Annotated in this window: 45 protein-coding genes, 1 tRNA gene and 1 pseudogene; 22 read left to right on the top strand and 25 right to left on the bottom strand. The window is 54.2% G+C overall.

All coding sequences use genetic code 11. The features are described from left to right. Positions 1-122: 122 nt before the first annotated feature. Positions 123-740, bottom strand: a complete 618-nt coding sequence (locus ACR0MQ_RS08295) for a response regulator transcription factor (RefSeq protein WP_010443034.1) — start codon at positions 738-740, stop codon at positions 123-125. Further along, positions 737-3,127 carry an ATP-binding protein gene (locus tag ACR0MQ_RS08290; protein WP_010443035.1) on the bottom strand — a complete coding sequence of 797 codons (2,391 nt, stop codon included), beginning with the start codon at positions 3,125-3,127 and terminating at the stop codon, positions 737-739. The genes ACR0MQ_RS08295 and ACR0MQ_RS08290 overlap by 4 nt, the downstream gene beginning before the upstream one ends. A gap of 244 nt (positions 3,128-3,371) precedes the next feature. Here ACR0MQ_RS08290 and ACR0MQ_RS08285 point away from each other — a divergent pair, with 244 nt between their 5' ends. The 4 genes from ACR0MQ_RS08285 (at position 3,372) to ACR0MQ_RS08270 (ending at position 8,864) form a co-directional block, all read left to right on the top strand. Continuing rightward, complete coding sequence (locus ACR0MQ_RS08285; RefSeq protein ID WP_480607277.1) at positions 3,372-4,334, top strand: TAXI family TRAP transporter solute-binding subunit; 963 nt, start codon at positions 3,372-3,374, stop codon at positions 4,332-4,334. A gap of 107 nt (positions 4,335-4,441) precedes the next feature. Then, entirely contained in the window at positions 4,442-7,051 is a 2,610-nt protein-coding gene (locus ACR0MQ_RS08280; RefSeq protein WP_170773472.1) for a TRAP transporter permease, read from the top strand. Next, positions 7,048-7,479 (top strand): universal stress protein, encoded by a 432-nt coding sequence (locus ACR0MQ_RS08275; RefSeq protein ID WP_480607274.1) that lies wholly within the window; start codon positions 7,048-7,050, stop codon positions 7,477-7,479. Before ACR0MQ_RS08280 ends, ACR0MQ_RS08275 begins: the two co-directional genes overlap by 4 nt. 179 nt (positions 7,480-7,658) lie before the next feature. Next, on the top strand, positions 7,659-8,864 hold the full coding sequence (locus ACR0MQ_RS08270) for an MFS transporter (protein WP_170780121.1): 1,206 nt from the start codon (positions 7,659-7,661) through the stop codon (positions 8,862-8,864). Positions 8,865-8,921: 57 nt separating this feature from the next. Here the strand turns inward: ACR0MQ_RS08270 and ACR0MQ_RS08265 are convergent, their stop codons facing one another. The 5 genes from ACR0MQ_RS08265 to ACR0MQ_RS08245 all read right to left on the bottom strand — a co-directional run bounded on the left by ACR0MQ_RS08265 (position 8,922) and on the right by ACR0MQ_RS08245 (position 15,916). Next, the gene (locus ACR0MQ_RS08265; RefSeq protein WP_010443040.1) at positions 8,922-10,397 is read right to left on the bottom strand and encodes an NAD-dependent succinate-semialdehyde dehydrogenase; all 1,476 of its coding nucleotides are present in this window, start codon (positions 10,395-10,397) and stop codon (positions 8,922-8,924) included. A gap of 216 nt (positions 10,398-10,613) precedes the next feature. Next, positions 10,614-12,836 (bottom strand): HEAT repeat domain-containing protein, encoded by a 2,223-nt coding sequence (locus ACR0MQ_RS08260; protein WP_480607271.1) that lies wholly within the window; start codon positions 12,834-12,836, stop codon positions 10,614-10,616. A gap of 320 nt (positions 12,837-13,156) precedes the next feature. Next, positions 13,157-14,179, bottom strand: coding sequence for an aspartate-semialdehyde dehydrogenase (locus ACR0MQ_RS08255; RefSeq protein ID WP_010443042.1), 1,023 nt, complete (start codon positions 14,177-14,179; stop codon positions 13,157-13,159). A 417-nt stretch (positions 14,180-14,596) separates the two neighbouring features. Next, positions 14,597-14,728, bottom strand: coding sequence for a hypothetical protein (locus ACR0MQ_RS08250; RefSeq protein ID WP_480456920.1), 132 nt, complete (start codon positions 14,726-14,728; stop codon positions 14,597-14,599). 15 nt (positions 14,729-14,743) lie between these two features. Beyond that, entirely contained in the window at positions 14,744-15,916 is a 1,173-nt protein-coding gene (locus ACR0MQ_RS08245; RefSeq protein ID WP_170773466.1) for an MFS transporter, read from the bottom strand. 146 nt (positions 15,917-16,062) lie between these two features. Between ACR0MQ_RS08245 and ACR0MQ_RS08240 the strand changes: the two genes are divergently transcribed. Next, entirely contained in the window at positions 16,063-17,205 is a 1,143-nt protein-coding gene (locus ACR0MQ_RS08240) for a DUF3095 domain-containing protein (RefSeq protein ID WP_170773465.1), read from the top strand. Here the strand turns inward: ACR0MQ_RS08240 and ACR0MQ_RS08235 are convergent. Beyond that, on the bottom strand, positions 17,202-18,611 hold the full coding sequence (locus ACR0MQ_RS08235; RefSeq protein ID WP_480607266.1) for a pyridoxal phosphate-dependent decarboxylase family protein: 1,410 nt from the start codon (positions 18,609-18,611) through the stop codon (positions 17,202-17,204). The two genes, ACR0MQ_RS08240 and ACR0MQ_RS08235, sit on opposite strands and share 4 nt — an antisense overlap. A 149-nt stretch (positions 18,612-18,760) precedes the next feature. Here ACR0MQ_RS08235 and hpaR point away from each other — a divergent pair, with 149 nt between their 5' ends. Beyond that, complete coding sequence (hpaR, locus tag ACR0MQ_RS08230) at positions 18,761-19,195, top strand: homoprotocatechuate degradation operon regulator HpaR (RefSeq protein ID WP_170773808.1); 435 nt, start codon at positions 18,761-18,763, stop codon at positions 19,193-19,195. Between the two features lie 141 nt (positions 19,196-19,336). Beyond that, positions 19,337-20,233 carry a helix-turn-helix transcriptional regulator gene (locus tag ACR0MQ_RS08225; protein WP_170773463.1) on the top strand — a complete coding sequence of 299 codons (897 nt, stop codon included), beginning with the start codon at positions 19,337-19,339 and terminating at the stop codon, positions 20,231-20,233. A gap of 8 nt (positions 20,234-20,241) precedes the next feature. On the opposite strand, the gene ACR0MQ_RS08220 is transcribed toward ACR0MQ_RS08225, so the two are convergent. Further along, complete coding sequence (locus tag ACR0MQ_RS08220) at positions 20,242-21,456, bottom strand: DNA glycosylase AlkZ-like family protein (RefSeq protein WP_170773462.1); 1,215 nt, start codon at positions 21,454-21,456, stop codon at positions 20,242-20,244. 6 nt (positions 21,457-21,462) lie between these two features. Beyond that, positions 21,463-22,488 carry a LacI family DNA-binding transcriptional regulator gene (locus ACR0MQ_RS08215; protein ID WP_170773807.1) on the bottom strand — a complete coding sequence of 342 codons (1,026 nt, stop codon included), beginning with the start codon at positions 22,486-22,488 and terminating at the stop codon, positions 21,463-21,465. A 115-nt stretch (positions 22,489-22,603) separates the two neighbouring features. Between ACR0MQ_RS08215 and ACR0MQ_RS08210 the strand changes: the two genes are divergently transcribed. Further along, positions 22,604-22,680 (top strand) — tRNA-Arg (locus tag ACR0MQ_RS08210). Positions 22,681-22,901: 221 nt separating this feature from the next. On the opposite strand, the gene ACR0MQ_RS08205 is transcribed toward ACR0MQ_RS08210, so the two are convergent. From ACR0MQ_RS08205 to ACR0MQ_RS08185, 5 genes are all read right to left on the bottom strand, one after another. Next, positions 22,902-23,912: a DUF2955 domain-containing protein gene (locus ACR0MQ_RS08205; RefSeq protein ID WP_480607263.1), complete on the bottom strand. Its 1,011-nt coding sequence runs from the start codon at positions 23,910-23,912 to the stop codon at positions 22,902-22,904. Further along, positions 23,902-24,966 (bottom strand): HlyD family secretion protein, encoded by a 1,065-nt coding sequence (locus ACR0MQ_RS08200; RefSeq protein WP_319545853.1) that lies wholly within the window; start codon positions 24,964-24,966, stop codon positions 23,902-23,904. Before ACR0MQ_RS08200 ends, ACR0MQ_RS08205 begins: the two co-directional genes overlap by 11 nt. After that, complete coding sequence (locus tag ACR0MQ_RS08195; protein ID WP_480607260.1) at positions 24,963-26,042, bottom strand: AI-2E family transporter; 1,080 nt, start codon at positions 26,040-26,042, stop codon at positions 24,963-24,965. The genes ACR0MQ_RS08200 and ACR0MQ_RS08195 overlap by 4 nt, the downstream gene beginning before the upstream one ends. A 179-nt stretch (positions 26,043-26,221) precedes the next feature. Continuing rightward, positions 26,222-26,548: a potassium channel family protein gene (locus tag ACR0MQ_RS08190; RefSeq protein ID WP_480607257.1), complete on the bottom strand. Its 327-nt coding sequence runs from the start codon at positions 26,546-26,548 to the stop codon at positions 26,222-26,224. Between the two features lie 265 nt (positions 26,549-26,813). Beyond that, entirely contained in the window at positions 26,814-28,304 is a 1,491-nt protein-coding gene (locus tag ACR0MQ_RS08185) for an ArnT family glycosyltransferase (RefSeq protein WP_480607254.1), read from the bottom strand. A gap of 117 nt (positions 28,305-28,421) precedes the next feature. Here ACR0MQ_RS08185 and ACR0MQ_RS08180 point away from each other — a divergent pair, with 117 nt between their 5' ends. The 6 genes from ACR0MQ_RS08180 (at position 28,422) to ACR0MQ_RS08155 (ending at position 32,993) form a co-directional block, all read left to right on the top strand. Beyond that, positions 28,422-29,183 (top strand): glycosyltransferase family 2 protein, encoded by a 762-nt coding sequence (locus ACR0MQ_RS08180; RefSeq protein ID WP_010443060.1) that lies wholly within the window; start codon positions 28,422-28,424, stop codon positions 29,181-29,183. Further along, the gene (locus ACR0MQ_RS08175; protein ID WP_010443061.1) at positions 29,180-29,479 is read left to right on the top strand and encodes a lipid-A-disaccharide synthase N-terminal domain-containing protein; all 300 of its coding nucleotides are present in this window, start codon (positions 29,180-29,182) and stop codon (positions 29,477-29,479) included. The genes ACR0MQ_RS08180 and ACR0MQ_RS08175 overlap by 4 nt, the downstream gene beginning before the upstream one ends. A gap of 170 nt (positions 29,480-29,649) precedes the next feature. After that, positions 29,650-30,285: a GNAT family N-acetyltransferase gene (locus tag ACR0MQ_RS08170; protein ID WP_170773449.1), complete on the top strand. Its 636-nt coding sequence runs from the start codon at positions 29,650-29,652 to the stop codon at positions 30,283-30,285. A 78-nt stretch (positions 30,286-30,363) separates the two neighbouring features. Beyond that, the gene (locus ACR0MQ_RS08165) at positions 30,364-32,133 is read left to right on the top strand and encodes a tetratricopeptide repeat protein (RefSeq protein ID WP_480607251.1); all 1,770 of its coding nucleotides are present in this window, start codon (positions 30,364-30,366) and stop codon (positions 32,131-32,133) included. 91 nt (positions 32,134-32,224) lie between these two features. Beyond that, positions 32,225-32,488, top strand: coding sequence for a YjhX family toxin (locus ACR0MQ_RS08160; protein ID WP_480607323.1), 264 nt, complete (start codon positions 32,225-32,227; stop codon positions 32,486-32,488). A 7-nt stretch (positions 32,489-32,495) separates the two neighbouring features. After that, positions 32,496-32,993 (top strand): GNAT family N-acetyltransferase, encoded by a 498-nt coding sequence (locus ACR0MQ_RS08155; protein WP_480607249.1) that lies wholly within the window; start codon positions 32,496-32,498, stop codon positions 32,991-32,993. Positions 32,994-33,157: 164 nt separating this feature from the next. On the opposite strand, the gene ACR0MQ_RS08150 is transcribed toward ACR0MQ_RS08155, so the two are convergent. The 5 genes and pseudogenes from ACR0MQ_RS08150 to ACR0MQ_RS08130 form a co-directional block, all read right to left on the bottom strand. Then, positions 33,158-34,078, bottom strand: coding sequence for a hypothetical protein (locus ACR0MQ_RS08150; protein ID WP_170773443.1), 921 nt, complete (start codon positions 34,076-34,078; stop codon positions 33,158-33,160). Positions 34,079-34,215: 137 nt separating this feature from the next. Beyond that, the gene (locus ACR0MQ_RS08145; RefSeq protein WP_170773441.1) at positions 34,216-35,526 is read right to left on the bottom strand and encodes a gluzincin family metallopeptidase; all 1,311 of its coding nucleotides are present in this window, start codon (positions 35,524-35,526) and stop codon (positions 34,216-34,218) included. Between the two features lie 12 nt (positions 35,527-35,538). Next, the gene (locus ACR0MQ_RS08140) at positions 35,539-36,855 is read right to left on the bottom strand and encodes a TfuA-like protein (protein WP_480607245.1); all 1,317 of its coding nucleotides are present in this window, start codon (positions 36,853-36,855) and stop codon (positions 35,539-35,541) included. Next, positions 36,852-38,045, bottom strand: a complete 1,194-nt coding sequence (locus tag ACR0MQ_RS08135) for a YcaO-like family protein (protein ID WP_170773437.1) — start codon at positions 38,043-38,045, stop codon at positions 36,852-36,854. Before ACR0MQ_RS08135 ends, ACR0MQ_RS08140 begins: the two co-directional genes overlap by 4 nt. A gap of 264 nt (positions 38,046-38,309) precedes the next feature. Further along, positions 38,310-39,066 (bottom strand): annotated as a pseudogene (locus ACR0MQ_RS08130) (IS5 family transposase). Between the two features lie 201 nt (positions 39,067-39,267). Between ACR0MQ_RS08130 and ACR0MQ_RS08125 the strand changes: the two are divergent. The 7 genes from ACR0MQ_RS08125 to ACR0MQ_RS08095 all read left to right on the top strand — a co-directional run bounded on the left by ACR0MQ_RS08125 (position 39,268) and on the right by ACR0MQ_RS08095 (position 49,303). Then, positions 39,268-40,599 carry a nucleotide sugar dehydrogenase gene (locus tag ACR0MQ_RS08125; protein ID WP_480607242.1) on the top strand — a complete coding sequence of 444 codons (1,332 nt, stop codon included), beginning with the start codon at positions 39,268-39,270 and terminating at the stop codon, positions 40,597-40,599. Positions 40,600-41,012: 413 nt separating this feature from the next. After that, positions 41,013-42,563 carry a hypothetical protein gene (locus tag ACR0MQ_RS08120; protein WP_480607239.1) on the top strand — a complete coding sequence of 517 codons (1,551 nt, stop codon included), beginning with the start codon at positions 41,013-41,015 and terminating at the stop codon, positions 42,561-42,563. 77 nt (positions 42,564-42,640) lie between these two features. Then, entirely contained in the window at positions 42,641-43,573 is a 933-nt protein-coding gene (locus tag ACR0MQ_RS08115) for a glycosyltransferase family 2 protein (RefSeq protein WP_480607236.1), read from the top strand. Beyond that, positions 43,560-44,435: a class I SAM-dependent methyltransferase gene (locus ACR0MQ_RS08110; RefSeq protein WP_480456022.1), complete on the top strand. Its 876-nt coding sequence runs from the start codon at positions 43,560-43,562 to the stop codon at positions 44,433-44,435. Before ACR0MQ_RS08115 ends, ACR0MQ_RS08110 begins: the two co-directional genes overlap by 14 nt. 3 nt (positions 44,436-44,438) lie before the next feature. Then, positions 44,439-46,352, top strand: a complete 1,914-nt coding sequence (asnB, locus tag ACR0MQ_RS08105) for an asparagine synthase (glutamine-hydrolyzing) (RefSeq protein WP_480607233.1) — start codon at positions 44,439-44,441, stop codon at positions 46,350-46,352. A 127-nt stretch (positions 46,353-46,479) separates the two neighbouring features. Further along, complete coding sequence (locus ACR0MQ_RS08100; protein WP_480607230.1) at positions 46,480-48,285, top strand: hypothetical protein; 1,806 nt, start codon at positions 46,480-46,482, stop codon at positions 48,283-48,285. A 157-nt stretch (positions 48,286-48,442) separates the two neighbouring features. Next, the gene (locus ACR0MQ_RS08095; protein ID WP_480607227.1) at positions 48,443-49,303 is read left to right on the top strand and encodes a class I SAM-dependent methyltransferase; all 861 of its coding nucleotides are present in this window, start codon (positions 48,443-48,445) and stop codon (positions 49,301-49,303) included. A 6-nt stretch (positions 49,304-49,309) separates the two neighbouring features. Here ACR0MQ_RS08095 and ACR0MQ_RS08090 read toward each other — a convergent pair whose 3' ends face one another. The 4 genes from ACR0MQ_RS08090 to ACR0MQ_RS08075 all read right to left on the bottom strand — a co-directional run bounded on the left by ACR0MQ_RS08090 (position 49,310) and on the right by ACR0MQ_RS08075 (position 55,437). After that, a complete protein-coding gene (locus tag ACR0MQ_RS08090) occupies positions 49,310-50,518 on the bottom strand; it encodes an oligosaccharide flippase family protein (protein ID WP_480607224.1) in 1,209 nt (402 codons plus the stop codon). 233 nt (positions 50,519-50,751) lie between these two features. Continuing rightward, the gene (locus ACR0MQ_RS08085; RefSeq protein WP_480456017.1) at positions 50,752-51,765 is read right to left on the bottom strand and encodes an NAD-dependent epimerase/dehydratase family protein; all 1,014 of its coding nucleotides are present in this window, start codon (positions 51,763-51,765) and stop codon (positions 50,752-50,754) included. Between the two features lie 75 nt (positions 51,766-51,840). Continuing rightward, positions 51,841-53,712 (bottom strand): acyltransferase family protein, encoded by a 1,872-nt coding sequence (locus ACR0MQ_RS08080; RefSeq protein ID WP_480456016.1) that lies wholly within the window; start codon positions 53,710-53,712, stop codon positions 51,841-51,843. 3 nt (positions 53,713-53,715) lie between these two features. Beyond that, positions 53,716-55,437, bottom strand: a complete 1,722-nt coding sequence (locus ACR0MQ_RS08075; protein WP_480456014.1) for a glycosyltransferase — start codon at positions 55,435-55,437, stop codon at positions 53,716-53,718. A gap of 414 nt (positions 55,438-55,851) precedes the next feature. Between ACR0MQ_RS08075 and ACR0MQ_RS08070 the strand changes: the two genes are divergently transcribed. Further along, positions 55,852-57,054, top strand: coding sequence for a glycosyltransferase family 2 protein (locus ACR0MQ_RS08070; RefSeq protein WP_480456013.1), 1,203 nt, complete (start codon positions 55,852-55,854; stop codon positions 57,052-57,054). A gap of 63 nt (positions 57,055-57,117) precedes the next feature. On the opposite strand, the gene ACR0MQ_RS08065 is transcribed toward ACR0MQ_RS08070, so the two are convergent. After that, entirely contained in the window at positions 57,118-57,402 is a 285-nt protein-coding gene (locus tag ACR0MQ_RS08065) for a hypothetical protein (RefSeq protein ID WP_480456012.1), read from the bottom strand. Between the last annotated feature and the right edge of the window lie 269 nt (positions 57,403-57,671).

Genomic DNA, 57,671 nt, shown 5'->3' with positions numbered 1-57,671 from the left:
CATCTAAGCACAAGCGCTTTATGAAAAATTGTTACACATCTGCAGAGGATGCCTAGGACCAAAGCTCAGTATTGCTGCTGCGCCAAATCAAGTTTTGGGCGTGTACGTCGTAACGCTTGCGATCAGTGCATCTGCCCAAATAGCTCATACAGCTCGATGGTCGTTTTCACACCAACCTTCTGTTGGATGCGTCCCCGATGAATTTCCACCGTGCGAGGGCTTATTCCCAGTGCGGTGGCAATCTCTTTGCTAGATGTCCGTGAGGGGTGGGTCAGAATATGCTGCAGTACCTGTTCCTCGCGCTCGGTCAAAAGTCTGCGCTTATCTGCAAGCATCCGACGCCTTGTTTTCTCGGCGCGCAGTTTTGTGCCTAGTTCGAAAGCGGCCTGTATTCGTTCAACCAGCACCTGCAGGTCGAAAGGTTTCTCCAGAAAGTCAATTGCGCCTGCCTTTGTGGCGCGGACCGATTCCGGAATGCCCCCATGGCCTGAGATGAATATGACCGGGAGAGTCGAGTCGCGCCGGTTCAGATGGTCCTGTAGTTCCAGCCCGTCCATCCCCGGCATTCCGTAATCAAGGATCAAACATCCTTTTGCATCTTCATGCACTTGGTTTAGGAAGGCCTGTGCATCCGGAAAGTGTTCGACCTGCATCCCACGTTTGCTGAGGGAACGCGACAGGGCGATACGCACATCTTCGTCGTCATCGACGATGTATACAACCTGCGGATCAAAGATCATTCCTGATTTTCCTCGGATAAGTCACTACGGCGCAGGGTGAAACAAAAGCATGCGCCGGTTGTTTCGGTGGGTTCATACCAAATCGTTCCGCCATTGGCTTTGATAATGGTTCGGCAAATGGACAGGCCCAGACCCATTCCGTCGGTCTTTTGCGTGTCGAATGTATTGAACAAAGTGACATCATCACTGACGCCGGGCCCATTGTCCTGCACATGAACTTCGACCATTTCATCTGTGGGTCGGGTCATAATGTTGATCTGGCCTTTCGCGACCGGATCACGCGCCAGAGCATCAATTGCATTGCGCAGCAGATTAACCAGCACCTGCGCGATCTGTGTCCGGTTTCCGATCACCGGGGGAAGGCCGGATTCCTCGAAATGCAACTTGATCTCATGCAGTTTCGCCTCGGCCTCCATCAGACTGACGGTTTGCCGGATCAGCCCGCTCAGCTCAAACGGGGTTTGACGTCCGCGATCCTTTCGCACCACTTCGCGCAGGGCGCGGATGATGTCGCCTGCGCGGCGAGACTGGCGGTCGATATCCGAAAGGATCTCGGTCAGTTCAGGATCGGGATCGCCGATTTCATCCAACGTGATCTTCGCAGCGTCAACGTTATATGAGATCGCGCTAAGTGGCTGGTTCAGCTCATGCGCCAGCCCGGATGCCATCTCACCCATCAAGTTGACCCGCGCCACATGGGACAGATCGCGGCTAAGGCGGCCGGCCTCATCCTCGGCCTGCTTCCGATCACTCACATCATCGATAATGGCAACTGCGTGATCGGGTATGCCACTTTCATCGCGGATCAGGATTGCGTTGACCCGCAGCCAGATCGGTGATCCGTCTTTGCGGATAAACTGGCTCTCGATTATGAACTCGGAATCCTGCAGCAGGGTTTCGCGGAACTTGACCGCAATCTGATGACCGTCTTCGGGCAGAATGTCGGCCAGCGTCATCTTCTCCAGTTCTTCCGGCTGATACCCCATGATGTCGCAAAGCTGTTCGTTGGTCCGTAGAAACCGCCCCGTCTCGGGCGAGATCTGGGCCATCCCCCGCGAGGCCAGATCGAAGGTGCGGCCATAGGCGGTTTCGAACCGTTGACGTTGTTTGACCTCTTGCGTCAGAGCCACACCGGTATCTTCCAGCTCACGATAAGGGCTGTGCAAACCTTCTTCGGGCGTGATCTCCCCACTGAACAATTGCTGGCTCTGACTGGCAAAGGTGCGCACCGGGGCATAGATCCGGTCGGCCATGGCAAGCCCGATTGCGCCGGTCAGAATGGCGATGGCCAGCGCGATCCAGACGCCTTGTGTCCGGTTCTTCTTGATCTCGCCGATAAAGTTGTCCTCGGCCGCATAAAGGCCGATTAGCCAACGCAGCCCCGGCTCGGACACTTCGATTAACATCGCCACATAGTCTTGACCATTTAGCTGGAAATCCGTGTGGACAGGACCCTCAGTGTCGCTCAGATCGGTTTGCACCACATCTCCGAACGCCATTTGCGCGATGGGGTCCGCGATCTGATCCACCCGGGTCAACTCGGGCGCTTCCATATGGGCTTCCTGCCGGATCAATACGAGCGTTGGGTGTGCCAGAACCGCACCATCTTCGTTCAGAACCAGCGCGGCGCCGCGTCGTTCAGACCAGATATCCAGCAGGAATCCCGACAGGGCGTCGATCTGGATATCGACACCCAAAATGGCGCGGATGTTTCCATCCTCGTCCAAGATCGGCACGCTATAGGTGATCCCCGGCTGGCGCGTCGTGAAGAAGATATAGGGTTCTGTCCAGATCGGCGCTTTGGTCTCAGAGACCATTCGGAACCAAGGCCTACTGCGCGCCTCATAGGTATCGGTTTCGGTGGCCGCCGTCTCAAGCAGAGTAAACTGATCGTTGCGCCATTTGAAATCGGCGGGATGCTCGGTCGTGCCCTCAAGAAATGGCGGAACGTACTTGGTGCGATAGCGCCCGGCCTCTTCTGCGCGCATCACATAGACAAACCTGCCCGTATTATCGGCCAGATACATCCCTGCAAGCTGTGGTGCGACCTGAAGCTGCTGGAAGAAATGACTTTCCAAAACGGTGGCATCGCTGATGTCCAGAACGTCATTTTCGGCAAGACGCCTCGTAGCATCCAATGCCTGCCGGGCCGGGTTCAGGAAATTTTTGACCTGCCCGATTACGTTGACGCTAACCTCGTTCAGAGAATTGCGTGATTGCCGCAAAAGCGCGTTTTCCGAGCTGACAAAGGTCGACAGGATGACGGAAAGGATCGCGAGAAACTGCAACCCACCCAGGCACAATGCAAGCGTTGCACGCAGCGACCTGCGCCTGCGCGCGGGTTCGGCATGATCTGGACGAAGTTCTTGATGTCCTGCGTGGTCCAATTTCTGTCCAAACGACCTTAATACAAGTATCGCTACCTAAGACGCGACATGCGGCCGATTACCCTCATTCCCCTATCTTCGAATCCAAGCCTATACGTAATCAACCGTATAGACACCTGCTGTTTGGTTTCGCTTTCCTCTTATTCATCGGGGGGCCTGATTCCAGTGCGATTTTTTGTGTTGTGTTCTGAAAGGTTTCAGGCACCCCAACAGATTAAAAAAGACTGACAACAGGAGTGTCAAAGTGTTCAAGAAACCCTCAATCACCGCATTTGCCGCGGCGGCCCTGATGGCACCAGCGGCATATGCAGAAGAGTTTATCACGATCGGAACTGGCGGCGTTACGGGTGTATATTACCCGACGGGTGGCGCGATCTGCCGTCTGGTCAACAAGGGCCGGAAAGAGCACGGGGTCCGGTGTTCGGTGGAGTCGACTGGGGGGTCGGTTTACAACATCAACACCATTCGCGAAGGCGAGCTTGAGTTTGGTGTGGCGCAGTCGGACTGGCAGTACCACGCGTATAACGGCAGCTCGAAATTCGAAGAAGCCGGCCCGTTTGAGAACCTGCGTGCCGTGTTCTCGGTACACCCAGAGCCGTTCACGGTTGTGGCGCGTGCCGACGCGGGTATCTCGAATTTCGAAGACCTGAAGGGCAAGCGCGTCAATATCGGCAACCCTGGTTCCGGTCAGCGCGGCACCATGGAAGTTCTGCTGGGTGAGATGGGTTGGACCACCGACGATTTCGAACTGGCGACCGAGCTGAAAGCGGCTGAACAGTCTGCTGCTCTGTGTGATAACCAAATTGACGCAATGGTATACACAGTTGGTCACCCGTCCGGTTCGATCCAGGAAGCAACCACCGCGTGCGACTCGGTTCTGGTGAATGTCAGTGGCGATGCGGTTGACAAGCTGGTGGGTGACAATTCGTTCTACCGTACCGCTACCATCCCCGGTGGTATGTACCGTGGTTCGGACGGCGACACATCGACCTTTGGTGTAGGCGCGACCTTCGTGACCTCGGCAGACGTTTCGGAAGATGCGGTTTATGCGGTTGTCAGCTCAGTCTTCGAAAACTTCGATGACTTCAAAAAGCTGCACCCGGCATTTGCCAACCTGAAACCGGAAGAGATGATTGCGGATGGCCTGTCGGCACCGCTGCATCCGGGCGCTGAGAAGTACTACAAAGAAAAAGGCTGGATTCAGTAACCAGACCTGACACGGGGCGCCTTTCGGGGCGCCCCGATTCATATCCGGGCTAAACCGGAGACAAGACGGCTGCAAAAACCAAGGCCGAAGGACAGGGAGATACCAACATGAGTTCCGACACACAGGGCAACCGCCCTCTTTCCGAAGAAGAGCTTCAGGAACTGGTTGCCTCATCAGATGCAGGCGCGCGTGATCCGGCGGGAAATGTCGGGCTTTTTCTGGCGATCGTTGCGGTCTTGTGGTCGGTGTTTCAGGTCGTTCTGGCCTCTCCCTTATCGAATTACCTGCTGCCGGGCAGCGTGGTGAATAACTCGCGCCAGATACATCTGGCCTTTGCGATGTTCCTGGCCTTCTCGGCCTATCCGGCGCTTAAATCCAGCCCGCGGAATTACATCCCGATTCAAGATTGGATCATGGGGATCGCGGGCGCGTTTCTGGCGCTGTATGGTTATTTCTTCTACCAAAAAATCGTTGATGCGGGCGGTCTTGCAGATGACACCGACAAATGGTTCGCCCTTGTTGGCCTACTGCTGCTGTTTGAGGCCGCGCGGCGTGCGCTTGGCCCGGCAATGGCTATCATTGCCACGATCTTTCTCGCCTACGTCTTCTTCGGTTCCTCCGAGTGGGTGCCCGAGGTGATCCGCTGGAAAGGGGCCAGCCTGCAAAAGGCGATGAGCCATATGTGGATCACGTCCGAAGGTGTCTTTGGCATCGCGCTGGGCGTTTCGACCAAGTTCGTGTTCCTCTTCGTCCTGTTCGGCGCGCTGCTCGATAAGGCGGGCGCGGGCAACTACTTCATCAAGATGGCTTTTGGCGCACTGGGACACCTGCGCGGTGGCCCGGCCAAAGCGGCTGTTGTGGGTTCGGCAGCAACCGGCCTGATCTCGGGGTCATCCATCGCAAACGTTGTGACGACCGGTACGTTCACCATCCCGCTAATGAAACGTGTAGGCTTTTCCAGCGAACAGGCAGGCTCGGTTGAGGTTGCCTCATCCGTGAACGGTCAGATTATGCCGCCCGTGATGGGCGCTGCGGCATTCCTGATGGTGGAATATGTGGGCATCTCATACGTTGAGGTGATCACCCATGCATTCCTGCCTGCTGCAATTTCCTACATCGCGCTGGTCTATATCGTGCATCTTGAAGCGGTGAAGCGGAACATGCCGACATTGGGCGACCGCGTTGTTTCGATGGGTCGTACGATTGGCGGCATGGCGCTGTTCTTCGTGGGCTTTGCCGGGCTGTGCTACGGCATTCAGTACCCGATCAAGGCGATCGTTGCGCTCATGCCCGACGCGTCGGGGCTGGTCCTGTCGGCGCTGATTGTGCTGGCCTATCTGATCCTACTTTGGCTGGCTTCCGGAGTAGAGGACTTGGTGCCTGACGATCCTAATGCCAAAGAGGTCGAACTTCCGGTGATCGCCGAGATCTACAAGGCTGGTCTGCATTACCTGTTGCCGATTATCGTGCTGGTCTACTTCCTGATGATCGAACAGAAATCGCCCGGCCTGTCGGCCTTTTGGGCAACCTCTCTGTTGTTCGTGATCCTGCTCACGCAGAAGCCGCTCAAGTCCATCTTCCGCGGCGAAAGCGACACAGCGAACGCCTTCATGGCCGGTGTCATTGACCTGTGGAACGGGCTGATCGACGGCGCGCGCAACATGATCGGTATCGCTCTGGCCACCGCCACCGCGGGCGTGATCGTGGGCACGGTGACGCTGACCGGTGTGGGTCAGGTGATGGCCGATCTGGTCGAGTTCCTATCAGGTGGCAATCTGATTGCCATGCTGGCGCTGGTCGGTCTGCTGAGCCTGATCCTCGGCATGGGTCTGCCGACCACCGCGAACTACATCGTTGTCAGCTCGCTGATGGCGGGTGTGGTTGTCGAACTGGGTGCGCAGGACGGCTTGATCGTGCCACTGATCGCGGTGCATCTGTTTGTGTTCTATTTCGGTATCATGGCTGATGTGACGCCGCCGGTTGGTCTGGCGAGCTTTGCGGCTGCTGCTGTTTCCGGCGGCGATGCGATCAAGACAGGCTTTACCGCCTTCTTCTATTCTTTGCGTACAGTCGCGCTGCCGTTTGTGTTCATCTTCAACACTGACCTGTTGCTGATCGATGTGGGCTGGGTACAGGGTATTCTGGTGGCCATCTCCGCCACCATCGCGATCCTGATCTTCACCGCCGGTACCATGGGCTGGTTCCTGACCAAGAACCGCATCTATGAAAGCGTTGCGCTGATCTTGATCGCCTTTGCGCTGTTCCGTCCGGATTTCTTCATGAACCGCATCGCACCGCCCTTTGCGCAGATCGAACCGGCACAGCTGACGCAGGCCGTGGGTGAGGCCGCGCCGGGTAGCACCATGCGGATTGAGGTCGCGGGTCCGGACTTTGACACCGGCAATATGACCGAAACCACCGTTGTTCTGGACATTCCGGAAGGGGCCGACGGTACAGCTCGCGTCGACGCTCTGGGCCTGATGACGCTGGAAGAAGACGGTCTGGTCAAGCTCGACGAGCCGATGTTCGGTACGCCGGTCGCGGACGAGCTGGACATGTTCGACTATTATGCTGACGATGCTGTTCGCATCACCAGCATTCAGGCTCCGCAAAGTCAGCCCGCGAAAGAGCTGATCTTTATCCCGGCGCTGATCCTGTTGGGTCTTGTCGCCTTCCTCCAGCGCGGTCGCGCCGCAAAACAGGGAGAACCCGCATGACCAAAGCTATTCTGTGCGCCGTGGATATCAGCAATGGCGATCTTGATGTTGCTGTCCTAGAACGCGCCGCAGCGCTGGCCGAAATGGATGGCGCGCGGCTGGATGTGGTGACGGTGACGCCCGATTATGGAGAGGGGTTCGTCAGCAGTTTCTTCGAACCCCACCACCACGAAAAGGTGATTGAAGAGGCTCATGAAAAGCTGGTCGCCCTCTGCGCCGCAACGCTGGGTGAGGAACGCAATGCACAGGTTCGCCATGTGGTGGCCACAGGCAGCGCCTATCAGGAAATACTGAAAACGGCCGAAAGCGCGGGATCAGACCTGATCGTGATCGGTGCGCATAAGCCTGATTTTAAGGATTATCTGCTTGGTCCAAATGCTGCACGGGTCGTTCGGCACTCGAATACCTCAGTTTACGTCGTGCGCTAGCTCAAGCGGACCGAAGGGGGCCGGGAAGTTGAGATTGGTTGCTTTCGACGGGGCAGCCAGTTCACTCATCAAAGGTATGGCTGCGGGTGAGTTTGACCTGATTGAAAACGGTTGCCCGACAAGTGAAAAGTTCTGTCCTTTCCTCTTGCTTTAGCTGCGTACCCGTCCGATAGGGCGATATGTTCAAAAGCCGAGCCATAACCTTCATTCTGATCACGCTGATGATCGACGCCATCGGTATCGGCATCGTGTTCCCCATCATGCCCGACCTGATGGATCGCGTTGGTGCTGGGGACACCGGGCAGGGCGCCTTTTGGGGCGGGCTGCTGATGGCGGCCTATGCCGGAGCGCTGTTCCTGTGCGGCCCCATTGTAGGCAGCATTTCGGACGCCATCGGACGCAGGCCGATCCTGATAGCCGCCTTGGTCATGCTCGCGCTGGATTACGTGATCATGGCATTGGCTGACAGCTTCTGGTTGCTTCTTCTGGGGCGCACGCTCGCAGGTTTGGCCGGGGCAACCTACATCACCGCGACGGCTTATATTGCCGACATATCCTCGCCCACTGAAAAGGCTGCAAATTTCGGTCTGATTGGAGCGGCTTTCGGGATCGGGTTTGTGCTTGGGCCAGCCATCGGAGGCATTGCAGCCGAGATCAGTATCATCGCGCCGTTCTGGATCGCTGCGGTTTTATCCGCCGCGAACGCCCTGTTCGGTGTGTTTGTATTGCCCGAAAGCCTGACACCCGAAAAACGCCGCCCTTTTGGCAAGCGCGATCTTAATCCGTTCAAATCGATCTTTGACGCTTTCCGGTTTCCGGGGTTGGCGGTACCGCTGCTGTGCATTTTCATCTTTGAATTTGCCAACATGGTTTACCCAACCCTTTGGGCGTTCTGGACGCGTGAAGTTTTCGACTGGCCGACACTCTACATTGGGTTGTCGCTTGCTGCTTACGGCGTGTTGCTGGCGATTGTGCAGGGGGGATTAATGCCCCTTTTTATCAGGTGGATTGGCGATTACCGCACATTGATGCTGGGGATGATATCCGCGCTGATTGGAATGATCGGATTTGGTTTCACAGCGACGATCACCGCCCTTGTGGTCTTTCTTTTGCTGGCCGCCTTGTCTGATCTTGTGCCCGCATTGATGACGGCAATGGCCTCGAACCAGGCCGACGAAGACCGTCAAGGTGTGGTGCAGGGGGTTATCGCGTCGCTATCATCTGTTGCTGCTGTCCTGTCGCCCCTGGTGATGACCGGCCTTTTTCAGGCTTCAGTCGATGCTGAAGGCGTCTACCTTCCGGGCGCACCCTTCTTTTTCTCGGCCGTTTTGGTGTTGGCGATGATGCCTTTGGTGGTTCGTTTGCGCGGGCACGCTTCGGTCTGAAAAAAACGCACCCGCAGCGACCCGCGAGTGCGTTGGCTTTCGACGACTTGAATGCGCTTACTGGATTTCACCCATACAGAGATACTTCATCTCAAGGAAATCTTCGGTTCCGTATTTCGAACCCTCGCGGCCCAGACCGGACTGCTTGACACCGCCAAACGGTGCGACTTCGGTCGAGATCAGGCCGGTATTAACGCCCACCATGCCCGATTCAAGCGCCTCGGCAACGCGCCAGACCCGCGCCAGATCGCGGCTGTAGAAATACGAAGCCAGGCCGAACTCACTGTCATTGGCCATGGCAACGACGTCGTCTTCCTCTTCGAACTTGAACAGAGGGGCAACGGGGCCGAAGGTTTCATCCTTCGCGACCACCATGTCGCGGGTTACGCCGGTCAGAACGGTGGGTTCAAAGAATGTCCCGCCCAGATCCGAGCGTTTGCCACCCATCGTGACCGTCGCGCCTTTGGATACCGCGTCCGAGATGTGCTCTTCGACCTTGGCGACCGCTGCGTCGTTGATCAGCGGGCCTGTGGTGATGCCGTCGCCAAAGCCATTGCCCACATTCAGATCCTTGGTTTTCTCGGCCAGCTTGGCAGCGAATTCATCGTAGACACCTGCTTGCACATAGATGCGGTTGGCGCAAACGCAGGTCTGACCGTTGTTGCGGAACTTCGCGATCATCGCGCCGTCAACGGCGGCGTCCACATCGGCGTCGTCGAACACGATGAATGGCGCGTTGCCACCCAGTTCCAGCGACATCTTCTTGATGGTGCCTGCCGCCTGACGCATCAGGATCTGACCAACACGGGTCGAGCCAGTAAAGGTGATCTTGGCAACCTTGTCGTTGGTGCACAGCTCATTGCCCACACCCGAGCTATCGGTGCCGGGGATCACGTTCAGCACGCCTGCCGGGATACCCGCACGTTCGCCCAGTACTGCCATCGCCAGCGCCGAAAGCGGTGTAAGAGTTGCAGGACGTGCCACAAACGTACAGCCCACGGCCAGCGCAGGGCCGACCTTGCGCGCGATCATCGCGTTGGGGAAGTTCCATGGTGTGATCGATCCCACCACGCCCACGGGCTGCTTTAGCACAACGATGCGCTTGTCACGCTGGTGGCCGGGGATCACGTCGCCGTAGATACGCTTTGCCTCTTCCGCGAACCACTCAATGAAGGACGCGCCATACAGAATTTCTCCGCGCGCTTCAGCCCAGGGTTTTCCCATCTCGGCGGTAAGGATGGTAGCAAGATCGTCAGCGTTTTCGACCATCAGATCGAACCACTTGCGCAGGATCGCGCCGCGTTCCTTACCGGTTTGCGCGGCCCATTCCTTTTTCGCTGCATAAGCCACATCAATGGTCTGCCTGGTGCCTTCGATGTCGATATCCGTCACATTGGCGATCAGATCGCCGGTGGCAGGGTTGTGAACCGGAAAGGTCGCCTCACCCTCAACCCATGCGCCGTTGATATAGGCGCGGGTTTCCAGAAGGCTGGGATCCTTCAGCTCCAGTTTCGTCACTTTGGTGTCCAGCATGATCAGGCTCCTTTAGTAGCGTCGACCGAGGCTTCGAGGATTTACATGGCCTTGGCGAAGATTTTGTCCTGTACCGTTAGTGGTGCGAGGAATCGGATTACGTTCCCATATACGCCACATGTCAGCAGGATCAATCCACGCCTCATGGCTTTCGTATACACAATCTCACCATTTCTGTGTTTGGGTCCTGTCTCCGGGCAGAGATCAAGGTCGTCACTATTGTGAGTATCCGCGTATCTGTTCAATGGCTCGGGCAGCGAAACTCCCAGACAAGGACTTGTCAATGCTTGCTTCCAATGCGGGCAACGCAGATGAGGCACTTTCTCCAATTTCACCCAAAGCAATGGCTGCTTCTTTTCTGACAAAAACCGACGGGCTGTCGAGCAGCTTGATCAACTCAGGAACTGCTGGTGCTGCATTGGCACCAAATAGCGCCAATGTTTGAGCCGCTTCACGCTGTTCCTTGGCATCCCCGCGTGACAAATCGGCTTTGAGGCTCGCTATCGTTGTACTCGGTGCAAGCGCGGCCAATCGAAGGCCTTTTTTCAAGCGATTGTTCAAATATTGCTGCGCGCCAATCCAGCGCACTATAAAGAAGTACTCGCGAACAACTTCGTTCAGAACCCGCTCATGCTTTCCCTTCTGCCATCGGTCGATCATTGCCCGCGCAGAGCTCCGATCGCCATTTAAGGCCAAAACCGAGGCCGCAAATGGCATCAATTCAATTGCCTGAGGGTTCCGAACTAGTTCATGCAATATGGCCACCTCTGCGCCGTTCAGGTCATCCATTGCAAAAAGCGCAGCACCTTCAAACAACGCGTAGTGGCTGGGATACGCAGGGTCGAGACGCATTGCAGCCTGTACAAAGGCCAGTCCTTCCTCAGGTTCACCGCCCGCAATCAGGGCCCATCCCATTGTCAAATGCGCCTCTGGGTCGCTGGGTTGCAGGGCAATGGCTTTTGCTGCCTCTTGCCTGGCTTCATCCGTTCCCCGACTTACGCCCTGGGCACTGTCCCAATCAGGAAGGTTGAGACTGACTATCGCCCGGACGACGTGGATCAATGAGGTGTCCTGCTGCGTCAGTTCGCGGAAGTACTTATAGAACAGACCAATATGCATCTGTTCGTCAGCGCCTGCGAAGCCTGTCCAATGGTGGAAAATGTGCGGTCGTAAATGTGCCAGAGCAAGAGTCGCCCAGGCACGCCCATAATCAGGGTCCAACTCGACTGCGCGTTCAAAATGCGGAATTGCGGCCAGATTGTCGCGCTCATTGAAACGCGAATAAAGCTCCCAACCGCGCTGGAATGCTTCGCGTGCTTCGATGGTTTCCGTTTCTACGTTTTCGATTGCAATCCGACTTTGAGAATCGAGAGGAACATCAAGCTCCTGCGCAATCGCCAGCACAATGTTGTTTTGCAGGTCAAAAATCTCGTCAATTTCACCATCGAAACGTTCGGCCCAAATCAATCTACCGTTTACCGTGTCGGTCAGGCGGATATTGACCCGAAAACCTTCATCGGTGCGTCTAAGACTTCCATCGACGACGTAACGAACACCCAATTTTTCGGCAAAGCCTGGAACATCAATGTCGCGGTCCTGAAAAGCGAAAGAGGTATTTCCCGCGATGACAAATAAACCGGAAATGCGGGATAAATCCGTAATCAGGTCCTCAGAAACGCCGTCTATCAGCATCTTGTTGGACGGGTCGCTGGTAAAATTTGTCAACGGAAGCACGGCAATTGATGGCAAGTCTGGTAGCGGGTAGGCCAATTGCGCTTCTGAGGCGCGCAGTTGCCCCTTTTTCCAGGTCATTGCCCCGAAATACCCCATCAATATCAACACAGCCATGACCGCAGCCAACTTAAGAAACCGTGGCGCATTCGTCGCTTTCGGCTTTGAAAGAAATGGTGCCGCATCTGTTTCTATTCGGAAAGCCTCAACCGGTTCTGCGATGTTCTTGACTGATTGCGGACCAATTGATGCAAAACTGAAAGGAACCTTGTTGCGGGCATATTCAACGATCGACTGCGATGCGATAATTCCACCCGGTTCCGCCAATGCCTCAAGTCGCGCGGCCACGTTGACGCCGTCGCCCAATATGTCATTCGCGTTCGAGACCACATCACCGACATTCAATCCGATCCGAAAAACGATGGCGCGGTCAGGTTCGATATCTGAGTTTCTTTTTGAAAGTTCCGATTGTATCTCGACCGCCGCACGCACCGCATCGACAGCGCTATGGAATTCGATCAGAAAGCTGTCACCCGCCGTGTTCGCAATGCGCCCCGAATGCCCTGAGACCAATGGCTCGATGACTTCGGCACGGATCAAACGCAGCTTGTCTATGGTGCCTTCTTCATCCAAACCGATCAGTCTTGAATAGCCTGCGATATCGGCGGCTAAAATAGCTGCTAATCGACGATTTGGTCGGCTTTCCATAATTTCTCAGCCTATCATTTGGGCATTTTTCTGGGAAATGGTTTTCACGGCAGAGCATTTTGCGCTGACATTTGAATGCTGCGCGCCAGCTAACTGGATTGAGATGAAGGTCTCAGGCCGTTGAATTTGGGCAATAGATGCCGTCCAAGAAGTGATAAACTGAACGTCAACTCTGCCCGCCAAACGATCGATGGTCGTTGCGGGTTTTTATCAGCAGCAGGCGTCGGCAGTCCTGCGGGCTGACGCCCCTTTGCCCTCAAAAAAGAAAAACCCCGCTGATGGCGCAGCGGGGTTTAATCGACTTTCGAAATTGTGCAGCCTCAGCCCTTTTTCAGAACCTCACGGCCCAGCAATTCTGCAATCTGAACTGCGTTCAATGCTGCGCCTTTGCGCAGATTGTCGGACACGCACCACAGGTTCAGGCCGTTCTCGATGGTCGAGTCTTGGCGGATACGGCTGATGAAAGTGGCGAAGTCGCCCGCGCATTCGATGGGCGAGACGTAACCGCCCGCTTCGCGCTTGTCGATCACCATGATGCCCGGCGCTTCGCGCAGAATGTCGCGGGCTTCGTCTTCGTCCAGGAATTCCTCGAACTCGATATTTACGGCCTCAGAGTGGCCAACAAAGACCGGAACGCGGACGCAGGTGGCTGTGACCTTGATCGACGGGTCGACGATCTTTTTGGTCTCGACAACCATCTTCCACTCTTCCTTGGTCGAGCCGTCTTCCATGAAGACGTCGATCTGCGGAATGACGTTGAAGGCGATCTGCTTCTGGAACTTTTTCGGCTCAACTTCGGTGGTGGGGTTGTAAATGGCCTTGGTCTGATCCCAAAGCTCATCCATGCCTTCCTTACCGGCACCGGAAACCGACTGATAGGTCGAGACAACCACGCGCTTGATCTTGGCCCGGTCATGCAGCGGCTTCAGAGCCACAACCATCTGCGCGGTTGAGCAGTTGGGGTTGGCGATGATGTTCTTGTTCTTATAGTCGTGGATCGCCTGCGGGTTACATTCCGGCACGATCAGCGGAATGTCCGGGTCATAGCGATAGAGCGACGAGTTATCGATCACCACGCAGCCAGCTGCCGCCGCCTTGGGGGCGTAGACTTTGGTCGCCTCGGAACCCACGGCAAACAGCGCCATGTCCCAACCAGTGAAATCAAAAGTATCCAGGTCCTTGGTCGTGAGTGTCGTGTCGCCAAAGCTAACCTCGGTGCCCAGCGAACGACGGCTTGCCAGTGCGGCAAGTTCATCGACGGGGAACTGGCGTTCCGCCAGGATGTTCAGCATTTCGCGGCCCACATTTCCTGTGGCGCCGACGACTACGACGCGATAGCCCATTTCATGTCTCCAAAGTTAAGGACGCGCGTTCATAGCCGCGTTGCGGCAAAGAAAAAAGAGGCGTTTCGGCTTATTTCACCCCGTCACACCGATTTGACACAGTTCAATACCGTTCAGGGTTGTTTCAGCAAGGATCGACAAACCTCGACAATTGCCTGCGCTTCGCCTTCGATTCGAAATTCTGTTCGACATGGGTGCACGCGGCGTGTCCCGCGGTGGTTAATGCGGCGCGGTCATGCAGCATATCTTCCGGCGCACTGGCCAGCGCCTCAAGCGGGGTCAGGCCAAATCCTTCTTGCCGCGCGGAGTCACTAACAGGTCGAGCGCGCGATAGGTCTCGACAATCTCATCCCAGGGGTGTTCGCCCAGAAAATGAACGCGGTCTACAAGCCCGGCGTCCTGCAGTCTTTGTTCCTGCTAGGCTTGGAACGCTTCGGTGGTGCGGATGCCGATCTTCTTTTCAAGTATGGGCAGCAGCCGGATCACATTAGTCGTCACGCCCGAAAGGGAATGCTTCAGATTGGGCGCAACCACCTCGATGTCCTGCACGGGTGGCCTCCGGTTTCAGTCCACGCTGTCCCGACTGAATAGATAGATCACGCAGCCAATGGCAAGGGTGGCGGCGAAAAAGCCGAAGATCGCGGTATAGGGCGCCGAGGGGCTGATCGTGGCGCTGACCGCATGGATGCGCCCGGTGGCAAATTGTGCCAACCCGACACCGCCGATGCCGAAGAGGTTCAGCAGGGTAACACCACGCCCGACCAGATGCGCTGGAATGAAGGCGCGACCATGCGCCATGATGACCGGAAAACTGGCGCCCAGAAAGCCGATGACCGCAAGCAGAAAGACCGAGAGCCAGACGCCCCCGTCGATCCAAAGGCACAGCAGTCCTAAAGTGGCTGCGCCCAGGGCGTTGCCACCGAAGATCACCCATTTGCGGGTCTTAAGGATGCGGTCCAAAGGCCCATAGGCAAAGGTGCCCGCAATCATCGCGGCACCCATGATCAGCGTTGCCTGCCCGATCTGAGTAGTGTTGAGGTCAAATACATCGCGCAGATAAGGCCCTGCCCAGAGACCGCGCAACGCCGCAGAGGGCGCATAGGCCACCAGCATAAGTGGCAGGATGGTCCAGAGGGCGGGCTCTTTCAGCAGGTCCAGAACCGATCCTTTGTGTTCGGTCTCGACCTTATTGGGGTCATGCACCGTCAGCCAGATCCCTGCAGCCACCACGCCCGAAATGATCGCCAAACCACCCAAAGTTGCCCGCCACCCCATAAGCTCAACCGCCAGAGCCGTTGGGTAAGAGGCCACCAGATTGCCGACTGATCCAACGCCCAACATTACTGCGGCGAGCGTGGCGAATTTGGCAGGTGGAAATTCTCTGGCAAAGATATAATAGGACGCCATCAGGACAGGTGAACAGCCAACCCCGATCAGCGCCATGGCCAGCGCAACATGAAACGGAGTGGTTGCGATGGCGAATAAGCCAGCCCCGCCTGCGCCGCCAATCAGCAACAGCATCGCAGAGCTGCGCCTCGGGCCGACACGATCCAGAGCCCAGCCCACCGGGATTTGCATTGCGGCAAAAACCAGAAACCAAAGCCCCGACGCAAACGCCAGGTCTTCGGGCGTGGCCCCGATGTCTCTGCCCAGATCGGTAGTCAGCACGGCCAGGAAGGCGCGAAAAAACTGGCTGAGGACGTAAGCCAGACATAAAACTATCAAGCCTGTCTGCATCTGCTGCCTCTATTGCCCGTATGCCCTGCCGAGATGCTTTGCACGTTGTGCAGGTCTGCACAAGCGCTCGGGGTGGTGCGAAAGGGGCAGACATCCTTCACATTTAGGCTATCTTCAAAGCAGTTTTGGGAATTTCAGAGAGTGTTATGCCCCCTTCAGACTCTTTATTTTATGACTCAGTCCCTATTTCAGACAGCTTCCTGCGACTGAGCGATCCGGTGCAGTTTAAACCTTTGCCTGATACGTGGGTTTTGGGAGTCGCGGATATCGTGGACTCGACCGGAGAGATCGCGCGTGGCCGCTACAAAACCGTCAACATGGTTGGTGCTGCGGTTATTTCAGGCATGATCAACGCGCTGGGAGGTCGTGTTTTTCCTTATGTCTTTGGCGGCGATGGGGCCGGCTTTGCAGTGCCGGGCGAAGATGCCAAGATCGCGCGCGAAACGTTGGCGGCTTTGCAGAGTTGGGCCGAAACAGAATTTGCCATCACTTTGCGCGCAGGGCTGGTTTCGGTGGCTGACATCCGCGCCGCTGGGCGCGATCTGCGTGTTGCCCGCTATGCGCCCTCTACCGGTGTTGACTATGCGATGTTTACAGGCGGTGGATTGGCCTGGGCCGAGGCGCAGATGAAATCCGGGCGCGCCGCCATTCCACCGGCTGGACCTGACGCGCAGCCCGACTTGACGGGCCTGTCTTGCCGCTGGTCCAACAGTCCGGCCCGCCACGGTCAGATAGTATCTCTGGTAATTCAGCCAACATTAGAGTCTAGCGAGGCCGATTTCGCGGCTTTGAGCCAATCCGTTTTATCGATCGCCGAAGGGTTGGACCGGGCCGGTCATCCGGTTCCCCAAAAGGGACCGCCGATGAGTTTTCCTCCGCCAGGTATTGATATCGATGCCCATGTCTCACGCGCTGGGCGCAATCTGCTGGTTCAGAAGATACGGCTGATGATCGAAAATATGCTGATCGGTCTTCTGTTCAAAACCGGTATGAGATTGGGCCAGTTCGAACCCAATCACTATAAAGAAATGGTCAGCCGCAACGCGGATTTTCGCAAATTTGATGACGGATTGAAAATGACATTGGATTGTGACCCATCCACGTTGGAGCAGATCACCCGGATGCTGGAAGACGCTCAGGCACGCGGTAAGATCCGATACGGCCTGCATTCTCAGCAAGAGGCGATGATGACCTGCTTTGTGCCCTCTGCAATGAGCGATGACCATGTGCACTTCGTTGACGGTGCCTCAGGCGGCTACGCGCAGGCCGCAGCTGTGATGCGGGCCTAAAGACTGCGCGCGATTTCTGTAATCACGTCATATGCCATCAATACATCGCTCTCAGTGGTTTCGAACTGCCCGGCCTGAAAGCGGATGACCAAATCACCGTCCACACGGGTCTGGGTCAGATAAATCCGCCCGTCATCATTAATCGCGTTCACCAGTCGCAAGTTCAGGTCGTCCAGGTCGGTGGCGCCCTGCGGCTCATATCGGAAGGTCCACAGCGACCACATTGGCGGTGTGACGATCCGAAAGTCCGGCTCAGCTGCCAGTCGATCATGCAGCGCGACCGACCAGTTGACATGATTGCGCAGCCGTTCACGCAGCCCCACTAGCCCATAGGTTCGGATGACAAACCATAGCTTCAATGCCCTGAATCGACGGCCCAGTGGCACCGACCATTCCGAGTAGTTGATGTTCCCGTCTTTCCCATGGGTTTTTAGGTATTCTGGGCTGATCGCTAACGTGCGGACCAAATCATCGGGGTTCTTCAAGAAATGTGCGCAGCAATCGAACTGGACACCTAGCCATTTATGCGGATTGAAGACGATGCTGTCAGCCTGTTCGATGCCCGGCCAGTATTTGCGATATTCGGGACAGATCATTGCAGAGCCGGCCCAGGCCGCGTCGACATGCGAATAGAGCCCGTATTTACGTGCGATCTCAAGGCAGCGATCCACCGGGTCAGTCGCCCCGGTTCCGGTTCCACCAACGCAAAGGATCACACCAGCCGGCTGTAAATTAGAGTCTAAATCAGCCTGAATCGCTGCTTCAAGCGCGTTTGGATCCATCCCACGCCAATCACCTTGAACAGGAATGCGCACAAGATTGTCTTGTCCGATCCCCGAAACCCAAATGGCGCGGTCGATTGAGGTATGTACTTCGGACGAGCAATAAACACGCAGTGGTTTTTGGCCAAAAAGACCCTGGCTGTTTCCCTGCCAGTTCATTGCTTTTTCGCGCATGGTCAACACAGCCGCCAGCGTCGCCGAAGAGGCGGAATCCTGTATGACCCCGGCAAATCCTTCAGGCAGGTCCAGTGCCTCGCGCAGCCAATCCATCATCCGCGTTTCCATCTCGGTCGCGGCGGGAGACGTCTGCCACAGCATACATTGCGGCGCGATGGCACTGGCCAGGAATTCAGCCAGCACCGACGGCGCAGACGCGTTCGAGTTGAAATAGGCGAAGAATCGGGGGTGCTGCCAATGGGTGATGCCGGGCATCACGATCTGTTCAAAATCGCGAAAAATACTCTCGATTGCTTCACCATGCTCGGGCGGATGGGCGGGTAGGGCGTTCAGAATATCGCCAGGCTCAGTTCTTGCACGAACGGGCTTGTCGCCAACGGTCAGGTGATAATCTTGTGTCCAATCAGCGATTTTTTTGCCCCATACGGAAAATTCGTCCCAATTCATTGCGGTCTCCTTGCGGCTAATCTGATCTGCCTACTGAATAATCACTTCGACTCACTATTAATGAACAAGTTAATTAAAATCCAGCCCTGCAAGTTTGCGTGAACTTAGCAATCTATTGCGAAACAAAGGGAGTCGCGTCAAAATTAACCATGACGAATAGTTTGCCGTTGACGTCTCGATCACTGCCGATTGCCTTGTTGCGTGCACGCGAAAGGGTGATGGGGCCGATACGTGGTGTTTTAGCTGACGCAGGGGTAACTGAACAACAATGGCGCGTTCTGCGCGTCTTGCAAGAAGAAGGTCCGCAAGAACCCACGCAGATCTCAGAACGCGCTTGTTTGTTGCTTCCCAGCCTGACTCGGATTCTGAAAAAGCTGGAAGATAAAAAGTTGATCAAACGGCAGGCCGTCGAAAAAGATCGTCGTCGCCAGATCGTCGAAATCACCAAAGAAGGAATGCAGATCATTCACGCCAACTTGCCGGAAATGTTGCGGTTGGCGGCACAAACGCGCGAATTGATGGGGGCTGAGCAACACGAAACACTGCTGAATCTTTTGAGCGAACTACACGAATTGAAAAGCTAATTACTCAAGCTGGATAGACTCTAAACAATGGTTGTTTGTTTGTTTTTGGGGCAGCAATTCCTGAGCTTGTACAATATCGATTGCCCGCGTCGTTCTAGCGTCGTAGCTTGAGGGTCACTTGGAACAAACGGTCTGACAAAGATGGATGGGCCCAAGCCGCAAAAACCGGCACAGCCTAAAGAATTCGCCACGCAGGATTTGAGCGAGCGCGTTGGAGCGCGTGTGCGGAAGGCCAGGCAAATGCGCGGCATTCCGCGCCGGGTTTTATCCGAAAGCTCGGGTGTTTCGCCCCGGTATCTAGCTCAACTCGAAGCTGGTGAGGGTAATATCTCGATCGGAGTATTGCATCGGATTGCGCAGGCGCTGGATTACAAGGCCGAATGGCTGATCGGCGAAGAAGATCCTTGGGATTCGGATGGTTTGCAAATGCTCGAACTGTTCCGGCAAGCGAGCGATGACGTCAAAGACAACGTCATGAGGGCACTGTGTCCCGATCCTGCTGAGAATGCTCGGGCACAGCGGGTTTGTCTTATCGGTTTACGTGGTGCGGGGAAATCAACGCTGGGTGCTCTACTTGGCGCTGCGCTTAAGCTGCCCTTTGTGGAACTGACGGCTCAGATCGAAGAAATGTCGGGGATGCCATTGGCTGAAGTCATGGCCTTCTACGGGCAAGAGGGATATCGCAACCTCGAAGCGCAAGCGTTGGACCGGGTCATTGCCGCCGATGATCGAATGGTTCTTGCTGTCGCTGGTGGCATCATTTCAGAGCCTTCGACCTATACGACATTGCTGAGCCGGTTTCACACCGTCTGGCTTCGGGCCACACCCACCGAGCATATGGAAAGGGTGCGCGCGCAAGGCGACGAACGTCCCATGGCAGGAAATCCAAAAGCAATGGAGCAGCTCAAGTGCATACTCGCCAGTCGCGAGGCATTGTACGGGCGTGCGAACGCTCAGCTGGATACATCCGGGCGGACCGAGAGTGAGTCGATCAGAGATCTGATGGAGCTTGTCGAAGAACATGGGTTCTTGAGGTAATACAGGCTCTATTTAGGGTCTTTCAGCCAGTTTCTAGCGAAATCTATGGTGTCTAGATCAGCGAATCGTCGAACCCGGTCAAGTTCTGCTTCCAGCCGTCGGGTTCTTGCATCGGACCAGCGGACGGATTGCTCGGGCCACATTGCCCGAACATGCAGATTGCCGTGATTACGGTGTGCCTTCATGTCGATACGGCCGATCATACGGTTCCCCTCCATCAAGGGGAAGACGTAGTATCCATAAATGCGCTTGGGCTCGGGAACGAACACTTCGATGCGATAATGAAACCCAAATAGGCGTTCCGCGCGTTTACGATCGCGCAGCATGGGATCAAAAGGGCTAAGAACCCTGATCCGACCGGGCGCTTCTGGCAGCGCTGCCACCTGTTCGCATATTTCGGGCCGTGCAAAGACTTTGCGGTCATTCCCATCCGCACACTCTACGAATATTTCTGCGATTATTCCCTTTGTCAGAGCCTGATCACACCACGCCTTTGCCTCGCTGGCGCTGACGGTATCCCAAAATGCCGCCAGCTCTCCTGACGTGGCAAAGCCCAGCCGGTCGAGTGCCGCGTTACAAAGCCAATCCACGGTTGCATCTACGTCGCACGCTATGCTGCCGGGGCAAAGTTGGGTGTCGATAACCCGCTCCGTCAGATCATAGCGTTTCTGAAACCCCTCACGACCGATTACAGTCAGCGCCCCGGATCGCCAAAGGTATTCCAGCGCTGTTTTTGACGGATGCCAATCCCACCAACCACCAGACCCCTTTTTTTCATCCTTGCCCACATCGGATGAACCGACGGGACCATGATCGCGAATGTGCTGAATAACAGTTTCGAATCTCTGTTCAAAGCCATCACGTCGCCAATTCTTCCATCGGGCTTTCAGCATGTCGGCATCGCGGAGGAACCGCAGGTGCCAATGGCGATAGAAATCCATCGGAATAACGGCAGCGTCATGGGTCCAGTGTTCGAACAGCGCCCGATCACGCTCGTAAAGTCGCTTGAGGTTGCGCGGGCGATAGCTTGGTCGCCGCGCATACAGGATCATATCATGGGCGCGTGCGACTGTGTTGATGCTGTCGAGCTGCACAAAACCCAGGCGGTGGATCAATCGCAACAGATCCTCACCTTTAGAACCGCCTGCCGGTTGCTCCAGCAACGCGTGGCGATCCATGAACATTGTCCGCGCTTGGCGGTTGTTCAGGCGTTGCAGGGTCATGGGATCCTAGCGTCGTTTTAGCGTGTCACCAAAGCTGATCTTAGGGGTCAAGGTGACACGGGTATCAACCTCTGACTCTGGATCGGCCAGCTTTGCCGCGATGATTTCTGCAGCGGTGCGCCCGATCTCGGTTCGGCAGGCATCCATCGTCGCCAGCTTACGCGGTAATCCTTGCAACAGCTCGACGTTGTTGAACCCGGCGAGGCCAATCTGACCCGGCACGTCTATCCCCTGATCCAGCAAATAAAGCAGCCCACCCGCGCCAATCATGTCGTTGGAATAATACAGAAAATCCAACTCAGGCGAACGTTCCAACATGGCTTGCGTCATCTCTCGGCCTTTGGCCAGCGCTGAACCTCCCGAGTAAAACTCGCGATCTTCGATCTCGATCCCGTGCTTGCCGAGCACTTCGGTAAAGCCTTCAAACCGTTTGCGGGCACGGTGATCCAACGGCATCTTGGTACCCATGAAACCGATATGCTCATATCCAGCCTTCAGGATCGCCTGTGCCATCTCGCGTCCGGCGCGGCGGTGTGAGATTCCTACCATGGCATCGACGGGCTTGCCATCGGTATCCATGATCTCGACCACCGGAATGCCTGCCGAATCCAGCATGGCGCGGGCGGCTTCGGTATGTTCCAGCCCTGCAATGATCACGCCCGAAGGCCGCCACGAGAGCATCTCGTACAGCACCTTTTCTTCCTTTTCAGGCAGATAGTCCGTGACACCGACCACCGGCTGAAGTTCAGTATCTTCCAGTACCTGATTGATGCCTGTCAGAACCTCGGGGAAAACCATGTTCGACAGCGATGGAATGATCACTGCCACAAGGTTCACCCGGCTTGATGCCAAGGCACCGGCGATCTTGTTGGGCACATATCCCAATTCCTTCGCAGCAGCCAGAACGCGGGTACGGGTGGCGTCCGATACATCTCCGCGATTGCGTAGCACCCGGCTGACGGTCATCTCCGACACTCCGGACGCTTCTGAGACATCACGAAGGGTAAGCGGGCGTTTTGTTTCTATTGTCACCGGGGATACCTGCATTGTTTATTTCCCCGATGGTAGCGTGAACAGGGCGATCTGTTCAACTGTTGTGCAAAGCCGATGACAATCCGAATAAACCCGGTTACAGAAAGCGAAACGCGGCCCCGTGGCTCAACTGGATAGAGCAGCCCCCTCCTAAGGGGCAGGTTGCAGGTTCGAATCCTGCCGGGGTCGCCAGACTATTCATACCAATACTGCGCTTTCTATCAGTTAGATGCTTCCTGTACCCCTAATTGTGACACACATCGAAGAACCGGTTTAGCTTCCGCGACGACCTATGAGTACTTAAGTCACCGCAAACAGACCGACCTGAACGGTTTTCAGGCCAAATGAACAGAGCAGAAGGTTTAAGTTGGTGACGCCACTGGTTTTAGATCAAAGCACTTTTGCAACACACTCTATTGAGCTGCACGGCGCTCTTGTTCTGGCCAAAACTCATCGACCACGACATATGCGATGATCACGAAAATGGCCGCGCTGGCGACCTGCAATACTCTTGTGATGCTCTTGACGTCAGCCTCATCGGAAAACGGAGCGATCGAACCACCGTAAACGATCAGAACCGTTGTTAAAGCCGAACCTGCAGCAGCGGCGAGCGGGACCTGCGATTTGCCAAGCGCTCCGAGTGTCAGGCAAATGAAAAAACCCAACAAAATTGGGGTAAGAATAACCGGAGCTATTACGTTTATTTCATAGCAGATGATTGAAACCGCCGCCCCGAGAAGATTAGCCGTCAGCATGGCTTTGGCCACTGTTTTGCCCATCGATGGCATAGCTGCAAGTTGTTGGCTAAGAAGCGCGACAAAGAATAGGACCAACAGGGCTGAAGCGCCGGACACAAAAAACGCCATCGCGAACGGAACCGTGACAAGCGACATTCTGGCGATCCGGCGATGCGGGTCAAAGTCAGGCGAAGTATTGGCCTTTTTCTGAGCCGCTGTGGGGGGGGCAGCGGGTATCAACACAAACATCAGCGTTGATATGAAACCTGCAAATAGCAGGTTCAACGGTATCCAAAACACAAGCACCAATGCCAGATCCTGTGACTGCAGAACAAGGTTTGGGATCATCAACGCACCCATGAGGGCTATGACACCAGGCAGGACGCCTGCGCCAGAAACGGACCACATGAAAGACAGGATGATCCCAATGGCAACTAGAATCAGAAACACCACGGGATATGGGGCAAAGACTGACGACAGCAGGAATGAAATGAACATCAGCCCGATCGAGAAGACAAACAGCTTTGCAAATGCAGCCAAGGGCAAAGCAGCGGGTGCCTGAAGAAACAGCGCGGTGAAAACCGCTCCTACCACCGCAAGTGGCCACCCCAGAAATAAGCCCAAGGAGAATACCCCGGTGACTCCGAGCGCCAGGCGTAAAACCGAATTTCGATCCTCAGTACGCATAGGACAGGATTGATACCAAACGGATATAGGTCCGACCTACCACGTTCAGCAGAGTGTTTTCGCTCAGATACATGATAACGTCGGCCTGCCCATTAAGCTGGAAGCGCAAGTCGTCTTCGGCATCCCCGGCTTCGTAGCCAGGCAATACGATCCGGACTGGAAAGCGCTCAGGCTCACGAAGAAATCCTTTGGTGCTGGGCGGGCTGGCCAACTGGCCGGGCTCATCCCCACCACTCAGTGAGACTGCTGCGCTGAAGCTTTCGATCACGCCCGGAATAATCTGGCCGGGATGCATGTCCAGTACCACATCGACAGGTGATCCTACCGAAGCCCGACCAAGGTTGTTTTCGGTAAAATACGCTTCGATCCAAACGTCTGTTGCGTCCAGAAACGTCAATAGGTCCTGACCAGATCGCGCATATGTTCCAGGTGCGATCAACAAATTGGATATGACACCTGTCGCTGGAGCACGCAGTTCTGTCCACTCGAGATTAAGCTCTGCATCCGCTAAGGCAGCCAACGCGCGCTGGATTTTCGGGTTGTCAATTCCGTCGTCGCCCAACCGCTGTTTGGCCTTTTCCAGATCCGCTTTGGCGTTTTCAAAATTTGCCTCGGATTCTGCCAGTTGCCCACGCGCATCATCGGCCTTTGAAATCGCAATCAACCCTTTCTTTTCAAGCGCAAAAACACGCTCGGTCTGAATGCGCATCGTGTCGAGATCACTCTGTGCCCTTGCCAGCTTGGCTTGTGCAGCGCTCACCTCTGCCGAGGATGCACCCACCTCCTGCGTGGCTGCCTCAAGATCAGCCTCGGCCTTGTCGCGATCATTTTCGTAGGGCCTTGGGTCAATTCGAACCAGAACATCACCGGCTGATACGACCTGACCGTTTTCGACAAGAACTTCGGTGACTGTACCGGTGACCTGTGGAACGATCTGTGTCGCAATTGCTTTTACTCGGGCATTCCCGGTAAATGGCGTTTTTCGGTCAGCGACCAGGTACCAGATTAAGAAGATAAGAATAACGGTCAGCGTGGTCCAAATCGTCTTTCTCATTTCGCCGCTCCTTCAGCGGCACTCTCGGCTTCGGGTGAGGTATCAATCCAAACCTTGAACAGTTCATAGAAGACAGCGAAGAGAACCGGCCCCATAAAGACGCCGATCAAACCGTACGCCATCATACCTCCGAGAACACCGATGAGGATGACCAACATAGGAGTCTCAAGGCCTTTTGAGATGAACACGGGTCTTAGGAAGCTGTCCATTATCATGACGGGAACGGCCAATAGGGTGAAGATCAAAGCAGTACCGCCGGACATGGAACTCCATGCGTAGATAATAACCGGTATAAGAACCAATCCTGGCCCGATTTGGATAATCGAGAGGATCAGGCAGATAAATGCGAGAGTGGCGGCCGAAGAAATCCCAAACAAGGCCAATAGTATCCAAACGCAGACAGCTTGAATGGCTGCTACGCCAATCACTCCTTTTGTCACGTTCCGAATTGTTGCGCCCGCCAATGTTACGAATTCTCCACCGCGCGGGGCGAAAACACGGTTTGCAAAGCGCTGAAGACCCTTGACCAAATTTGGCCCGGGGCTGAACAACGCCCCCATAATCAACACGGACAGAGCTAAGCCAAGTAGCCCGATACCGATGCCCAGCACTTTTCCGAAGAGCGATTTGGTGATCTCAAGGATTTGCGCACCGTATTTGGCAAGCGCACCATCCAGGTTCCGTTCAAACATTCCCCACACGTCGGCAATTTTGCCCCCGACTAACGGTATTTCTTTCAGGCCTTCGGGTGCCGGTGGAATCTTTAATTCACCCTTGTCTGCTTGTTCCGCGAATTCGGACCCAAGTTCCGCGGCACCAGACACCGCAGTTGCGACTGGCCCGAGGGTTAGAACAAGGCCCAACAAAACCAAGATCGTCGTGGCAAGTTTTTTCCGACCTCCCAGCTTGGACTGCAGCCAATCAAATGCCGGGTAAAGCGCCACACATAGGATCGTTGCCCAGATAACCACGCTTGCAAGCGGCGCCACCATGACCAGGGCGCTGTAGAGGAATAATCCTAGAAAAAGCAATCGTATCGCTAGATCGACAATCTTTGCGTCCTGGGTCTTTTCCATTCCATCCCTCCACTATTTGTTATCTCAACATTACACTCAAAAAACTCGATATGTATATTTATAATCTACCAAAGATCTTACAGTGGCCTGAAGACACAGATGAATCCGGATTAGCGCTTTAGCTGTTCTGGCTATAAAGCGATTGCGCATGACTTCTTGTGGGTTGAACCTTACGAGGCTTATTTTTCTGATTTCTCATCGTTCTGGGACAAAATGGTATCCGCCACAGTGGTTGCCGTGGTCACAAATATACCCAGGCCGACGATGATGTAGATCATCGTAAAGATCTTCCCCGCCGCGGTTTCCGGAGAAAAGTCACCAAATCCCACAGTCGAAATCGTCACGACAGAAAAATAGATGGAATTGAGCCAGCTCCAGCCTTCGACATAATGATAAAACACCGATGCCCAAAGGATCATACCGGCCGTAAAGGCCAAAAGTCCCTTTACTCTGCCGTCCTTGAAGGCGACACCGATCCCTCGCGAAATTCTGGTTAGTGCATTCATTGCGATCTCACTTTCGAATAATTGCATTTGTATCAGAATTGAGGATTTTCGGAAGAAACAAAGCTGATGAACACCCGCTAATTTCACGGAATGTTCCATAACTGCCAAAAAACAAACAGGGGCTTAAGGTCGTCACCGCTCTGGCGAAGGTTCTCGTTCGGAATAAACACCTTACCGATCTTCGGGATGGGAAACACTTCGATTCCGAAGAACTTTGCCCGCATGCCACCGCAAATAGCTTGTTTGCGAGCGAATGGGATTGTCATCAATCAAGGCGCAAACCGCGTGCCGTCCAATAGACAAAATCTGTGCCTTCAATAGATTGCCGATCCAATCCGGAAAGCACATCTGAGAACTGGTTAAGTTCCTGGGCTCGGCAAACCCCTCTCAAAGGACCGGAAGTATAGCCAAATCTTTTGAGGTAGCCCGGTAAATCAGAGTGCCTCATATACACGAACCGTCGGTCGGGTGACGCGTACACTGAGGCGGCACCCAAGGGCAATCGGTGTCTGTTTTTGAAACCGCATACAACAAGTGTTTCATCTGGCTGATGGGTTGATTGCAACGGCGAAAGCAGATCCTGCAGGTCTATGCCGAACTGTTCTGCAGTGTTGGGATGACTATAATCAACCGTACGTTTGATCGGACCCTGCTCGGAAAAACACAACACCGCCAGCAGTAAGGCCCGCACCCAAAGCCGTTTTGAGATCAGCAAGATGCCCCAAGCTGCGCCCACCATCAACATCGGCAATATCAACAAAGTATAGCGATCATAGACCTTTCCCGATGCCATCCACATTGCCAGGAAAAAGAACAATGCGATCCCGGCAGGGGCAAGCAGCCGTGGTCGGCCGAGTGCGAAGGGCAGGGCGCAAAGGCCTAAAATACCCGCAAACCTTAAGACTGGTGCATTACCCAAGATGATTTCTGACAGCTTCTTTAGACTTCGATCTGACACGGTGGGCGCAAACCGGTGTAGCATTTCACCGCGCACACTGCCTTGAAACTCGGTACCAAAACCTAAGCGCAGGTACTGGAACAACGGCCATAGAAATGCCAGCAGTAAACAGGCCACCATGGTCCACTGGAAGGTTTTGTTTCTTAGAATCTCGCTTACGGGTCGATCCTGCCAGCGCCGGGTTAGAGCAAGTGTCAGGAGTGCCAGAGCCAAAAATGCGAGTGGGGTCGGACTTTTCTGCAATCCAGCCAGAAACACAGTGACCCCGAACCATGGCCACAACTTTGGACGCTCGAACGCGGCAAGCATCGTGACCACCCCCAAGGTGGAAAAAAGCATTGCCCCGCTATCCAGCATGGCCGATGTCGCATGTCCCCAGAAGTTTTTTGAACTGGACACAAGCAACACCGCAGGCAACATCAGCCAAGGTTGATCGGGAACCATAACTCGGGCGAGCAAAGCCGTTGCAATCAGCGACCCAAGCGCAAACAGCATCGAAGGCAGATGCAGGGCCAGCATGTGCGACATTCCCTGCTCGATCAATGCCGCTGTCATCCAATATTGAAGGGGTGGTTTTTTTAGGCTGGGCTCATTCTGAGAATATACGGTAAGCCAGTCATTGTTGCGCATGAAACCCAGGCTGCGGTCATAAGTAAAAAATTCATCAATCTTTGACAGGCCATCTTGCCCCAACCCGGACATGTACCAGCACCACAACAACGCGATGGTGATGCCTGTTATTGCATAGGGTAGCCATTTGTGGGTCTGCAAATGTTCGATGCCCGAATTTTGGACCACTCTGGTTATCCTCTGACTTGTTGTAATATGATGTGTTTTGGACTAGGCGAGTACTTGAATTTCGGGGTCTGATCAATCACAAACCCCGGTGACTGTATCCAAGAAGCTTTGATTGCGATGTCGACCGAACCTAAGGAAAACGCTGATAATCGACCGACAGTTTCGGTTGTGATTCCCATGCATAATGAGCAAGGGGCCGCTGCTGGATTGATTCAGGGGATCTGCGACGCCGCTTCTGATCTTCCTGCGTTCGAGATCATCGCGGTTGATGATGGTTCGACCGATGGTACCTTTGCGGCGCTGCAGGAGATGCAGAAAGAATGCCCGCAGTTGCGCATACTACGGCATAAAACGGCAGGTGGGCAAAGTGCCGCTGTCCATTCTGGCGTCAAGGCCGCGCGCGCCGATATCTGTTGCACTCTGGATGGCGATGGACAGAACCCGCCAGAAGAACTGCCCAAGATCTGGGCGCCGCTGGTATCTGGCGATGATGCGCAGGTCGGTCTTGTGGCGGGGCAACGGGTCGGCCGGAAAGATACCGCATCAAAAAAGCTCGCCTCGCGATTTGCGAATGCCTTGAGGGGCTGGATGCTGAAAGACGGTACACGTGATACGGGTTGCGGGTTCAAGGCGTTCAGAACGCAGGCGTTCCTTGATCTTCCGTTTTTCAACCATATGCATCGATACCTGCCAGCGCTGTTCAAAGCCTACGGATGGAATGTTGCACTGGTTGATGTGGCGCATCAGCAGCGCATGACCGGTGAGTCAAAATACACCAATTTCGGGCGGGCCATGGTCGGCATTTGGGATTTGTTCGGCGTTGTCTGGCTGACCCGCCGCGCCAAATCTGTTTCAGCAACCGAGGCAAACCGGTCGTGAAAGAAACCATTCTGGAAATCCTGCACGTCGACAGCCCGACCGAGGCCCTTTGGGTATTCATCGGTCTGGCTGGTCAATTGATGTTCAGCGCTCGTTTCATCGTTCAGTGGATTACATCAGAACGCGCAAAGAAATCGGTCATACCGATGGCCTTCTGGTACCTTTCGATTGGCGGCGGGCTGATACTTCTCAGCTATGCGATCTATCGCCGTGATCCAGTGTTTATTCTGGGCCAGTCGATGGGTTTGTCGATCTACCTACGCAACATCTTCCTGATCCGCGCCGAGAAGCGCTGATTAGGTCTTCGCTCGCACTATTCAAACATTCTTCGGACTTGACTGGTTGCCCCGTTCAGCGGGTCGCAGCCGACGTCAGGCTTGTGTGAATAACCCTTTCTTGTTTCTGGGATATTTGTGCTAGTATCGCACGCATAGATTTTTTCATTTTGTTTCAGGAGTCGTTTCCTTTGCCCGATACCTCACACCGGCAGTTCAAGCTGCGCCCTCTGGAAAAGGCTGATCTTGAGATCGTGGCCCGCTGGTTTCAGGATGTTCAAGAACTAGCTCTGTTCGACAGAACCACGCGAATTCCGCAAAATCTGACGCAAACCGAACACTCTTGGGAAGGCGCTGTTGGCATTTCTAGCAGAGAGGAAAAATGTTGGTTTGTGATTGAAAATGATGATCGAGATGCGGTCGGCGTGGTTGGTCTCGAATCGATTTCACCCTTCAATCGGGATGCGGTTGTTCCGGTTTTTGTAGAAAAGTCATTGCGGCGCCAGGGCGTGGCGGTGCGAGCTGTTGCATTGATGTTAGATTTTGCCTTTCAGCAATTAGGACTAAACCGGATAACTTCTTACTATCGGGCCGACAATCACGGCAGCCGCGATCTGATCAGTCGATTGGGTTGCCAGATCGAAGGCACGATGCGGCAGGCTTGGTTCGCGGACGGGCAGTTTCACGACATGGTGGTCGTCGGTATGTTGCAACAGGACTGGGCTGAGCGTCGGAACGTTTTGGCACAGGAACTGGGCCGGGAAACGGTGGTCAGTTTTGGGTCAACAGGTATGTCCTGGCCGCCTGAATGCGGTTCTGTTACTTGAAATGATGCGAATTTTGCTTGGTATATTTTTAAAACGCTCTTGTCGGATTCGACGAGACCACGCAGTTGAGTGCACCCAGTGAATACGACCGGTTCGGACACTTCAATCAGACAAAAGCTCGGGGCGGTGCTGTTTGCCGATGTTGTCGGCTATTCCCGCCTGATGAGTGAGAACGAGATGGATACGTATAACGCGTTGAAATCTCTTTTGTTCCAGCTCGAAGAGACTTGCTCGAAATATCAGGGCAAAATCATTGAAGTGCGCGGCGACGGCATTCTTGCATTGTTTGATACGGCCACCAGCGCGGTTGAATTTAGCATCGAACTGCATCGAATTGCGGCCGAGCATAATCTGACGCGGCCGGACGGCCAGCACATCAAATTCCGTGCGGGCGTTCATTTGGGCGAGGTTTTGATGGATGAACGTGGCATCCATGGCGACAACGTCAACATCGCCGCCCGCCTGCAAGAGATTGCCGAGCCCGAGCGGGTTTATGTTAGTGCGGCCGTTTATGAGCAGATCCGCAACCGGCTGCGTTATGGCTATGAATTCCTTGGCCCCAAACAGCTCAAGAACATCATGTCTCCGGTCGCGACATACTGTGTTCGAACCGAGGTCGAAGGAGCGACAATGGCCGCCACATTGCGTCCTGAGATGCAGTTGGAGGTGCTCGAACGGCCCGATATCCCCTCGGTTGCGGTATTGCCGTTTGCCAGTCAGGGTGGTGAGGAAGATGATAACTGGGTCGCCGAAGGGCTAACCGATGACATCATCATGAACCTGTCCAAGTTCCGGAACCTGTTCATCATCGCCCGAAACTCGTCCTTCTTCTTCAAAACCCAGTCAATGTCGCCTCAAGAAGCTGCCCGGCGCCTAAACGTGCGCTACATCGCGCGCGGCAGCGTGCGCCGATCATCCAGCAGAATCCGGATCACGGCCGAGCTGATTGACGCCAACACTGAACGCACCATTTGGGGCGAGAGGTTTGACCGCAAGCTCGACGATATATTCGATATTCTGGATGAAGTGACTGAATGCATTGTTGCAGCCACCGCAGTGATGATCGAGTCGCATGAAAAACAGCGCATGGTACAGGCGATCCCGTCAGACTTGCAGGCCTATGGGTCTGTCCTTCAGGGGCAGCATCATATCTTCAAGTACACACGCAACGATAACCGCAAGGCGCAGCATTGCTATGAATCAGCACTTGAGCGTGACGGCGGCTATGCGCGGGCTGCGGCGGCTCTGTCGCGTACGTTGAACATTGATTGGCGCTATTCGTGGACTGAAGACCCAAACAGCGCGCTCGACAAGGCACTATCGTTGGCCCAACGCGCCGTGGAGCTCGACCCGACCGATGCACGCGGGTTTGGAGAGCTGGGCTATGTACAGCTCTATCGAAAAGAGTTCGATTCCGCGATCGAATCCTACAAGCGCGCCTTGCAGCTGAACCCCAATGACGCGGATATGCACTCGGACTACGCCGACGCATTGGCTCATTGGGGAGATAACGAAACTGCAATCAAACACCTGCAACAGGCCATGCGCCTGAACCCCTATTTCCCTGATCAGTACCTGTGGCATCTGGGCGGAGCTTATTACAATCTCAAGCGCTATGACGATGTGATCTCCTGCGTGAACAAGATGAACAACCCGACCGAAGGGCAACGCGTACTGGCCGCCAGCTACGCCCATAAGGGCGAATTGGACATGGCCCGCCAGATCGCCGACAAACACCGCGCGGCACATCCCAATTTCTCACTGTCGCGCTGGGCCAAGGTTCAACCAGACCGCCTGTCCGACGATACGCAGCATTTTGTCGAAGGGCTCAAGAAGGCCGGGTTCTGAGTGGCAGGAACGGGCATGTTTGCGCCGCCGCTCTACATCCGATGCGGTGTCCGATGCAACGACGCACAATCAGAAGTTTTCGCTGTTAACCATGAATATATTAATAACTGAGCAACGCGTCCTGCACATGTTAGCTCAAGGTGGAACAATCCGCCACGAACGCAATCCCAATGGAAAAATAGTGCATGTTGTGTGCAATACAATTGACAGATCCCTGCTATCCGACTGCACACTCGACATCATTGGTATACTGCGCCGTAAGCGCTTGACCGTGTCGCGAAACTCCGGCTCTAACAGCATAACGGCTATCGGTCGCCGCTCTGTTGGGCGACAGCTAAACAACAGAACAGCATGATGATGTTATGATAATACGTAACGAAACAGGCGCTGACATTGCGATCATTCAGGCTGTCACCGAGGCAGCGTTTGCTACAGCAGAGCACAGTTCAGGCACGGAAGCTGCTATAGTCGATGGCCTGCGCAAAGCTTCCGCTCTCACCTTGTCCTTGGTCGCTGAGGAAGATGGGGAGCTGTTAGGCCACGCTGCATTTTCCCCGGTCCTGATTAATGGCAAAGACATGAATTGGTATGGCCTGGGTCCAGTATCCGTCCGTCCTGACCACCAGGGCAAAGGAATTGGTGGCGCTCTTATCCAAGATGGGCTGGGGAAGCTCCGCGCTCTGGATGCAAATGGATGCGTTGTTATGGGGCACCCGGATTATTATCCGCGTTTCGGGTTTGTACGAGATGACAGACTTCGATTTGAAGGCGTGCCGCCCGAGTATTTCATGCAGCAAGTCTTAAAAGGAAAGCAACCTGACGGCTCGGTAACTTACCATCCCGCGTTTTTCATTGAGTAATAAGTCTCGAAGCTTCGCCCCATGCAGAAATAGGGCGGTGCGACAAAGCCTGGATTGGGTTCAATGCTGACATAAAGTTGCTGCAGCCCACACACCTGCACGTATGTGGCCAGCAACACTTGTCATATCAGGCTTAACCCAACCGCGCTTTGCTTAATCAGGCCCTATTCCCCGCGGGCCTTTGCACCGCTGACTTTGGCACCTGAAACTTTAGCACCCGAAACTTTGGCCCCGCTGACCTTGGCGCCTGAAACCTTGGCCCCGCTCACCTTGGCTCCCGATACCTTGGCTCCGGCCATCATCGGCGCGTCGTATTCGAAATAGACGTCCAGCAGCACTTCTTCGACCTGACCGGCAGCAATATCCATGCGGATGGTGTAATCGGCCTGATCATAGTTCCAGACACGGATGTCGTTCGCCATCTGGTAATCCGCCGCCGCGACACCGGACCTGGACGGATCCAGCGGAGCACGCGCGGCCTGTTGTGTCGTATCTGCACCTCCAGCAGTTTCCATGCTGAACCCATAGGGCAGGTTGCCACTTGTGGCACTGTCGCCTTCGCCATGGACCAGAAAGATTGTCGGTTCTGGCATCTCGTAATATGTGCCGTCATATGCGAAGCCATAAATCCGCGCCAGCCGGGCATCGCCTCCGAACTGGTCCCCGATGAAGTTGTTGACGCCACGACCCCTTCTGCGGTCATCTTGTTCAACATATAACTGCCTGTTGTGGTGATCTGCGGCCTGCAGCCAGAATGTATGTTTGAATTGCCGCCCCCGACGAATGTAAACCAGAGAATCGTGTGAAACCTTCTTGCGTCTGGTCAGGTCCAGATTAAAGGTACCTCCTCCGGCAGATACAACTTTGTAGATACCCGAGTCTGTGTTTGGCGTCGTTCCGACCTGAAGCATTACCCGGTCGTTTTCTCTGACCGGTACACCGTCTATTCTGGTAAATCCTGTCGGAATGCTGGCGACATCTGGCGACTCAAGCGCCAACCGGACCGATTTCTGTTTCAGTTTTAGATCACTTAACTCTCGCCCAAACAATAATACCTCGGAAAAACTGAGTAACGACTCAGACATATCACTTTCTCCCTATCGGGGGCTGACGGAGCTTTCTGCCACGTCCGTCCCGGTTTGCGCATTGGTCTGCGCTTCGTTTGTCGAATTATCACCCCGTGCCCGTAACCTGACATAAAACCGAGGTAAAAACAAAGACTTTAAGGTTCTTTTGGCTCGGGCGCTAGTGTTCGAACCGATGCGGCGTGGCTCGACCCATCCGGCTTAGTCAGACGCGGGCCAGGGCGTGTCAATCCGATGTCGCGCATGCGGAAATTGCCTTCTATGATCTGGCGGAATGCCCCTCCTGTGATCTCTTGGTCAACAACAACCAACGCGCGCTCAACCCCGAAGTAGCTCAACATATCAGCATCCAGCATTTCCAAAGCATCGGCAAGATAGGTGCCCAGCAAATCCCGCGCTTCTATCAGCGCCACGCGGAATCCTTCCGGTTCAGCGGCGTAATGCTCGTCGAATAAATCCTGCATGATCGCGTTGTATTCGTCAGAGCCTTCCAGCTCATCCGAAAGCTCCTCCATCTCGGGGTCGATCACATCATGTGCAACCAGCCGCTCGTGGTAGATATCGACCAGAATGTCGAACATCGCCCCGGTCAGCGGTTCCGACAGCGCGTGTTCACTGGACCAGCCATGTGAGAACTCGGACAGAGTCCGGTCATTAGCGGCGATGCGGATTTGCGAGTTTTGGGACAGCTCTGCAAATCGGCTGAGCCGGTTATAGGTATACAGGTTCCCGCGCGTGTTCTTCAGCAGTTCATCTACGACTGAACCGAAATGCAGTGATGCAAGCAGTGCCACCATATCTGCTGCTGATTCATGAAATCCATAATACTCGCCAGTTGCGTCCTCTTCTGACGGCATGCCGATGACGCTGTAGATGATGGCATGGCCGATCTCATGCGCTACGACGTCAAAATTAAGGCTATAGGGGCGGTATTCCTCGCCATGTTCTCGAGTGCCGCCGGTCTCCAGAAATCCCCAGCCGATATGCGCGTTATCAAGGCTGGGCAGTAGGGAAAGTTCCAACCGTTCAAAATCACGCTCGAAATGCCAAGGGATAGGGCGGCCGAAATAGCCCTCCCACACATCCATCGTAAAATGTGCTGCGCCAAACAGATGGGCAGCTTCAAAGGCCGGATCGTCGGGATCGATATGGATAAAATTTCCGAACTCGTCGGGTTCAGGGGGCGGCAGGATATAGCCATCCCAGGCGGGCAGATACATCTCGGGCCCTTCTTCGCCTTCAATCATCGCGCCATAGGGGATCGTCTTGTCGACCGGGTACATCGCATACATTCGCGGCCCCGAGGGGCCGGGTCCGATCGTACCCTGCGGGGCAGAGATCTCGACCAGTTCAGGTTTCGAATTCGGCTCTAAGAAGGGCGATTGCGGATAAAGCAAGAACCGTGTGCCCGGAGTTTCGTTGTCCGAGTAGTCGGGCCAGATCGTCATTGTCCCCTCCCGTTATTGTCCCGGTTCACCTTCGGTGTGGCAAAACATGTATTCAGCTTCAATCAGATCAAGAAACGCGTCGCGCCCGTCAAGACCAAGCGCGATTGCATGGGATTCAAGATCATCTGGCACCGCCTGGTCAAGCCGCGTTTCAAAATACCAGAGCAGCGATTGCATTCTGTTTGCAGAACCATTCACCCGATCCAGCCCCGCCATCCGGCTGGCCTTGCGTCGCGCCCGATCACGCAGCGCGCCATAGCGATCATCGTGGCGCAGTTGGGCTAGCAGGGCAATGTCGAGCTCATCCGCGCGCGCTGCGATGGCCGTATCTTTGTAGGAACAGTCCGCCAGCAATGCCTCGTATTGAGCAAGCGTCAGATCGTTGTCCTGCAACCATTCCATCAGATCGGAGTGGCGAGGCAGGCGGGCCGCGCGACGGTGCTGAGCCATCTGTCTTCGCAAGGTATCCCGATCGGGCAGGTGATTTATCCGATATGCTTCGTCGCGCGCCAACAGGTGCAACGCGGCGCGGTCGCGTAGTTGGACATAAAGGGCAGGGTCCAGCCGCAGTTCGTCCACCAGTGCCCGCGCATCCGGGTCATGCGGAGCGGTCTCGGAATCCACACGAGTCCGCAGTTCACGCCAGACCAGAGTTCGTTCGACGCGTGTCGATTCCGGCGCGTCGGAACCTGCTTCCAGGTACCGCGCCATCTGCGCCAGCATCTCGCGTGCATCGGCGCCTTTGGCATCCACCTGGCCGCCGGGCAACCAGTTCCGAAACGTCGCCGAGTCTGTGTTGGTCTTTGCAGCCGAAATCACCTTGCCCCAAACCCGGTCGCGATAGTGCAGCGCCTTGGCTGCACCCAGCAATATCTGTGCCTCATCCTCCGACACCACTTCGGCCTTCACCGCTGCGGACAGCGTGGCCCGGATCGAGACCATAGGCTCACTCAACGGTATGAAGCCAAGCTCGGCGGGGCCGTGCAGCACCGCGACCTCATCGTCATCTGCAATGGCGCCGCTCAGGTAATCCTCGAACACCCGTCCGACGCCGATCATCCCGAAATCAGCCAGTTCCGCCGCCCGCAACGCACCCATGCTGGCGCTGCCGAATACCGGAATGCCCTGTTCCAGCGCCCACAGGATTTCCTTGTGCCAGACCGAAGGCACCCCGTCGAAATACCCGTCGATAATGCCAATTGCTTGCGGCCTGTCGCGCACCGCACGATACACATCGCCTTGCTGAACCGGGGGCAGGATGGTGGCGTCCAGTTGTTTCTGCACGGCCTCGGGTCGCAGCGTGGGCCCAACAAAAACAACGACGGTCATGCCGATATCGCCCGAGCCCGCGGACCGGCGATGAAGTCAGGATCGTCATGCGGGGCTTCCAGCCCCGGAATGACCGCGCGGATGACCGCGATGTCGATCCCGGGTCGGGACAGATCAACCGTTACCACTTGGCCGATCCCGGCCTCAGACAACCGGGCCAAAAGTAGATCGAGGTCTTCTGTGAAAGATCCGGTTACGTGCGAGGGGCAATCCGTAAAACGCTCTGTCGGCTTTGCGCCTTCGATCAGCTCGCGAACATACCGTCCGCGCCACAGGCGCGCCTCGTCGATAAACTCCTCAGGGTCCAGATCGTCTCGCGCGCCTGAAATATAGGTGAGCCGTGTCTGCGCCGCCTCGGTCAGCGCGCGTAGCAGCGCGATGGCGCGGTCGGGGTGACAGCCATCTCCGATCCCGATATGGCCGTTTGCCTCTCCGGTCTCGCAGATTACACAGCGAAAACTGGCGATGCCGATATCCGAGGTCGTGTCCCAGATCCCCAGTTCCAGCCCTGCCTCTGTGATCAGGCCCATTGCCTGACGGCAGCGCGGATCATCGACTGTATCAGGATCGATGCGGGGTGTTGGACCCCGATGATGCCACAGCGTCGTCGCATCGCGCTCGATCAGTTCGCAGATCGCGTGGCAGCTAGCCTCAGCGGCATCGTTGCCCGATGCCAGACCATTTGTCGTACGCGGAAACGCGCGCTGTCCGTTGGCTATAGAGGTCGTGTAATCCGTATCCACCATCTCATAGGGCACCCAGCAAGCAGCATCCGCGTTCAGGTCCTGCCCCTGCACCCACAGCATCGCACCGTGAGGGTCAAACTGCCCACCGGTCACGCGAGGCAGGCGGTCCACATTGACCACGTTTTCCTGCGCAAGATCGGTGTGGGTGCACAGCCGCAGCGGCAGCTCGATCCGTTCTGCATGCCACGACTCGATCGCCTCCATCACCCCCGAGGCCTGCGCCGCACTCAACGACAATCCCTTGCCCAGCGACACCGCAACCGAGCGCGAATTGGGCCGCGTCACCATCACGGTCGGCAATCCGATCCGATCCAGTCCGGTCAGATTCGCGATCCGTGTGATGCCCATCTCTTTGAGAAACGGTTTGACGATGGCAAGGGTCTCTTCTGGATCGCGCAGCCGGTGGGTATCCAGCACATAGGTCTTCTGCGATTCTCCGAGCATTCAAATGACCTTGGTAAATATCTGATTAACCAACCAAACCCGCCGGGCGGATCAAGTCGGGGTCAGGATGCGGGATGATTGCGAATGGGTCAACACCACTGCCTGAGCGAACCGGCGATGCATGGCCCACATCGCGCGACTAGATGGAGCGCCTCAATAGCTCTACCGGTAAAGCAGATTCTTCATAATCGAAGGTCGGGAATTCGAGACCCCTCAGGCGCCATATTTGCCAGTTAGATACTTCTAGGCTCCAGACTCATTGATTTACAACCAGAATAGCACGGTAGCTTCTAGAGCGATGGCAGGGAGGGAGACCTTTGGGCATCGGTCTTAGCGCGTAGCAACCCGGCGCCAGTCTTTCAAACGTCCAAACGTAATCTCGATTCAGTTGCGACGTTTGTAGCGACGCTTGTCGTACCGGACAGGTTTATCGCGTGATTTGCGACTCGGGATACAGGGTCTTATTCTCCTTTCATTAAGGGCTTCGCGGAACCTGTCGGCGTCATAGCTGCGGTCACCCAGCAGCCAGTCAGCCGAAGGCAGACTGTTCACCAGAGCCCTGGTGACCGTGAAATCGCTAACCTGCCCAGCGGATATGAAGAAGCGGATAGGGCGTCCGAGGCTGTCAGTAACGGCCTGCAGTTTTGTATTCATGCCACCCTTGGTGCGCCTTATCGGCCTGCCGCGCCCCCATTTTTGGCCGCAGGTTGGAAGCCGTGCGGTGTGCTTTGAGGTAAGCCGCGTCAATCATGATGGTCTTATGATCGCTTCCCTCCGCAGAAAGCCCAGTCATGATGCGAGCGAACACGCCCAAATCGCTCCATCGTTTCCTGCGATTGTACAGTGTCTTTGGCGGCCCATATTCGCGCGGCGCATCGGACCAACGTAACCCATCGCGATTGATGAAGATAATTCCACTCAGAACGCGTCGATCATCAACCCTCGGCTTACCATGGCTCTTTGGAAAGTAAGGCTGAAGCCGCGCCATCTGCTCGTCACTCAACCAGAATAGATTGCTCATGTTATACCCTTGAAACTCACGGGTATGAATCGCGCAGGTGGGATGACCACCACCAATTTAATGAGTCCAGAACCTAGACAAGCTCAGTAACAGTTTTTTGTTTGCCATCCTTGTGCAAATATATAAAAGCCGACCTAAAGAGCCCGCCGGGAAAATTCTCTAGGTCTGAAATAACTTTTAAAAAATGGTCTGTATGATTCAATGAACGCTACTTCTTCACAAAAAATGTGTTTGGATAATCTACTCGAGAAATTATCGGACAAAACTGCCGTAATCGGTATTGTCGGACTAGGATATGTCGGCCAACCTCTGATGCTTCGGTACTCAGAAATCGGATACAAAGTTCTGGGCTTTGATCTTGATGAAGAGCGTGTTCGCCAGTTGAATAGCGGACATAGCTCCATTGAACACATCGAAGATGCACGTATTGGACAAGCGTGCGAGAATGGCTTTGAAGCGACAACCGATTTCTTACGGATTGCAGAAGCCGACGGAATAATGCTCTGCGTACCGACTCCGCTGAACAAGTATCGCGAGCCCGACATGAGCTTTGTCACGAGTACTTGCGATCAGATCGCTCCGTACTTACGTGAAGGGCAGGTCGTAGCATTGGAAAGCACCACCTATCCAGGCACAACTAAGGATGAAGTTCTGCCACGTCTGGAACGCAATGGCTTAAAGGCCGGTGAGACAATTTTTGCTGTCTACTCTCCAGAACGCGAAGACCCGGCCAACGCAGATTTTACTACTCATACTATTCCGAAGGTCGTTGGAGGTCACACCGAAGCTTGTCTTGAAGCAGGTCTTGCTCTGTATAATCACGCGATTGACAGTCTTGTTCCAGTAAGTTCGACTGAGACCGCCGAAATGACGAAACTTCTAGAGAATATCCACCGCGCGGTGAACATTGGTCTTGTAAACGAGATGAAGATCGTAGCCGATCGAATGGGAATTGATATCTTTGAGGTGATCAAAGCAGCGGCAACAAAACCGTTTGGGTTTACACCCTACTATCCTGGCCCTGGCCTCGGTGGGCACTGTATCCCGATTGACCCTTTTTATCTAACCTGGAAGGCCCGTGAATACGGTGTAAATACGCGTTTCATCGAATTGGCCGGTGAAATCAACACCGCAATGCCGGACTATGTATTTGGCAAGCTCGCCTCGGCTTTGAACGAGCGTTCCAAATCGGTTCGCGGAAGTAAAATCATGGTTCTGGGGATAGCCTACAAGAAAAATGTAGATGATATGCGTGAAAGCCCATCCGTTGCGCTGATGGAGAAAGTTCGGGATCGGGGTGGTGTCCTAAGTTATTCCGATCCACATGTTCCGGTTTTCCCGAATATGAGGGAACACCAGTTCGACTTGTCGTCTGAAGCGCTGACGCCCGAAGTGCTGGCCGCGCAAGATGCGATCATTCTTGCGACCAATCATGATAAGTTTGACTATGAAATGATCACCAAGCACGCCCAGCTCATCATCGACACAAGAGGTGTATATGATACTGGTGCGAAAAATGTCGTAAGAGCCTAGCAGGGTGACTTTACGCGCGCATGTAATTGCGTCTGACGTGGACAGATGCGGAAGAGGGATAGAGGCTCAAAGATCGACTATGTGCTATGTAATATCCGCGAGCTGACAAATATCACCAGACAGTTGTGACCGCGAAGCCGTCTTTGGTTGCAGGTTTCGTATATCGATAGATTGAAAGTTAAAAAATGGAACCCATGCGTCAAAACGGGTCTGACAATCTTGATGAACTTCAGCACCGCTCTGCAGTTGGGCGATACGGTTCGGAGTGGTCAGCATGGGCAATTTTTGTCGGCGTCGCGTTTCTCCTTCAAATGTTTCTCGCCTTGAACACACGTGCGCCATTCGTGATCGAAAACGGTGACAACGGTTCCATTCTCTATATCATCGCGCATTGGATTCAGCCCGAAGCGTTCATGGATGATGTGTTGTTGGGCGTCGATGGCACAACCAGTTTTTATCAGGCAGCTTTGATGTGGCCCAACTATCTGCTTGGGCTAGCAGGGGTTCAGCTCGGCTTTTTTTATGTGATCATATGTTTCCCAATAGCGATGGCGCAGATGGGCGGCTTTTACCTTCTTGGAAAACAGCTCTTTTTAAATCGGAATGTTGCGATCGCTCTTGCACTGATCAGCATTCCCACGGTTTTTACGATTTCCGGTGATTTATGGGGTCACTACTATTCACCGCTTCTGCGCAGCGCATACGGTGCAGCGTTGCCCTGGCTTTTGTTGATATTGATATCCCCGTCCCGACCCAGACCCTATGCACTGATGGCCGCCGCTGCCGCTGCGAGCTACCTGCATCTTCCTTCTGGCCCACCTGTTGCTCTGGCTCTTCTGTTTGTCAGTTTGTTGCGGCGAGGTGAGGGCCAAGGCTGGGGTTATGCTTTAGTTCATCATGTGCTTGCCGGGGTGCTATATCTCGCGCTGATGAGCCCGTATGCTTTGTTGTTTTCTCAAACCTTCGCTGCAGGGGACAAGGAAGCCTTGCAGCAGTTTGCAAATTCTCCTTATGCGAATGTCGGCATGGCGATTGATCATCTATCAACATTGCGAGGCGTCAGACGCATGTCTATCTTGATTTCTCGCGTACCGGGCATGGAGTGGGCGGATCGAGTTGTCGTACCTTTCTTCGGCGTGTTATTCGTTGTTGGCGGGTTATCCGTTTTGGTCATCACCTTTGCAAGCATTCTGCCTTCGCATCTACGGTCACGTCTGTCTTTTCCGCAGTCGTGGTATTGGGTTGCTGGTTTCTTTACCACCACGATTTTTTTGGCATTGGGTATTTCTGCGATTGATCAAGCTATCGCGGCGGCGCAGGCGCGTGGCCCTCTGCAGCTTGATTTCATTCGAGCCACGCGTTTTGGAGTTCCCGCAGCATATATTGGCATGTTTATGCTGATCACATATCTGGCGCAGCGGTTTAAGCCCAAGGCCTCGTGCCTTGCTCCGACTTGTACGATAGCTCTCGCCGCCTGGGTCTGGTTGTTTGCCTACCCGTCTACCAGCCACGGTCTGTATCGCATGACCAAAGGTCAGAGCATAGAAGATACCAATCTGACGCAGTTTGGACAGTTCTCTCAGAAGATGGCTGAAATTGACGGCGTTGGTCCGATCACCCCGGTTTTGCGCTATGATTATCTTTCTAGCGCATTGCGTTACGTCGCGTTCCTACCGCTGACTTTTAATCGCAAGGACAATAACTTTATATCGTACAGCGGTCGCCTTGATTCGCGCGAGCATCGCGCATTGATGGACCAAATTGATGCCATCCGCAAAGCGCGACGTGATCCCGACGCTCAGGTTCCAATTATTACTGGATTTGTGGATGTGCTTGGTTCACCAGATGTGGTGATTGATCGTCGCGTCGTGCAAGAACTGGCAGAAGCACGGCTTGTCTCCGAGTATGGTTTTGACTTGCAGTTGGAACTTGGTCCATTTGCATACTACCGACGCGCACAATAGCAGCAACGACCGCGCTTGTAAGAAAGCATGTCCCCTGTTAACAGCAATATCGATTAGGCCATAGAAAGCGCTGAACCGTGGAAGAATTCTCACCGGAAAATATCACAATCATATTGCCTGCCTATAACGAGGAACAGGCCGTCGGTGCGGTGATCCGCGAATTGCGGGATGAGCTTCCAGAAGTGACGTTGCTGTTGGTTGACGATGGAAGCGTTGACAATACGGCCCAAGTTGCCCGTACGGCAGGGGCTCATGTTATTTCGCACCCTCGCAATCGTGGTTATGGGGGAACATGGAAAACAGGTTTGAAAGAGGCCACGACTCCGTTTGTCATGTTTTATGATGCTGACGGTCAGTTCACGGCCCAGCAGGCCCGTGCATTGATCAAGCAATGGCAGCGAACCAAGCCCGCGCTTATTTCTGGTGCACGCAGCAAATCTTCTCATGTGGACCCGGTTCGCAAACCCGGTAAGATGATACTGTCGGGGTTCTCGAGGCTTCTGGTGGGTCAGCAAATCCCCGATCTTAATTGCGGCTTGCGGATCTACCGACGCACTCAGTTGTTGTCATTCGCAGAGTTGTTGCCAAATGGATTTTCAGCCTCCGCAACATCGCTGATCCTTTATCTCAAACAAAAATTCGACGTGAGCTTCATGCCCATTGAAACTCGCAAAAGGGTTGGCAAGTCATCGGTTTCTGTAATCAAGGATGGCTTTAATGTGCTTCTCCTGATCACCCGTCTTGTGGCCTTATATGATCCAATTCGCTTGTTCTTGTTGCCCTCGTTTACGCTGGCCGCTCTGGGTATTGTTTACTCGGTGATCGTGATTGTCGCACAGGGGCTGGGTCTGCCTGTCCTTGGCGCTGTAATGCTTCTGACATCTCTGATCCTCTTTTTTATGGGGATCGTTTGCGATCAGGTTTCAGCCATCCGTATCGCACAAGCCCGTACCGACGCGGCCTTGGCGCGTATAGAAGCAGGCACCATGCAAAAAGATGAAGCTGCATGAACGGTGCCGCCTGTGCGGCGGTACGACAGAACTGCGATCGGGTTATCGCTTTGAACAGTTTGACCTGTTCAAATGTGGCGCATGCGGGTTTCAGCAAATTGACCCAGAGCCTTCTGTTGCAGAACTTCAAGAGCTCTATGGGACCCTCTATTTTCAGAAAGCCAAATATACCGATCCAAAAGCCATAGAGCTTGAGTATGAGCGTCGCCACAATTTAATGGATCGCGCCGGGTTCAAGCCCGGGGATAGTCTGCTGGAAATCGGCTGTGGAGCAGGGCAGTTTATCGCAACCTGTGCAGATACTTTCAAATGGTACGGTATGGACTTTTCAGAGGCCGGGATTGAGGAGGCACGGACCAGGCTTCCGAATTTACCTGCCGACAGGCTGAGTTCGGAATCAGTCGAAGATTTTAACCCCAGCCTCCCGGACGGTGGCTTTGACGGCGTGTTGATCTTTGACACCATTGAGCATGTGTACGATCCGCAACCAGTTCTGAAGCGCGCGGCAAGCTGGCTCAAGCCGGGAGGTCGCATGATCGTGACCACCCCAGATATTGGCGCGAATATGGCTAAGCTTACAGGCCGTCGGTGGCCATTTATGACACCACCGGAACACCTTTCATTTTTTACTCGTCCCGCGATGGCGCAGGCGCTTCAAAGCGCCGGGCTATACACATCATATTCCAAGTCTATGGGGAAATACGCCAACGTCGCGTTTATTGTCTACAAGGCGGGGAGGGTTGGCCTGTTGCCGAAGTCATTCGGAAAGCTCGCGGTGAAGATGGGTCTGGGCAAGCTTACCATTTATGTCCCGACCGGCGATGTAATGTATATGATTGCCGAAAAACAGCGGGACGCCTGAGGAATGTGCGGCATCGCGGGTATCTTGGCGCTAACACAGACCATTGAACCAACAAAAGCTGAAGCTTGTCTCGCGACGATGTTGGATCGGCTTCATCATCGTGGTCCTGACGAACGTGGACAGTATAACGGTGATCGCGTCTGGATGGGTAACACCCGTCTTGCGGTCGTCGGTGAGGAGAACGGTCGCCAGCCGATCTGGAACGAAAACCGCACAGTCGTCGTCGTAATGAATGGAGAAATCTATAATGCTCCAGACCTCGTACGCAGCCTGACGGCAATGGGGCACAGGTTTGCCACCGACACTGATACCGAAGTTCTGGTTCACGGATACGAGGAATTTGGGCTTGAAGTTCTGGATCATCTCAACGGTATGTTTGCCTTTGCAATCTACGATTTGCGCAAGGGCAAGGTGATCATTGCCCGCGATCGCTTTGGCATGAAGCCCCTTTATCTTCTTAAGAGCCTGTCGGTGCCTGGTGATCTGCTATTTGCCAGCGAGCTCAATGCGCTCAAATCGGTCGAGGGCTTCTCGAACAAATATAGCCCCGAAGGGCTCGCCACCTTTCTCGGCAGTATGTATGTTTCCGAGCCCTTTACAGTTTTCGAGGATATACGGGCGCTGGAACCGGGATGTGCTTTGGTTTGCACTGCGAAAGGTCAGGAAAAACACCGCTATTGGGATATGACTTTCAATCCCGACAATAGCCGTCGCAATGAAGCCGATGCGATTGCGGCAGTTGCCGATGTGCTTCCGCGGGCGGTAGGTAGACACCTGATGGCGGATCGACCTGTCGGGACACTGTTGTCTGGAGGTCTTGATAGCCGGGCAGTCTCTGCGGCCGCCTGGGCGCAAGGGGGGACCGGCCAAGCTTATACGGTCGGATATGACGAGGCCGCTTTTGACGAAAGCCCATTGGCTGCTGCCTGGACCAAGGCGCTGGATCGTGAGCATCATGTTTTACGTCTCGGCGAAGCACAATTCGCCAGCATTGTCCCAAATCGCTATGCTGGACATGGTCAGCCTTATGGAGTCTGGGTCAATTCGGCGTCCGAAGCTCTTGCCGGAGAAATTCGCGCGCAGGGCTATAAGGCGGTGCTGACCGGAGAAGGCGGTGACGAGTTGTTCTGCGGCTACCCGACACTTCATGCTGCGAATATTGCACGCTACTACCGATACCTTCCCGCGCCCGTCAGATCTCTGATCGCCAATGCCACCGATCTGCTGCCAGCTGGATCTAGCCGACTGCCGCTTAGTTTTATGGCGCAGAGTTTTGCAAAATCCGTGACAGGTGATCTGTTACGCAGCTTCTACGGTTTCAAAGAAGTCATTCGCTATCGTGATTGGAAAGAGGCATTGACGCCGGAAGCCTATGCGATAGTTGGTGAAATTGATCCAGCGATTGCGTTCACCCAATACCGCGAGCGGATCGAGGACTGGCCCCTGATAGACCAGCTTTCATACATTGATATCAAGAGCTTTCTGGCATCTTGCAGTCTGGTTCCGAACGACAACGCCTATATGTCTCAAAGCGTCGAGACGCGGATTCCGCTTTTGGATGTTGAAATGGCGGAGCTGGTTAAAACTCTGCCATTAGGGGTCCGGTTTCACGCGACAGATCCCAAGCGGCTTTTGAAGAAAGCCCTGAACCACTATTTGCAGCAGAGTGCACCCGATGCCGTAGCCGCGCTTGGTCCGTATAAGAAGATGGGGTTCGAGGTTCCGACTACTGTTTGGATAAATGGTCCCCAATTTGGACCCGTGATCGATCATTATCTCAGCCGTGAGGCCGTCGAGCGCGTTGGCTTTTTCAATTCTGATTACATCGAGCGCATTTTGAGTGCGCAGCGAACTGGGCGTGCAAATAACGAACGCATCTTGCAAACAGCAATGGCGTTGCAGCATTTTTTGGGATAGCGAAGTCAGGGTCCGAATGCCGAACAACGAACTGAAGGGTTGAACGCCTATGTGCGGGATTTTCTGTCTTTCGCTTAATGCCAATCACAATCTCGACGCGGTAATCCTGACCCGATTGACGCGCGAAATGCTCCTGATTGCCGAACGGCGGGGCCGGGAAGCGGCGGGAGTCTGCACCTATCAAAACGGGCGGACTTTTTACATCAAGCGCCCGAGTTCTGCGTCTGCAATCGTTCGAGGTCCGGAATTCGCCGAGTTTTCCCATAAAGCCTTTGTGAATCCCGACAACGGCGGTGTTGCAATTATTGGTCACGCAAGGCTGGTTACAAATGGTCTCAGAGCCTTTCATGACAATAACCAACCCTTTGATGACAAAGGATTTGTGGGGGTGCATAACGGGGTGATTGTCAATCACAGCGAATTCTTTGCCCCTGACCTTCCCGTGCCCGAGCTGGACAGCTTGGCAATCCCAACCCGGTTGCGCCACCATCTTGATGCTGGCAACTCCGCCGAGGACGCCAATGTGGCTACGCTGAACGATCTTCAGGGGGTCGTTTCATACCTGATGGTTGACACAGTGTTCGGTCAAATACATGCGGCATCTAACAATGGCTCGCTCTATGAGGCGCAGTTGATGCGTGATGGTGCTCCGGTCGGCCGGCTTCTTATGTCCGAGCGGGAAATGCTTCGGTTGATGGAAGCGCATCTTGCGAGCGTTGGTATCCAGAAAGGTGATGTCCGCCGCTATGATCCGGGCACTGTAGACAGCTGGTGCGTGACCGACGACCAAAAGGCGATCAAACCAGCAGCGCCTACGAAACCAGTAGATCTAAGCGCGCTTACGGACCCAAGAAACGCCGAGCTACGTCGCTGCGCAAACTGTCTGCTGCCCCACACGATGCCCTTTATCGAGTTTGATGATGCTGGTGTATGCAACTGGTGCCGCAACAGCCTTCTGACGCCGCTGAAAGAGCGCGACGAACTGGATGCGCAGCTCGAAAAATTACGCAACATCACAGATCGCCCAAATTGCCTTATGGCGGTCAGTGGCGGACGAGACAGCTGCTATGGTCTTCACGTTGCAAAGACAGAACTCGGGCTGAACCCGATTGCCTTCACTTACGATTGGGGCATGGTGACAGACTTGGCCCGACGCAACACTTCGCGCGTCTGCGCCAAACTGGGCATCGAGCATATCATCGTTTCGGCGGACATTCCTCGTAAGCAAGAGAACATCCGCAAGAATATCGAAGCATGGCTCAAACGGCCGGAACTTGGGATGGTTCCGATATTCACAGCGGGTGATAAACAGTTTTATCAGCACGCGAACCGCTTGCAGAAAGAACTGGACGTGCCCGCGATTATCTTTTGCGAGAACGGGCGCTACGAGAAGACTTGGTTCAAAGCGGGGTTTGCCGGCATCAATGAGGGAAATCGGCGGCTTTGGAACCTGTCGATGACCGAAAAGTTCCGTTACATGTCGTATTATGCAGGTCAGTTTCTGCGGAACCCCGCCTATCTGAACCGCTCGCTACTGGACAGCATAGAAGCTTTCATCTCGAGCTATTTCCTCAAGCATGACTACATTCAGCTTTTTGACTATATCCCGTGGGAAGAAGAAACGGTCGAACGCGTTTTGATCGACGAATATGGTTTTGAAGTCCCGGAGGGTTGTCCGACTACGTGGAGAATTGGCGACGGAACTGCGCCGTTCTACAACTTTATCTACCGCACGGTTGCCGGGTTTACCGAGTTTGATACCTTCCGCTCAAATCAAATCCGCGACGGCAAGATCACACGAGAATTCGGTGCCGAACGTATTCAAATTGAAAATGAACCCAGGATGGACGATCTTCGTGAATACTTGGCGACGGTTGGAGTGAATTTCGACAAAGCCATGACGAGGATTCTGTCAATCCCTAGACGGTACTAACGGGCATCATTCCACACTCAACGGGTGGTGCGCCAGGCGATTGTGACTTTCCACGGTGGAAACCGGTGAGATGTGGTTGAGCATGCGAGAGCGAAGGTGTATCGGGTTCGGCGACTGCTGTTCGATTTAAGAACTTGGCTATTGAGGGTGGAGCACTATGATGGACGTCACGGAATTTCTGGTCGATCCGCTGGATCAATCCCCGCTGTCATTTTCGCGCGGTCCAGACAAAAAACTGACCGAGATATCCTCAGATGCGCGCAGCTATCGAATAACCAATGGGCACCCCGATCTTACGCCGGATCCGCTTCCGACACTTTTGGCCGAGCGTCAGGAGTTGTGGGATCGGTTGCAAGCGAATGGACAGTTTTCCTATGATGCGGATCCGGTGCTCAATCTTTCAACCGAAGATGGTTTTGCAGCCGAGTTCCAGAAAGCGACAAAGATTGAAGGTCGTGTACTTGATATCGGGTGTGGTCCTCAGGCGCATTCTCCGCGGTATCTGGATGGGTATGGCATCGGCCCGGTGATCGGAATTGATCCGCTTGCCGGAGCGGCCAAACGGGAATTTCCGTTTGTGGTTGGCATCTCAGAAACGCTGCCGTTTGCTGATGAGAGCTTTGACGCTGTCGTGTTCTGCCGGTCGCTTGACCATGTCCTTGATACGGCTACCGCGCTGCAGGAGGCGATACGGGTCTTGCGACCGGGCGGGCGGCTCTGTGTTGTGATGGACTTGATGCCGGAAGAGCGCCAAAGCATGTTGGCGCGGGTTGCGCATCTTGCCTCGCGTGGCGCAGGCCAATTCTTCAAAAGCGCGCGTTCCCACGGTGTCGTACATGCGTTCAAATATATCTGGTCGGTTGCGACTCTGAAGGTTCCCGAGGGAGCCGAGGATATGTTCCACATGCACTTCCCTTCGACAGAAGAAGTGCGGGAAATCCTTACACAGACAGGATGCACGCAGGTCCATTTTCACGACCTATCCGATGACGAAACGATCTGCATCGCAGTGAAGTAAAGCCGCTCAGGACGTTAGCCGAGGCTTCCATCGCGCCAGCAAATACAGCTGTGCGAGTTCTGCTATGCCCGTAGCAGTTGCTGCCCCAAGGGGGCCAAAATGCGGTATCAGCGTTGCATTCAGGGCAAGGTTTAGCATGGCCAAAACCGCTAGGAACGCGGTTTGCAAACCGGGAAAACCTGCTTGGGTGAAGGACTGGTTAAGAATGACTGCGGGGGCGGCGATTGTTGTTGCAACGCCCATAACCAGAAACACCTCGGTAGAGGAGCGGATATCTTCTGCGCCAATTAGCGCCGGGACCACATAGATCAATAGTCCAGCCCCGCACAGCAATGCCAACCCGCTGACTGACCTTCCGATCGATGCAAGAGATGCGTATAAAGCGTCAAATGCGGCGATATCACCGTTGGACAAATAGCTGGCGACCCTTGGGTTGATAACGCTTTGAATCGCCGCAAGTAGCATACGCAGACCGTCTGCGAACATAGCGCCAAGTGCGTAGATGCCCACCATTCTGTCAGAGGCCAATAATCCAAGCATCAGCACATCAACCTTGCTGTTGACGTCTGCCAACAATCCAATCAACGCGCCACGCCAACCGCGCCCGTTTTCTTGGATCATGACGGTGCGCACCGTAGCAAGATTCAGATGCGTGCCACGGGTGTAGTGCCATAGCATCGTCAACATGGCTGCAAATATCAGTGCCTCGGATGCCACAAACAGCCATCCAAACCACCCGGCTGGGGCTTGCAGGATTAGCAAAACCAGAAATGCGAACAGCATGGTTGGCATACGAATACCCTGCAGGACCGCATAGGTTTTCAAATGTTCCATCCCATTGAGCGAGTGAACGCCAACCTTGTTCAGGCCAAACAACATTACCCCTAACCCGACCGCAGGCATGGTTTCTGCCAGCTCTGGGCTGTCGAGAACCAAACCGATGACCGGTGCGCCGTGCCACAGCAGCAATGCCATCAGCATGCCAACCGCGAGAACGGGCAAAAAAGCTGCTATCAAATAGGTGCGTGCGCCGGGGTCGGATGCGCCATGGCGGGAAAAGTAGTATAGTGCCGCAAAGGCAAAGCCACCCGCCGATACCTGACCCAGAATAAGGAAAAACAACAGGGCCTGGCTGAATACGCCGAGCCCCTCAAAGCCATAGTACCTACCGATCAACAGGTTTAGCGCAACACCTGAAACCGCCAGAGCAGCCATAGAGCCGATGTTGGCGGACAAAGTTGCCGGGTCACTGACTTGGCCCAATGCCTGACGAATGTTTTGAATTGCCCCGTTTATCACGATAGGATTAATAGGCGTCTTAGATTGAATGTGCCAGTGTATGTCAGGCGGAATAAGCGGGGCATTGTCATTTTCACAGCGTCCTGTCTCAGTGCAGGCACCTGCGCCCTGACGATTGGGCAATGTCTACGAAAGGTGCGCTTTGTCCTCTATTTGTCATAATAGTCGCGAAACCAGTCGACAAATTTCTGAATTCCATCTTTGAAATCGGTCTGAGGGCGATATCCGGTCAGACGCTGCAGCAGGTCCGCGTTTGCCCAGGTTGCCGGGACATCACCCATTTGGATGTCCATGTAGTTTCTGATAGCTTTCTTACCCAGACAATCTTCGATTGCGTCGACAAAATCCAGCAACCGCACTTTGTCCGAGTTACCTATATTGACGACGCGGTAAGGTGCAACCGGGCTTAGGCTGTCACCTTCTTCGATGTCTTCCGGATTCTCCGGACGCACCGGCACGGCTTTGATTAAAAGTGAGATCGCGCGTACCAGATCGTCAACATATGTGAAATCGCGGTACATATCGCCGTGGTTGTAGATATCGATCGGCCGGTCATCCAGTATCGCATCGACAAATTTATAAAGCGCAAGGTCAGGCCGACCCCATGTGCCGTAAACCGTAAAGAACCGGAACATGGTTGTGGGCAGATCCCAGAGATGGGCATAGGAATGGCCCATGCTCTCATTTGCTTTTTTGGTCGCCGCATAGATCGTCAACTGCGTATCTGCCTTTTCGCATTCATCGAACGGCATTTCTGTGTTGGCACCATAAACCGAGGACGTTGACGCCATGAGCAAATGCTGAACTTTGTGGCGACGTGCGGCTTCCATGACATTGAATGTTCCAACGACATTGCTGTCGATATATGCCCGGGGATTTTCAAGGCTATAACGGACACCGGCCTGTGCGGCGAGGTGAACGATGACATCGGGCTCGAAACGGTCGGCGACGACATCGAATTTCTCCGCGTCTTCCAGCATTCCTTCATCACAGGAAAAATTGGGGTTCTGCAACAGTGCGGCATGGCGGCGTTGTTTCAAACGGACGTCATAGTAATCTGTCATCCCGTCAAAGCCATGCACTCTGTCTCCATTCGCGAGCAGCAGTTTGGCAAGATGAAAACCAATAAACCCGGCTGTGCCGGTAATCAGAACTTTTTGCACCCGTCTGTTTCCTTGTTTTGTTGCTTAGTTAAGAACACCTTAGGGCTCTGGATGCGAGTTGAGAGCCTTCTCAAATCATTGTTCCAGCCATTCGGTCAAGCGATGACCCAGCATAATTGCGCCCGCGCGGGTCAGGTGGCCTCCGTCATATGAAATCAAAAGCCCGTCCTCGTTCGTATTGCGACACGTTTTACCATTGCCGCACATCAAGTTTGAAATGTCCACGAATTGTCCCTGTGATAGAGTTTCGTTCATGGATTGATTAGTAGCCAAATGGCCTTGGCTCATTTCAACCAATATGTCCTCGTTGCCCGTTTCGAATTCCGTCATGTAACGCTTTAGAGACATACCGGAACCGAAGTTCTTGCGTCCCATAACCCGAATTCTTGCCAGTGTCACGTCGCCAAGGTTTTCAAGACTTTCAGGCAGATTCTCGACGTGCCAATCTTTCCAGCTGGATACCAGCCAGATTTCATCCGCATGCTCTATCCGGGCCTGCAGCGTTTCGTCCTCGTAGCCTGGCCTTTTTGCACACAACTCACGATCTTTAGGAGCGACAAGATCCGTGAAATCACGTTTCAGGAACAGGTTACCGCAGCGCCCAGATATGTAGAAGGTCGAAAGTTGGAACTTGTCTGCCAATGGAGATTCCAGCACGGCGTTAAGCATGTCCTGCGCGTAGCTGTCACCGATAATCAGCAGCTTGTTCCGTTGATCAGTCCCATCAAACTCTGCTTTTTGGAATTCTGAGAACTGCCCGCGTACATAGTTTGCTGGATCATCATATTGCTCAAAAACCGCTTGATGATTTTCGGTATAACGGCCCGGTACGCCCTGCGTCCAGGTGATAGCGAGGCCAGCCACGATCAGCGCGGCCCCGGCTGCCCCTGCCGGCAGCATTATTGCCATACCAGGAAATACTGGACCTTTTCTAAATGGCGTTTCAACAAACTTGTAGCTGAGGAAGGCAAGCAAGAGCGTGAAGCCACACAACACTGCCATGAACCAAAGCGGCGGCTCGTGCCAACTCAGATATCGGGCATAGGCCAAGACGGGTTGATGCCAAAGATATGCAGAATAGCTGATCAATCCGACACCTATGCAAACCGGATTGGCCAAAATAGGGAAAGACCACGTGCCTCGACGCTCGAACAAGATGATCAGAACGGTTCCCAGCACGGGTGCTAATGCATAAGGGCTAGGGAATGGCGTGTGTTTGTCATAGACTAGGATAGCATACAGGATCAGCGCAATACCCAGAACCGATAGAACTCCGGACAGGGCCGAACCCGGTCTCCACGGATTTGGGCGTCCCAAATAAAGTGCGGTAAGCGCGCCAGCCATCAATTCCCAAGCGCGCGTAGGAAGCAGATAGAATGCCGCTTCGGGTTCGCTTAACGCGCCGAGATCCCAGGTGGCAAATGCAAAACTGACTGCAAAAATCAGACTTAGCACGACAAAAACAATCTTGAGGCCAAATCGCCAGAGCAGCGCGAGCGCAATCGGGAAGAAAATATAGAATTGCTCTTCCACAGCCAATGACCAGGTATGCAAAAGTGGTTTTAGTTCGGTCGCGGTGTCAAAATATCCGCTTTCCATCCAGAAAAAAAAGTTAGACCAGAACGTTGTGACCGCAACAACGCTGAGTGAAAAGCTTTTGAAATCTGCCGGAAGCAATATGAACCAACCCGCAACAAAGCTTACCGCCACGACGCAGAAAAGGGCAGGAATGATGCGCCTTACGCGGCGCTCATAGAACTTAATGATTGAATAGCGTCCCTGTTCAAGATCGCCAACGAGTATTGTTGTGATGAGATACCCGGAGATTACAAAGAACACATCTACGCCGACATAACCTCCTGTGAAATAAGGGAATCCTGCATGAAAAAGGATAACCGGGATCACTGCAAGCGCGCGGAGGCCGTCAATTTCTGGCCTGTATTTCATATCTTAGCACCACCCGTAAGCTGTTTTAACAGCATTCAGCTGCGCGGCGCGCGAGAATTTGTTCATGATCAAACCCGGACTACGCGCATGCACAGATGCGCGCCAATCTTCATTTTGCAACCCGTCAATAACGGCCTGAGCCAATGCATCAGCGCTTCGCATTGTCAGCCTTGCGGTGTCATGGTCGGCAATTGCTTCGTTTATGCCACCAACATCCGGGGCGACAACGGGCAATCCTGCGAGTTGAGCCTCGATTACTGCGTTTGGCAGGCTTTCTGTACACGTGGTCATCAGAAACAAGTCCATTTGCCGCAGATAGTCGAACAAGCCCTCGGACACTAGGCCGGGCAGTACGAACTGATCTGTCAGCCCGGCAGATGCAATGGCTTTTTCAATGTCTTTCCGCAGGGGTCCATCACCGACCATTAGAAAGCGGGTGCCCGGGATCGCGGTGTTCACTCTTTTGGCGACCGAGACCCATAGCAGCGGATCCTTCACCGGAGAAAACCGAAAGACACCGCCAACAGTCAATTGTTGGCCGGAATCTGGTTTTGGCGGGCTCAGTTCCTTAAAGCCAAGTTCTTTGGGCTCAATGGCGTTGTAAATGGTTGTAAAGCGCGTATCGGGCAAACCTGTTGCTTGGGCCCAATCATCAGCAGCGGCCCTGCTGTTTGCCGCCAGAACAACCTGCGGGAACTGCGCGCATAGTTTGATGGTGTATTCGGAAAGCCTCTCGCGCAGGCTTTCGATCTCGGACCCCGACGATTGCTGTCCGCGTGTCATCGATCCGAAATGCACTACAACACGCGGCGTACCTGAGATAACCGCTGCCAGCGCAAGTTCGGCGTGTAGGCCGCCTCTTATGTGCACAACCTCCGGACGCAACTCGTAAAGGGTGCCCAAAACCGCGCGAAGCCACCGCATTCCTATCGCTTCAGATAGTGACGCAACACTCTGTAGAGTAGGCTCGTCTTTCCACGGGTCGGGCAGCGAGACCGGCATGTCATCAAGTTGATGATTTGACAGTTTGCTATACCCGCTTGGAAGCTTGTAGACGTTCCTGGGTTGCTCTTTTGTGAGCATATGCAAAGACGAAACCGAGGGGTCCTGAGCAAGGTTTGCGATTAGATGTGTAACCTGCCTCTCGGCTCCGCCAATTCCCAGCGAATGATTGTACAACAGAACTCGACCGGCGTGCGCCTTGTAGGTTTGCGTCGGTTGCTCTTTTTGGCATTTGACCCAATGCCTAAGTACCGAAAAGGCGATGTCTTCCTCTTCCTCAGCGGATATGCCTTCAGCGGACAACGAATTAAGCGCAGTATTGATTCTCTTACTGAGCCGGCTGCTTTGCCTCACGTGTTTAAGATCTGAATTCAGCTCACGCGCCTCGACATAGCGGCGCAGGTCAATCAGCGATAACAGGGCGCTACGCTCGGCGGTTGCGTTGGTTTGCCAGTTCTGACGTTCCCCCAGAACGTCCATCGCCGATTTCGGCCGCCATGATTTCCACAGACGGAAAGCCAAATCCGCCCGTGAAATCTGTTGGCGATCATAGAGGGTGTAGAGCCAGTCGACATATCGCCTGACTACAGCGCCCTTACCCAACGCATGAAGAATTTTGGTTCGCTGGAAATGATCCTGAGGGCGCGCGAAGCTCGATTGGCAGATTTGGCGACAAAGCACTAATGCCTCCGAGTATCTGCGTTCGCGATTCAGTTCCGTCATTTGTGCGCGCTTACTCCGAATCTCTCGCTTGAGCTTTCGGCGAAACACCTTCCGAATAAAACCCGGTGGGCGCAATCGATTTGAGGATGAGTTTTCGCTTACAGCGTATAAGCTTAAAGCACGTTTCCTCATGTTTTGCCCTACTTTTTTGCCCGCAGATGTTATAACTATTGATGGGCTGTTCAAATGACAGAGATTCCAAGCACAGGTGCTTATAGTTCGATATCCAAGAGATTCAACCGTAGGAAGTTTCGGGTAGGCAACCTGCTGCGCAACAGCAACCTTTGTTGAGTTTCCCGACCTGCCGTATTAGTTTCGTCAGGCTTACGTCCCGCAATTCTGGCGGTCGCGGCGCCGCGCGGAGATAGAGTTCCATTTTTGTACCTATGTGTTCTTAACCCTGGGAGAGTACAGGTGAGTTTTCTTGGCAGAAAAAGGGTAAGAACTAGCCGAAAACTATCGCGCTGGGCCCGATTCCTAAGGGTCCTTCGAAAACCCGGAATTCTGTTTCTTACCAAGAAAAGGAAAGCAGACCTAAATAGCAGCATCATCACAGCCTACGACATGCTTCTATCTGATGGACTCGGGAAGACGCTTTCTTATCTCAGGCGAAATGACTTCTACCATTCGCCCGGAACTACGGATCTTTTCAAAGCAATTGCAGCGACAGATGACGTGGCGTGGACTGAGAACATGAATGCCTGGCTGAAACGACACAGTCGTTCTGTCATCAGGTTGAAACCTGGAACAGATGCCAGGTTTTTACGTATCAACTTTGAGGATTTGCCACCTGTGGTTGGCTCGCAGCCAAAGATATCGGTCGTGATGCCGGCACACAATGCTGAGACCACGATCAGATTGGCGGTGCAATCCATACTCCAGCAGACTTGGAGAAACCTCGAACTGATTGTCGTCGATGACAACAGCACAGACAACACGGCTGAAATACTGGCTGGTTTGGCACAACAAGAACCACGCCTCATAGTTCTCAACAACCTGGTAAATGTGGGACCCTATGTGTCAAAAAATCGTGCCTTAACTGTTGCGTCGGGCGATTTCATTACTGGCCATGATGCAGACGATCTGGCGCTACCGGACCGTTTAGAGCGCCAAGTGCGGCCTTTGCTGCATGACCATTCGTTGGTTGGAACCTACGGGCACATGGTCCGTTTGGACGAAACTGGCCGCCCGAACTATCTATCGCGCATTGCAAATCACAGCTTTGATGGCATTTTGCGCCGCGCCATGATTTCGCTGATGTTAAGGCGAGAGGTTTTCTCGCTTGTTGGATACTGGGACAGCGTTCGCTTTGGTGCGGATATGGAATTCTTGGCACGCGTCGAGCGTGCATTCCCAAACTCGGTGGTGGAAGACCGTGCTTGCACGATGCTTTGCCTCAATGAAAAAGGCAGTCTTACCAACAATCCGGCATCCGGGATTAGCAACCGAGGCGGCCCCTCTCAGATTCGGGTCGAATATCGCGACAGCTGGAAGAAATGGCATCAAGAGCACAGGAACGAAGTACTCTATCGCTCTTTCAGCAATCAAACACGGGAGTTCGAGGCACCTGAGGGGATGGTTATCCCGCAAAATGACATCTTGAAAGTTCAAGGTTAAGTTGGGTTTAGACTTTTGGTCGCGACTTAGTCGTCGCGGTGAGGGGCTGTTGGAGTTGTCACATTAACTGCCGTCCGACCAATGAATGCTGGCACCCATTTGGACCGAATTTCCAGTCAAATTGATCACGCCAATTCGATCCACTAAGCCATGGTTGAAAGAAGAAAATGCGAAAATACCTGACAAATGGGTTTCTGGAACTGAACAATGCTCAGCCAAAGGTTCAATCTCTGTGTGTTCTTGGGCAGTAGAAATTCCTTTTTTGTCGACTCCGATGCCGGTCGCGCGGCTACCGCAATCGCCTATCCTCTGGTTGAGACCACCAAGCTTAATGGCGTTGATACCCAAGCCTAGCTGACTGGGACCCTGCCTAAATAGTCTGTCACAAAGTCGCCCGTCTCAACGAAGTCATACCACGGCGTCACATTGCGTAGGTGGTGCAACAGGGATCCGCGCTGCCCAGACAAAGCAAAAAACCAAACCGTCGCATGGAAGGCCGACTTGACCTTGGAAACCCGCCTGCACATAAGTGAATAACGGGATTGGTGGTAAGATCGCAGGCTCGTAGGGGCTTATTTGCCCTGGCGAATCGTTCCCTGAGCCCAATATCTTTCTCG

Source organism: Ruegeria sp. AN6 (genome assembly GCF_056540425.1).
The sequence above is the reverse complement of the archived record's forward strand: the minus strand, read 5'-3'. Positions and strand labels throughout refer to the sequence as shown.

Bases quoted from the DNA above. Each gene is read 5' to 3' on its own strand.
- ACR0MQ_RS08255 (WP_010443042.1), bottom strand. From the start codon at position 14,179: ATGGGCTATCGCGTCGTAGTCGTCGGCGCCACAGGAAATGTGGGCCGC.
- ACR0MQ_RS08120 (WP_480607239.1), top strand. From the start codon at position 41,013: ATGGATGATGTGTTGTTGGGCGTCGATGGCACAACCAGTTTTTATCAG.
- ACR0MQ_RS08090 (WP_480607224.1), bottom strand. From the start codon at position 50,518: ATGGCTGCTCTGGCGGTTTCAGGTGTTGCGCTAAACCTGTTGATCGGT.
- hpaR (WP_170773808.1), top strand. From the start codon at position 18,761: ATGACGAATAGTTTGCCGTTGACGTCTCGATCACTGCCGATTGCCTTG.
- ACR0MQ_RS08080 (WP_480456016.1), bottom strand. From the start codon at position 53,712: ATGAAATACAGGCCAGAAATTGACGGCCTCCGCGCGCTTGCAGTGATC.
- ACR0MQ_RS08200 (WP_319545853.1), bottom strand. From the start codon at position 24,966: ATGAGAAAGACGATTTGGACCACGCTGACCGTTATTCTTATCTTCTTA.
- ACR0MQ_RS08140 (WP_480607245.1), bottom strand. From the start codon at position 36,855: ATGACCGTCGTTGTTTTTGTTGGGCCCACGCTGCGACCCGAGGCCGTG.
- ACR0MQ_RS08265 (WP_010443040.1), bottom strand. From the start codon at position 10,397: ATGCTGGACACCAAAGTGACGAAACTGGAGCTGAAGGATCCCAGCCTT.
- ACR0MQ_RS08180 (WP_010443060.1), top strand. From the start codon at position 28,422: ATGTCGACCGAACCTAAGGAAAACGCTGATAATCGACCGACAGTTTCG.
- ACR0MQ_RS08100 (WP_480607230.1), top strand. From the start codon at position 46,480: ATGCTCCTGATTGCCGAACGGCGGGGCCGGGAAGCGGCGGGAGTCTGC.
- ACR0MQ_RS08155 (WP_480607249.1), top strand. From the start codon at position 32,496: ATGATAATACGTAACGAAACAGGCGCTGACATTGCGATCATTCAGGCT.
- ACR0MQ_RS08135 (WP_170773437.1), bottom strand. From the start codon at position 38,045: ATGCTCGGAGAATCGCAGAAGACCTATGTGCTGGATACCCACCGGCTG.
- ACR0MQ_RS08145 (WP_170773441.1), bottom strand. From the start codon at position 35,526: ATGACGATCTGGCCCGACTACTCGGACAACGAAACTCCGGGCACACGG.
- ACR0MQ_RS08125 (WP_480607242.1), top strand. From the start codon at position 39,268: ATGAACGCTACTTCTTCACAAAAAATGTGTTTGGATAATCTACTCGAG.
- ACR0MQ_RS08195 (WP_480607260.1), bottom strand. From the start codon at position 26,042: ATGGAAAAGACCCAGGACGCAAAGATTGTCGATCTAGCGATACGATTG.
- ACR0MQ_RS08075 (WP_480456014.1), bottom strand. From the start codon at position 55,437: ATGACGGAACTGAATCGCGAACGCAGATACTCGGAGGCATTAGTGCTT.
- ACR0MQ_RS08260 (WP_480607271.1), bottom strand. From the start codon at position 12,836: ATGGAAAGCCGACCAAATCGTCGATTAGCAGCTATTTTAGCCGCCGAT.
- ACR0MQ_RS08235 (WP_480607266.1), bottom strand. From the start codon at position 18,611: ATGAATTGGGACGAATTTTCCGTATGGGGCAAAAAAATCGCTGATTGG.
- ACR0MQ_RS08275 (WP_480607274.1), top strand. From the start codon at position 7,048: ATGACCAAAGCTATTCTGTGCGCCGTGGATATCAGCAATGGCGATCTT.
- asnB (WP_480607233.1), top strand. From the start codon at position 44,439: ATGTGCGGCATCGCGGGTATCTTGGCGCTAACACAGACCATTGAACCA.
- ACR0MQ_RS08280 (WP_170773472.1), top strand. From the start codon at position 4,442: ATGAGTTCCGACACACAGGGCAACCGCCCTCTTTCCGAAGAAGAGCTT.
- ACR0MQ_RS08240 (WP_170773465.1), top strand. From the start codon at position 16,063: ATGCCCCCTTCAGACTCTTTATTTTATGACTCAGTCCCTATTTCAGAC.
- ACR0MQ_RS08205 (WP_480607263.1), bottom strand. From the start codon at position 23,912: ATGCGTACTGAGGATCGAAATTCGGTTTTACGCCTGGCGCTCGGAGTC.
- ACR0MQ_RS08150 (WP_170773443.1), bottom strand. From the start codon at position 34,078: ATGTCTGAGTCGTTACTCAGTTTTTCCGAGGTATTATTGTTTGGGCGA.
- ACR0MQ_RS08295 (WP_010443034.1), bottom strand. From the start codon at position 740: ATGATCTTTGATCCGCAGGTTGTATACATCGTCGATGACGACGAAGAT.
- ACR0MQ_RS08095 (WP_480607227.1), top strand. From the start codon at position 48,443: ATGATGGACGTCACGGAATTTCTGGTCGATCCGCTGGATCAATCCCCG.
- ACR0MQ_RS08220 (WP_170773462.1), bottom strand. From the start codon at position 21,456: ATGACCCTGCAACGCCTGAACAACCGCCAAGCGCGGACAATGTTCATG.
- ACR0MQ_RS08190 (WP_480607257.1), bottom strand. From the start codon at position 26,548: ATGAATGCACTAACCAGAATTTCGCGAGGGATCGGTGTCGCCTTCAAG.
- ACR0MQ_RS08110 (WP_480456022.1), top strand. From the start codon at position 43,560: ATGAAGCTGCATGAACGGTGCCGCCTGTGCGGCGGTACGACAGAACTG.
- ACR0MQ_RS08225 (WP_170773463.1), top strand. From the start codon at position 19,337: ATGGATGGGCCCAAGCCGCAAAAACCGGCACAGCCTAAAGAATTCGCC.
- ACR0MQ_RS08270 (WP_170780121.1), top strand. From the start codon at position 7,659: ATGTTCAAAAGCCGAGCCATAACCTTCATTCTGATCACGCTGATGATC.
- ACR0MQ_RS08245 (WP_170773466.1), bottom strand. From the start codon at position 15,916: ATGCAGACAGGCTTGATAGTTTTATGTCTGGCTTACGTCCTCAGCCAG.
- ACR0MQ_RS08160 (WP_480607323.1), top strand. From the start codon at position 32,225: ATGAATATATTAATAACTGAGCAACGCGTCCTGCACATGTTAGCTCAA.